At 42.8% G+C, this 57,671-nt stretch carries 51 protein-coding genes and 2 pseudogenes (1 of these 53 running past the window's edge); 11 read left to right on the forward strand and 42 right to left on the reverse strand.

Going from position 1 to position 57,671, the window contains the following annotated elements; translation table 11 throughout:
• Nucleotides 1-141: 141 nt before the first annotated feature.
• Nucleotides 142-306 (reverse strand): annotated as a pseudogene (locus RH949_RS18645) (RNA-guided endonuclease InsQ/TnpB family protein); the annotation flags it as partial.
• Between the two features lie 54 nt (nucleotides 307-360).
• On the opposite strand from RH949_RS18645, the gene tnpA reads away from it, so the two are divergent.
• Nucleotides 361-768: an IS200/IS605 family transposase gene (gene tnpA / locus RH949_RS18650; RefSeq protein ID WP_071777175.1), complete on the forward strand. Its 408-nt coding sequence runs from the start codon at nucleotides 361-363 to the stop codon at nucleotides 766-768.
• A 266-nt stretch (nucleotides 769-1,034) separates the two neighbouring features.
• On the opposite strand, the gene RH949_RS18655 is transcribed toward tnpA, so the two are convergent.
• On the reverse strand, nucleotides 1,035-1,430 hold the full coding sequence (locus RH949_RS18655) for a hypothetical protein (RefSeq protein WP_157452972.1): 396 nt from the start codon (nucleotides 1,428-1,430) through the stop codon (nucleotides 1,035-1,037).
• Nucleotides 1,431-1,623: 193 nt separating this feature from the next.
• Here RH949_RS18655 and RH949_RS18660 point away from each other — a divergent pair, with 193 nt between their 5' ends.
• Complete coding sequence (locus tag RH949_RS18660) at nucleotides 1,624-2,091, forward strand: hypothetical protein (RefSeq protein ID WP_446355181.1); 468 nt, start codon at nucleotides 1,624-1,626, stop codon at nucleotides 2,089-2,091.
• Between the two features lie 270 nt (nucleotides 2,092-2,361).
• Here the strand turns inward: RH949_RS18660 and RH949_RS18665 are convergent, their stop codons facing one another.
• Nucleotides 2,362-2,760 carry a helix-turn-helix domain-containing protein gene (locus RH949_RS18665; RefSeq protein ID WP_006098142.1) on the reverse strand — a complete coding sequence of 133 codons (399 nt, stop codon included), beginning with the start codon at nucleotides 2,758-2,760 and terminating at the stop codon, nucleotides 2,362-2,364.
• Nucleotides 2,761-3,015: 255 nt separating this feature from the next.
• Here RH949_RS18665 and RH949_RS18670 point away from each other — a divergent pair, with 255 nt between their 5' ends.
• On the forward strand, nucleotides 3,016-4,089 hold the full coding sequence (locus tag RH949_RS18670) for a DUF262 domain-containing protein (RefSeq protein ID WP_006098283.1): 1,074 nt from the start codon (nucleotides 3,016-3,018) through the stop codon (nucleotides 4,087-4,089).
• Between the two features lie 13 nt (nucleotides 4,090-4,102).
• Nucleotides 4,103-5,089: a hypothetical protein gene (locus tag RH949_RS18675; RefSeq protein ID WP_044204161.1), complete on the forward strand. Its 987-nt coding sequence runs from the start codon at nucleotides 4,103-4,105 to the stop codon at nucleotides 5,087-5,089.
• 60 nt (nucleotides 5,090-5,149) lie between these two features.
• Here RH949_RS18675 and RH949_RS18680 read toward each other — a convergent pair.
• A pseudogene (locus tag RH949_RS18680) lies at nucleotides 5,150-5,329 on the reverse strand (Uma2 family endonuclease); the annotation flags it as partial.
• A 143-nt stretch (nucleotides 5,330-5,472) separates the two neighbouring features.
• Here RH949_RS18680 and RH949_RS18685 point away from each other — a divergent pair.
• On the forward strand, nucleotides 5,473-5,643 hold the full coding sequence (locus RH949_RS18685) for a hypothetical protein (protein WP_446355184.1): 171 nt from the start codon (nucleotides 5,473-5,475) through the stop codon (nucleotides 5,641-5,643).
• Between the two features lie 50 nt (nucleotides 5,644-5,693).
• Here the strand turns inward: RH949_RS18685 and RH949_RS18690 are convergent, their stop codons facing one another.
• The 3 genes from RH949_RS18690 to RH949_RS18700 all read right to left on the reverse strand — a co-directional run bounded on the left by RH949_RS18690 (nucleotide 5,694) and on the right by RH949_RS18700 (nucleotide 8,996).
• Nucleotides 5,694-6,005 (reverse strand): YciI family protein, encoded by a 312-nt coding sequence (locus RH949_RS18690; protein ID WP_446355186.1) that lies wholly within the window; start codon nucleotides 6,003-6,005, stop codon nucleotides 5,694-5,696.
• 58 nt (nucleotides 6,006-6,063) lie between these two features.
• Nucleotides 6,064-7,374, reverse strand: a complete 1,311-nt coding sequence (locus tag RH949_RS18695; RefSeq protein ID WP_446355188.1) for a URC4/urg3 family protein — start codon at nucleotides 7,372-7,374, stop codon at nucleotides 6,064-6,066.
• A gap of 353 nt (nucleotides 7,375-7,727) precedes the next feature.
• Nucleotides 7,728-8,996, reverse strand: coding sequence for a GTP cyclohydrolase II (locus RH949_RS18700; RefSeq protein ID WP_446355190.1), 1,269 nt, complete (start codon nucleotides 8,994-8,996; stop codon nucleotides 7,728-7,730).
• Nucleotides 8,997-9,770: 774 nt separating this feature from the next.
• On the opposite strand from RH949_RS18700, the gene RH949_RS18705 reads away from it, so the two are divergent.
• Both RH949_RS18705 and RH949_RS18710 read left to right on the forward strand, forming a co-directional pair.
• On the forward strand, nucleotides 9,771-11,099 hold the full coding sequence (locus RH949_RS18705; protein ID WP_446355192.1) for an AAA-like domain-containing protein: 1,329 nt from the start codon (nucleotides 9,771-9,773) through the stop codon (nucleotides 11,097-11,099).
• Nucleotides 11,100-11,241: 142 nt separating this feature from the next.
• Nucleotides 11,242-14,730, forward strand: a complete 3,489-nt coding sequence (locus tag RH949_RS18710) for a WD40 domain-containing protein (RefSeq protein ID WP_446355194.1) — start codon at nucleotides 11,242-11,244, stop codon at nucleotides 14,728-14,730.
• Nucleotides 14,731-14,750: 20 nt separating this feature from the next.
• Here the strand turns inward: RH949_RS18710 and RH949_RS18715 are convergent, their stop codons facing one another.
• The 10 genes from RH949_RS18715 to RH949_RS18760 form a co-directional block, all read right to left on the reverse strand.
• Entirely contained in the window at nucleotides 14,751-15,629 is an 879-nt protein-coding gene (locus RH949_RS18715) for an Rpn family recombination-promoting nuclease/putative transposase (protein ID WP_006097856.1), read from the reverse strand.
• A 127-nt stretch (nucleotides 15,630-15,756) separates the two neighbouring features.
• Nucleotides 15,757-16,428 (reverse strand): Na(+)/H(+) antiporter subunit B, encoded by a 672-nt coding sequence (locus tag RH949_RS18720; RefSeq protein WP_006097959.1) that lies wholly within the window; start codon nucleotides 16,426-16,428, stop codon nucleotides 15,757-15,759.
• Complete coding sequence (locus RH949_RS18725) at nucleotides 16,428-17,033, reverse strand: DUF4040 domain-containing protein (RefSeq protein WP_006098009.1); 606 nt, start codon at nucleotides 17,031-17,033, stop codon at nucleotides 16,428-16,430. Before RH949_RS18725 ends, RH949_RS18720 begins: the two co-directional genes overlap by 1 nt.
• On the reverse strand, nucleotides 17,020-17,310 hold the full coding sequence (locus RH949_RS18730) for a monovalent cation/H(+) antiporter subunit G (RefSeq protein ID WP_044204151.1): 291 nt from the start codon (nucleotides 17,308-17,310) through the stop codon (nucleotides 17,020-17,022). The genes RH949_RS18725 and RH949_RS18730 overlap by 14 nt, the downstream gene beginning before the upstream one ends.
• Nucleotides 17,294-17,575 carry a hypothetical protein gene (locus tag RH949_RS18735; protein ID WP_044204148.1) on the reverse strand — a complete coding sequence of 94 codons (282 nt, stop codon included), beginning with the start codon at nucleotides 17,573-17,575 and terminating at the stop codon, nucleotides 17,294-17,296. The genes RH949_RS18730 and RH949_RS18735 overlap by 17 nt, the downstream gene beginning before the upstream one ends.
• Nucleotides 17,572-17,961 (reverse strand): Na+/H+ antiporter subunit E, encoded by a 390-nt coding sequence (locus RH949_RS18740; protein WP_006097859.1) that lies wholly within the window; start codon nucleotides 17,959-17,961, stop codon nucleotides 17,572-17,574. Before RH949_RS18740 ends, RH949_RS18735 begins: the two co-directional genes overlap by 4 nt.
• 47 nt (nucleotides 17,962-18,008) lie before the next feature.
• Complete coding sequence (locus RH949_RS18745) at nucleotides 18,009-19,442, reverse strand: cation:proton antiporter (protein WP_446355198.1); 1,434 nt, start codon at nucleotides 19,440-19,442, stop codon at nucleotides 18,009-18,011.
• A gap of 55 nt (nucleotides 19,443-19,497) precedes the next feature.
• On the reverse strand, nucleotides 19,498-20,664 hold the full coding sequence (locus tag RH949_RS18750; RefSeq protein ID WP_446355200.1) for an RRXRR domain-containing protein: 1,167 nt from the start codon (nucleotides 20,662-20,664) through the stop codon (nucleotides 19,498-19,500).
• A 197-nt stretch (nucleotides 20,665-20,861) separates the two neighbouring features.
• Nucleotides 20,862-21,242: a cation:proton antiporter subunit C gene (locus RH949_RS18755; protein ID WP_446355202.1), complete on the reverse strand. Its 381-nt coding sequence runs from the start codon at nucleotides 21,240-21,242 to the stop codon at nucleotides 20,862-20,864.
• Between the two features lie 380 nt (nucleotides 21,243-21,622).
• Nucleotides 21,623-23,062 carry a cation:proton antiporter gene (locus RH949_RS18760; protein ID WP_044204145.1) on the reverse strand — a complete coding sequence of 480 codons (1,440 nt, stop codon included), beginning with the start codon at nucleotides 23,060-23,062 and terminating at the stop codon, nucleotides 21,623-21,625.
• 416 nt (nucleotides 23,063-23,478) lie between these two features.
• Here RH949_RS18760 and RH949_RS18765 point away from each other — a divergent pair, with 416 nt between their 5' ends.
• The gene (locus RH949_RS18765; RefSeq protein ID WP_446355205.1) at nucleotides 23,479-24,588 is read left to right on the forward strand and encodes an AAA family ATPase; all 1,110 of its coding nucleotides are present in this window, start codon (nucleotides 23,479-23,481) and stop codon (nucleotides 24,586-24,588) included.
• Nucleotides 24,589-24,937: 349 nt separating this feature from the next.
• Here the strand turns inward: RH949_RS18765 and RH949_RS18770 are convergent, their stop codons facing one another.
• The 4 genes from RH949_RS18770 to dnaK form a co-directional block, all read right to left on the reverse strand.
• Nucleotides 24,938-25,591: a restriction endonuclease subunit R gene (locus tag RH949_RS18770; RefSeq protein WP_446355207.1), complete on the reverse strand. Its 654-nt coding sequence runs from the start codon at nucleotides 25,589-25,591 to the stop codon at nucleotides 24,938-24,940.
• 91 nt (nucleotides 25,592-25,682) lie between these two features.
• Nucleotides 25,683-28,205, reverse strand: coding sequence for a DEAD/DEAH box helicase family protein (locus RH949_RS18775; RefSeq protein WP_446355209.1), 2,523 nt, complete (start codon nucleotides 28,203-28,205; stop codon nucleotides 25,683-25,685).
• Nucleotides 28,206-28,315: 110 nt separating this feature from the next.
• The gene (locus RH949_RS18780; RefSeq protein WP_446355211.1) at nucleotides 28,316-29,311 is read right to left on the reverse strand and encodes a DnaJ C-terminal domain-containing protein; all 996 of its coding nucleotides are present in this window, start codon (nucleotides 29,309-29,311) and stop codon (nucleotides 28,316-28,318) included.
• 213 nt (nucleotides 29,312-29,524) lie between these two features.
• Nucleotides 29,525-31,591 (reverse strand): molecular chaperone DnaK, encoded by a 2,067-nt coding sequence (dnaK, locus tag RH949_RS18785; protein ID WP_446355213.1) that lies wholly within the window; start codon nucleotides 31,589-31,591, stop codon nucleotides 29,525-29,527.
• Nucleotides 31,592-31,892: 301 nt separating this feature from the next.
• On the opposite strand from dnaK, the gene RH949_RS18790 reads away from it, so the two are divergent.
• Together RH949_RS18790 and RH949_RS18795 are read left to right on the forward strand one after the other, a co-directional pair.
• Nucleotides 31,893-32,453, forward strand: a complete 561-nt coding sequence (locus RH949_RS18790; RefSeq protein ID WP_446355314.1) for a Uma2 family endonuclease — start codon at nucleotides 31,893-31,895, stop codon at nucleotides 32,451-32,453.
• A gap of 224 nt (nucleotides 32,454-32,677) precedes the next feature.
• Complete coding sequence (locus tag RH949_RS18795) at nucleotides 32,678-33,301, forward strand: Uma2 family endonuclease (RefSeq protein WP_446355316.1); 624 nt, start codon at nucleotides 32,678-32,680, stop codon at nucleotides 33,299-33,301.
• Between the two features lie 139 nt (nucleotides 33,302-33,440).
• Here the strand turns inward: RH949_RS18795 and RH949_RS18800 are convergent, their stop codons facing one another.
• Nucleotides 33,441-34,991 (reverse strand): dolichyl-phosphate-mannose--protein mannosyltransferase, encoded by a 1,551-nt coding sequence (locus RH949_RS18800; protein WP_446355215.1) that lies wholly within the window; start codon nucleotides 34,989-34,991, stop codon nucleotides 33,441-33,443.
• A 43-nt stretch (nucleotides 34,992-35,034) separates the two neighbouring features.
• Here RH949_RS18800 and RH949_RS18805 point away from each other — a divergent pair, with 43 nt between their 5' ends.
• On the forward strand, nucleotides 35,035-36,450 hold the full coding sequence (locus RH949_RS18805; RefSeq protein ID WP_446355217.1) for an NCS2 family permease: 1,416 nt from the start codon (nucleotides 35,035-35,037) through the stop codon (nucleotides 36,448-36,450).
• Nucleotides 36,451-36,770: 320 nt separating this feature from the next.
• Here RH949_RS18805 and RH949_RS18810 read toward each other — a convergent pair whose 3' ends face one another.
• From RH949_RS18810 to RH949_RS18905, 20 genes are all read right to left on the reverse strand, one after another.
• A complete protein-coding gene (locus tag RH949_RS18810; RefSeq protein ID WP_446355318.1) occupies nucleotides 36,771-37,376 on the reverse strand; it encodes a YdcF family protein in 606 nt (201 codons plus the stop codon).
• Nucleotides 37,377-37,435: 59 nt separating this feature from the next.
• Entirely contained in the window at nucleotides 37,436-38,632 is a 1,197-nt protein-coding gene (locus tag RH949_RS18815; protein WP_446355219.1) for a glycosyltransferase, read from the reverse strand.
• On the reverse strand, nucleotides 38,598-39,815 hold the full coding sequence (locus RH949_RS18820) for a glycosyltransferase family 4 protein (protein WP_446355221.1): 1,218 nt from the start codon (nucleotides 39,813-39,815) through the stop codon (nucleotides 38,598-38,600). The genes RH949_RS18815 and RH949_RS18820 overlap by 35 nt, the downstream gene beginning before the upstream one ends.
• A 94-nt stretch (nucleotides 39,816-39,909) precedes the next feature.
• On the reverse strand, nucleotides 39,910-41,214 hold the full coding sequence (locus RH949_RS18825) for an O-antigen polymerase (RefSeq protein WP_446355223.1): 1,305 nt from the start codon (nucleotides 41,212-41,214) through the stop codon (nucleotides 39,910-39,912).
• Entirely contained in the window at nucleotides 41,201-42,430 is a 1,230-nt protein-coding gene (locus RH949_RS18830; RefSeq protein ID WP_446355225.1) for a glycosyltransferase family 4 protein, read from the reverse strand. Before RH949_RS18830 ends, RH949_RS18825 begins: the two co-directional genes overlap by 14 nt.
• Nucleotides 42,423-42,980 carry an FkbM family methyltransferase gene (locus tag RH949_RS18835; protein WP_446355227.1) on the reverse strand — a complete coding sequence of 186 codons (558 nt, stop codon included), beginning with the start codon at nucleotides 42,978-42,980 and terminating at the stop codon, nucleotides 42,423-42,425. The genes RH949_RS18830 and RH949_RS18835 overlap by 8 nt, the downstream gene beginning before the upstream one ends.
• Nucleotides 42,981-43,131: 151 nt before the next feature.
• Nucleotides 43,132-44,226, reverse strand: a complete 1,095-nt coding sequence (locus RH949_RS18840) for a sialate O-acetylesterase (protein WP_446355230.1) — start codon at nucleotides 44,224-44,226, stop codon at nucleotides 43,132-43,134.
• A 36-nt stretch (nucleotides 44,227-44,262) separates the two neighbouring features.
• Entirely contained in the window at nucleotides 44,263-44,802 is a 540-nt protein-coding gene (locus RH949_RS18845) for an acyltransferase (protein WP_446355320.1), read from the reverse strand.
• A gap of 25 nt (nucleotides 44,803-44,827) precedes the next feature.
• Nucleotides 44,828-45,568, reverse strand: a complete 741-nt coding sequence (locus RH949_RS18850; RefSeq protein ID WP_446355232.1) for a class I SAM-dependent methyltransferase — start codon at nucleotides 45,566-45,568, stop codon at nucleotides 44,828-44,830.
• Nucleotides 45,561-46,706, reverse strand: coding sequence for a glycosyltransferase family 4 protein (locus RH949_RS18855; RefSeq protein ID WP_446355234.1), 1,146 nt, complete (start codon nucleotides 46,704-46,706; stop codon nucleotides 45,561-45,563). Before RH949_RS18855 ends, RH949_RS18850 begins: the two co-directional genes overlap by 8 nt.
• A 7-nt stretch (nucleotides 46,707-46,713) precedes the next feature.
• A complete protein-coding gene (locus tag RH949_RS18860; RefSeq protein ID WP_446355236.1) occupies nucleotides 46,714-47,754 on the reverse strand; it encodes a glycosyltransferase in 1,041 nt (346 codons plus the stop codon).
• Entirely contained in the window at nucleotides 47,736-48,875 is a 1,140-nt protein-coding gene (locus RH949_RS18865; protein WP_446355238.1) for a hypothetical protein, read from the reverse strand. The genes RH949_RS18860 and RH949_RS18865 overlap by 19 nt, the downstream gene beginning before the upstream one ends.
• A 15-nt stretch (nucleotides 48,876-48,890) precedes the next feature.
• Complete coding sequence (locus tag RH949_RS18870; protein WP_446355240.1) at nucleotides 48,891-49,643, reverse strand: FkbM family methyltransferase; 753 nt, start codon at nucleotides 49,641-49,643, stop codon at nucleotides 48,891-48,893.
• Nucleotides 49,644-49,775: 132 nt separating this feature from the next.
• Nucleotides 49,776-50,720, reverse strand: coding sequence for a glycosyltransferase family 2 protein (locus RH949_RS18875; protein ID WP_446355242.1), 945 nt, complete (start codon nucleotides 50,718-50,720; stop codon nucleotides 49,776-49,778).
• The gene (locus RH949_RS18880) at nucleotides 50,720-51,688 is read right to left on the reverse strand and encodes a class I SAM-dependent methyltransferase (RefSeq protein WP_446355244.1); all 969 of its coding nucleotides are present in this window, start codon (nucleotides 51,686-51,688) and stop codon (nucleotides 50,720-50,722) included. The genes RH949_RS18875 and RH949_RS18880 overlap by 1 nt, the downstream gene beginning before the upstream one ends.
• A gap of 61 nt (nucleotides 51,689-51,749) precedes the next feature.
• Nucleotides 51,750-52,916 carry a glycosyltransferase gene (locus tag RH949_RS18885; RefSeq protein ID WP_446355246.1) on the reverse strand — a complete coding sequence of 389 codons (1,167 nt, stop codon included), beginning with the start codon at nucleotides 52,914-52,916 and terminating at the stop codon, nucleotides 51,750-51,752.
• 58 nt (nucleotides 52,917-52,974) lie between these two features.
• The gene (locus tag RH949_RS18890) at nucleotides 52,975-54,273 is read right to left on the reverse strand and encodes a calcium-binding protein (RefSeq protein WP_446355248.1); all 1,299 of its coding nucleotides are present in this window, start codon (nucleotides 54,271-54,273) and stop codon (nucleotides 52,975-52,977) included.
• A gap of 276 nt (nucleotides 54,274-54,549) precedes the next feature.
• Nucleotides 54,550-55,800: a glycosyltransferase family 61 protein gene (locus tag RH949_RS18895; RefSeq protein WP_446355250.1), complete on the reverse strand. Its 1,251-nt coding sequence runs from the start codon at nucleotides 55,798-55,800 to the stop codon at nucleotides 54,550-54,552.
• 137 nt (nucleotides 55,801-55,937) lie between these two features.
• Entirely contained in the window at nucleotides 55,938-57,002 is a 1,065-nt protein-coding gene (locus RH949_RS18900; RefSeq protein WP_446355252.1) for a glycosyltransferase family 4 protein, read from the reverse strand.
• A gap of 194 nt (nucleotides 57,003-57,196) precedes the next feature.
• Nucleotides 57,197-57,671, reverse strand: the end of a protein-coding gene (locus tag RH949_RS18905; protein WP_446355254.1) for a hypothetical protein. 1,316 nt of this gene lie beyond the right edge of the window; 475 of the gene's 1,791 nt are visible here — the last part of the coding sequence; its start codon lies off the right edge, out of view; its stop codon occupies nucleotides 57,197-57,199.

The raw sequence follows: 57,671 nt of genomic DNA on the forward strand, positions 1-57,671 counted from the left end.
GTGCTTTTACTCCTGTACTTAGAGAGTAGGACTTGAGAGTTTGCTTTCTCTCACCTACATGGCTATCAAGTTGTCAAGGTTCAGACCTTGCAGGTAATCCTCTATCCATTTCAGGAATAGTTTCTACCTAACGATTCGCACTTGTTGCTCGAAGTAGTCAACGCTATGGTTGAACTTCTGGTACTGGGTAAACCGATTACAGACAGCAGCGTTGTACAGGTCTTTGTGCAACTTACGGTGATACCGCAATGTCTGCTTTTGCTTTTTATTGGGGTATAGCCGAAAAGTTACACGTCTTGTTGGCATCGCTGTTCCCTCCTGTTACACTTAAGGTAACAGATTCAGGTGGGGGTATGTCAAGTGAAAGCTAGAAAAGGTTCGCACTCTGTATTTTCTGTTCAACTGCATATAGTATTTGTAACTAAATACAGGCGCAAGATTATTACAGTGGGAATGTTACAGAGATTACATGAAGTGCTTGCCAATGTTTGTATTAAGACAAAGTGTCGGTTAGTAGAGTTTTCAGGAGAAGCTGACCATGTACATCTATTAGTAGACTTTCATCCTGACAACAATTTATCATCTCTAATTGGTAGTATGAAGTCTGCATCTAGTCGAATCATCAGAAAAGACTTTGCTGCTCAACTGTCAAAAACTTATACTAAGTCGGCATTTTGGTCGGGTTCTTATTATGTTGCGTCTACTGGCGGTGCGCCTATTGAGAGAATTAAGGCTTACATCAAATCACAAGACGCACCCAAAAATTGATTGCCTCCGTTCCTCCGGCAATCCGCTATCCCTCCTCACCCTCCTGAGCCTGCGAAGGATCTGCTGAGGGTGAGGACTCTCGCGAACTCGTTGAAATTCTTGTAAGTCTTGTGGATTTTGGACTCTGGATATTTGGGTGATCAGTTCCGTGCGGGTCATTCCCAGACTGGCTGCTAGGTGATTGAGGTTTTCCCAATCCTGGGGTTCAAGCCGTATCCCGACGCTGATCGTCTTCCGGTCTGATTTCGGTCTACCACGTTTGTTTGTCATTCTCCTTCCTCGTCGCTAACCTTGTCCTCTTCATCAAGGTTTTCGCCCGTCTTTACCCTTAACTGGTCAAACAGTTCTTCAAGCTGGCGCTGCCTTTTTTCCAGCCGTTCCACTTCTGATCGGTAATGAGCCAACTGAATCGCGTTCTCCTCTATCAGTTGGCGAAGGATTCCCCCAGAAATCGTTCTTCGGCTAGTTGCGAAAGGTTCTCCTGAATTTCCCCTCTGGCAAATCGCTCCACCAGTTCTGACCTGGTTATTCCCAGTTGCTGCGCTTGAGATTGCAGAAGCTTCCACCCTTTCGGCGTAATCATCAGCGATACGTTTTTTGCGTTTTCTCTGGCTGACTTGGGTCTGCCGCGCTTGCTCGTCATACTTTTTTGAATGTGCCATAACCTGTCTGTGCATTATCTCATATATGCAAATAGGATATTGACTTTTGATTATTACATACATAAAATAAAAATGCCGATTTTTACATACGTCGGTCAAACAAGTTCAGGCGATCGCGTAACAGAGCGCTGCGATTTCACAAGGCGCACAGGGCGGATCGCTCTTCCGTGACAACCTTATCCAGCTTTCGACGATGAAACACTCCGACTGGCTACGCCTTCAATCCGAAGGCGAGAGCATCTGTGCTATCCTGCGCCAACAAGGTTATGTCTGCCGCAAACAGACTCGACGCCTATCCTGGAAACTTTCTAAAACGGGTCAAAACGATTACATGCTCAGATGGCTACCAGCACCCATCAACGAATGGAATTTGATGCCCAAGGATACCAGCCCACAATGGGAACAGCTTTGGCAACTCATTGAACGCACCTTAACTACCATCAGAGGGGAAGCCAGGAAAACTCTGCCAAAACCCACTTCACAACTGGAAAATAACTCCCGCCCTTGGGCAATTGTCCGACTCCTACCTGATGCCAGACGGCATACAGTGGCGAGATTTTTCAACCGTCAAGATGCAGAGGATTACCGACGCTTTCTCAAGCGTTTTATACCGGATGCTGAATTTGAAGTTTTTTTCGATGTTCCCAACGAACAGCTTTAAGGCACAACTAATTCAACAAACGATTAAACCAGGAATAAAGCAAGAGGAGGCGATTGAAATCGCTGCTACACAAACAAAGTCCGCCTGCGCGGACTAGGTTATAACGGGGGTAGCTAACCCGGATTTGGTATTAGAACGCTACTTAGTATTAGACTTGATTTTAAGAGCGATCGCACAATTTGACGTTGATGTGTTGGATGGGAGTGGATGTTGGGTTTCGGCGCGTCAACCCAACCTACAGTGATAGGCGATCGCATTATCCTGCAATCGTTAGATAAACAGCGCTGGCGAAATCTGGAAGTAATCGCCAAGTGCCTTAGCTTGTGCTTTACTAATGAATCGCTTGCCGTTTACTACCTCAGACACTACACCACTCGATCCAATCACACCCACCAAGTCAGCTTGACGAGTACCACTGGATTCCATGATGTGTTGGAGAATTTCATGAGGTGCAGCTTGATCCATCGGATAGTTCTGTTCCTCATAGGCTTCAATCAGCGTTACGAGGAACTTGTGTAACGCTTTCTCCTCTGGAGTTCGGTGTTTGGCAAAGGTTAGCCGTTCTGCCTCTGCTAGGGCACGATCATATTCCGCCTCTGTCTCAATCACTTTGGGCGCGACTTGTGCGAGTAGATGGCGATAAGCGTCTTGGTCAAAAATAATAGCCATTTTTTCACTTGCCTTTCGTCAGGCTTGAATTAGTAGGGTGATCGCCTTAAACTTGAGTGAACAGCGATCGCGCTTATTTTGCATTGATGTTGGATGAGAGTGGATGTTGGCTTTCGGCGCGTCAACCCAACCTACGGCGATAGGCGATCGCACTTAGTACCGCTAGGATAATTATAAATAAATCACGAACGGCTCAAACCCAAAATCTTAAATAGAGATTTTTATCGTTAAACCTATACTACAATCGATAAATTTATGATGAATAGAGCAATTAATTTTCAAACAGTTTCTTGGTTTTGGGATCTTTACACAAGGAAGCTGCTCGATCTCGATCCCCCCTATCAAAGACGCAGTGTTTGGAATCAAGATTACAAGGATTTTTTTATAGATACTGTTCTAAATAATTATCCTGCACCTGCAATTTTTTTGTATCAAGATATTACGGCTGAAGGCATTTCTAAATACAGTGTTGTTGATGGAAAACAAAGGCTATCTACTTTGTTTGAGTTTGCTCAAAACCAATTTCCTGTCAGCGAAACTGCAACTATTACAAACCTTAGAGGTAAATATTTTAAGGATTTAGATACTGAGGTTAAACAAAATTTTTGGAAATATCAGTTTGCAGTTGAATATGTTCCATCTTCAGATGAAGCTATCATTAATAATATATTTGACCGGATCAACCGAAATGTTAGTAAATTAACGCCTCAAGAGCTTCGCCATGCAAAGTTTAATGGAGTATTTATTAACGCAGTGGAAGATTTCACTCAATGGATGAGTAGTGTTCTTTCACCCAACTCCAAATTACCCAACTTTCCTTCAATTAATACAAAATCAAGAAAGCAAATGAAGGATGTAGAATTAGTTGCTCAACTTTTACTTTTCTTAGAGGAAGGAGTCAAATCTTATCGTCAAGAAGACTTGGATAAAGCTTTTAGTGATAGAGAATTTAATTGGGACGATCAAGATGAGATAGAAAATGAATTTAAACACGTCATTCAATTGATAAAAAAGCTTATAGAAAAATCCCCTGATTATATAGATTTGCGGAAAACCAGGCTAAAAAATCAAACTGATTTTTATTCGCTTTTTGCAGCTATTTCAGAATTAAATCGTGATAATTATGATTTTTCAAACAGGTTGCCTGAAGTATCTAGCAAGATAAATGATTTTCTAAAAATCGTTAACTCTCCAGAAGAAAGAACTAATATTCAAGAAGCGCAAGATTATCATGATGCTATTACAAGTTCACCACTTTACTCTAGTGTTGAAAAAACTAAAGTTAGAATTGATATTTTAAAATCTTTAATACAAGGAAATATTATTTAATTTTAATTTGTTAATGATTTATCCTTCAATTTTAGAACGTCGCTATCTAGAATACCTTCCTTTTGTAGAGCAAGTGGCAAGTCGAGTTAAGGACACTATAATTAACTTTTGTGAAAAAAATGGATATGCCTCAACTTATCGAATTAAAACCATTGAATCTTTGGCAGAAAAGATTGAAACAGGTAGGTTTAAAAAATGGTCTGATTTAGATGATTTATTTGGATGTACAGTTATTATACCAACCTTATACAAAGAAAAAAACGTGATCCAATTTTGCCAAAATACTTTTGAAATTGTTAAAACTATTAAAAGAGGACAAAACAAAAAATCTCCCGATAGTTTTCGGTTCGATACAACTAGAATATATGCTCATTTAAAAAGACCAGAAGATGCAATTGCAAATAAACAATTAAATATTTTTGATATTGTATTTGAGATTCAAATAAAAAGTGCTTTTGAACATGCCTGGACAGTTTCAACTCATGAATTAGTTTATAAAAGCTCTACAATTGATTGGAAACGACTTCGTTTAGCCGCACAAATTAAAGCTACCGTTGAACAACTAGATACACTGATTTTGGCATTTGAACAAGCCTATCCTAGTATACAAGATAATGACTATCCTGAAATTAAAAGAAAGCGCCAACTAGCTATCGCGACCCAAGAGCTTTTTGATCAAGGTAAAATTCCCCAAGAACTGAAGCCAAAAGACATGACCCGTTTTTGCGATAACGTATATCGTATTCTTTCTAGTGCTAAGAAAGAGAATAATATGCCAGACGTTATTACATGTATTAAACAAAAAATTAATTCAACACCAAGCAAGCAAATTCCTCTGAGTATATCTTTGTTGCAATATTTCATAGCAATTTTAGTAGAAAATCAAGTTATTGAATTCCCCTTGCCAAAGTATTACTTTCACGTAACCGATGAATTAATTACGCTTTATCCAAAATGTTTTGAAAAAAATGCTAATTCAACTTTCCAATATCATAGCTAACTTCTCTACAAACCTTGAATTTTCCTCCGAAGCTAAACCTCTTGCAAAACTGACAACACTCTCGCCATATTTCCGGCTAAAACGCAGTGCAGCAGGTAAGTAAACAACTCCTTCAATCAGTTCAGCTTTCTGGAGAGAAGGCATCGCGTTATAACGACGCTCAAATTCAGAACGATTTAAGCGATCACCACTTTCAAGCGCTGGAGGTAAAGACTCTTGCTGGAAGGGAGTTTGAACCATTGATTGCTGTTGTCGCTAGTGTTGATGTCTCTATCCCTAGATCCTATAGCAGTAGACACATCGATTAGGACTTTCCGAACTGTTGTTCCAGACGTTCCGCCGGAACGTCTCTACTAAATGATGTGTCCTAACCGCTATGGCGGTTGCTATATCTGCTATCATCCTATATTCTCACAACTCGACTAAGCGCGATCGCATGGCTGATGGCGAAGACAACACCACTAGGAAATAAGCGCGATCGCGCTTATTTTGCATTGATGTTGGATGGGAGTGGATGTTGGGTTTCGGCGCGTCAACCTAACCTACAGCGATAGGCGATCGCACTTTCCCTAACCCTTAAATCTAATTATCTTCCCGATAAAATTTATTCGGCGATAAACCGATCGCGCCCAATATGAACTTGCCACTCAACAATCCTGGCTGAATCCGCTAACATACCGTCTCGAACGCGAGGGCTACTGTTGACAATTTCCTGCGCCTCCTCTAGATTCTCTGCTTGGATTACCCAAAGCCCTGTTCCATCGTGAGGGAAAAAAAGACCACAGCAAAGCAAAATACCTTGTTCATGTTTTTGACGGAACCAAGCAAGCTGATCCTGATCATGTTCAGGATGCTGCTTTTTGTAGTCGTAATAGTCTGGAACCGTCGCAACAACAACAGCAAATAATTTAGCCATCACTATCTACTTTTCAGCAATAATTGAATAGTTTTCTACTTATTGAATAGTATTTTATTCAAAAAACTGTCCCATCACTCTCAATCTGAATCGGCGGAACACCTCCTTCTCTTAATTGTGCTGCAATCTTTCGTCCGGCTGTCCAAGTCCCACCTTGTAAAACTTTAACTAATGGTAACTGAGTTGCTGTCAAGTTTAGCTGTTTTCGGATAGCTTCGGCAATTCGATCCAACAAACTTACCGTCAGCGCCCGCCATTCGACAATTACTTCAGAACCCGGTAAATGGCGCTGCTGCAAAATAGCCGGATCTTTCACCACAATTAATCCTAAATCAAGGCATAAACCGCCATTGCGATACTCGGCTAATCCGGTGAGTTCGTCTAGTCCAGTAATTTCTAACCCTAATTCTTGTAAGGGTTCTAAGAGGGAGTAAGTTAACCACTGGGAAAGTTTGTGAAAGGGGATATAGTGATCACTCGGCTTGTCCCCAGAGAGGGCAGAATGAGACCAGACATCGCCTAAATTCACGCCCGCGATCGCAAGTCGTCCTGACCAAATATCACCTAACCCCTCTAACACAGCCGATAGTACGACTTTCGCGGGTAGCTTGCCGATAACGTTGGGTTTAGATAAGTTATCGGTTGTTTCCATAACCTTATCTATCAAACTCCCTTCTATCGCTTCTCCCTCACGGGTTGAAAGACTCAGCAAATACTTGACCAAATTACCCGGACGAGGATTTTCCTGACCAAACAATTCCGGATGAGTCTGTAGGGATTCTCCCAAGTGCTGTAAGAGTTTTACTCTACCTTCTAACCCTAACAGGGGATGCGTTGAACTCACCTGAAATCCTTGGGCTAACTGCTCAACCGTTAACTTTTGTAATCCTTTCGTATCGGCTTGTAAGGGGTATTCTGGATTACTCGAAAACATACCCTGACAGAACATGCGGAAACTGGCAACGGCTAACCCTTCAGAACGGCGAAATACTTGTCCCGTTTCAGCTTCAACATATTGCCAATCAGCACCAGCCCCCGCATCTAGTAAAACACTAACAATAGCTAAATCAAATTTAGTTTGGGCTTTTTGTAGGGGAGTGAGTCCAGCTAATTTTTCTTCTAATTCAGCAAGGCGTGGCACATTTCCGACTTCAAAATGCTGCCAGCGACTGTGGAATGGGATATTAAAATCAGGATAGTCATCCTGCATGACTTGAATCACATACCTTGCCACATTTTCTAGCTGGGTTAAATCGCAGCCGAAGTAATGCAACTGGTTTGCCTCAGCGAGATCCAAGACGCGATCGCACCGTTCTCGAATCGCTTGTGGTGTTCTTAGATATGCAATGGTTTGTTGGTCATGCGTCATTTGTTTATGTCATTTGTCATTCGTTATTGGTTCCAGATAACTTGAGTGAAGCGAAGGCTCAAACTTTAAAACGTTTCCATAATTTTTTTATAGTGTGTACCCCTGAATAACTGTCTGTCGGTATAGTTTACTACAGACGCCAGTGCGGGAGTACACACTCTACTTGTGATTAGACACACTTACTGTTCTGAATTTAAGGAAACACTGCTGACTTATGAGGAAGCTAAGTCACTAGATCAAGAATAACAAAGAAGTTGCCTGAAATCAAATCTGCAATCATCTTTTGTTTTTGGCATTTCATTCGTCATTGGTTTTGCTGAACTTCCCAAGTTCCAATAACGAACCAAAAATTATCACAGGAGACTACGCCCTTTAATCGTCGCTAACTTTACTGCATCGGGTGCGGTTGTTTCAGTGTAATAACCAGCCGCTTGTTTGGCAGCAATTTCGACCATGGCATCTTCGGGAATTAAATCGTCAGGAATTGGGATGCGTTTGACAATCTCAATACCCGAACTGGTGATCGCATTGTATTTCATGTCGCTCATGGAGACAAAACTGTCAATGCGAGTAATTCCCAACCAGTGTAGTACATCGGGCATTAGTTCTTGGAACCGCATATCGGGGGCACCCGCCACACATTCAGTGCGGTTGAAATAGGCATCCGCGCTATCGCCGCCTTCTTGTCGCTTACGGGCATTATAAACCAGGAATTTAGTGACTTCACCTAATGCCCGTCCTTCTTTGCGGAAGTAAACCAAAACCCCTGCACCTCCGGCTTGTGCGGTTTGCACACAAACTTCTAAGCCGTGTACCAGGTAAGGACGACAAGTGCAGATATCGGAACCAAACACATCGGAACCGTTGCATTCATCATGAACGCGCACGGCAAGTTGGCGATTGGGATCAGTAATCGCGTCCACATCGCCGATTAAGTAGGCGGTAATCCCACCAATCGGAGGTAGGAAAACCTGTAAATCAGGGCGGGTTACCAGTTCCGGGAACATTCCCCCAGTTTGCTGGAAGAGGGCGCGGCGTAATTCTCCTTCCTCGACGTTGAGTCGGTGGGCGATTCCGGGCAGATACCACACGGGGTCAATGGCGACTTTGGTGACCACTAAACTGCCGTTAGGCTTGACAATTTTACCGTCAACTGATAAACGATTTTTCTGAATCGCCTCTTGGATTTCCGGCAAATTGACATGGGCTTGGGTGACTGCGATCGTGGGTCGAATGTCGTATCCTTGCTCATAGAGATCGGTGTAAACATCCCCCACCATTCCCCCAAAGGGGTCAAGAGACACAATGCGATTAGGGTCAGCCCAACTGGGATGGGGACCAATCTCCACCACTGGAGAGGTATTGGTCAAATCCGCTCGGTGATTGGGATGAAGCGCTCCACTGGCAACGGCTAATGCCCGATAGACGGAATAGGAACCAGAGTGAGTGCCAATCACGTTACGATGGGCAAGGTTTGTCACCGTACCAATAATGGGTCCCCGCTTGAGTGGGTCGATTTCTCCCCAATGCAGGCGAGGGGGTTGTTCCCGGGAACGCCCTGGATGAGAGGTCAAAACAATATGTTTTGGTTTCGACTTCGACAACGGTTGTGATAGTTGCATAATGGCTCCTATGTAGAATGCACCTCAAATTGACGTATGAGTCGTTTAATTGAAGCAAGCTCTAATCATAGCAAGTAGAAATGGGTTCTGCGTGAACCTGATGGAGCTAAATGTCAACACCCTGTTATGTTTTCTTAAAATACACCGGAATGGCTCAGACGTTGTGATACGAGGAACACAGCCACTCGCACGTTTCTTAACGGATACCAATATAGAGATATAGCGGATTCGAGTGGCTCAGGGTTAGGGGATGCGATCGCCTCTATGCATTACTCACATATTTCTTAACATTAGCGAGAGCGATCTCTATAGCTATAGCGCTCTCCCACCCCATTTCTACACAGCCAATTCTCAATAAAGACAGAATTTATGTCCAGGTAGTTAGAGGGATCAAAAATTCTGGAGGAAACAGGCAGGCTGTTGACGAGTCCTGAGCAAAACCGTTACATAAATATACATCTTTGTTTACACAAACTATTTTTTTTAGCTTTGATAAGCGGGAACAGAGGTAAACGTTGAAGATCCCTCGACTACGCCAATTGTATTTGATCCGCCAGAGAGATTTTTTGGAGCCGTTCGTCAGGGAACTAAGGAAATTATGCCTAACTATTAAGGTGAAAATTATTAAAAATATGTTTTATTTTGTAAAACTTAAGCAAGGTTGACCAAGTTAGGCGCAAAATATCGGAAAAAGTCAGGTTACGGCTGAAAACGGCTCCCGAAAACAATAAATCTGATAAAATTTCAGAGCAAGGATCAGCGCTAACTTTCGCCATGGACTCCCAATCGCAATTAACCTGGCATCAAATTAAACAAGCGGCTAACCAAGCTTTGTCTGTCAACACAGGCAGCTACTTGAGTGATGTTGAAGAAAAAGTCTTGCGCGGGGCTTGGGAGGATTACAGTTATGAGCAAATTGCCGAACAGCATAACTTCACCGTAAATTACATCAGAGGAGATGTCGGACCCCAGTTATGGCGTAAGCTGTCTACAGCGTTAGGCGAGAAAGTGAGTAAAACTAATTTTCGGGAACCGTTAACGCGAGGACTTGCTAAACTATCACAACCCGTATCCTCACCGAAGATAGAATATCCCAATGGACCTGTACCCCTACGTTCTCAGTTTTATGTAGAACGCCCTCCCATTGAATCGGATTGTTATCAGACGATTTTGCAACCGGGGGCGCTGATTCGGATTAAAGCGCCCCGTAAGATGGGAAAAACCTCTCTCCTGGATAGAATTATTGAGTATGCTGAGATGCAAGGGTATCGTACCGTCCGTTTAAATCTGCGACAAATTGAGCAGGCAAAATTTAGTGACTTGGATAAGTTTCTGCGCTGTTTTTGTGCCTGTATTAGCGATAAATTAAACCCTGCGGCGGTGCTGTCTGATTATTGGAATGAAGACCGAGGCAGTATGCTCAGTTGTACTCGCTATTTTGAAATGCTTTTGGCACAAGCAGAGAGTCCATTAGTTTTAGCCTTGGATGAAGTAGACCGAGTCTTCCAATATCCAAATATTGCCACGCACTTTTTTCCCCTCATCCGCAGTTGGCATGAAGAAGCGAATAATCTAGAACTGTGGGAACAACTGCGCTTGGTGGTGGTTCATAGCACGGAAGATTATGGCTCTTTAGATATTAATCAATCTCCATTTAATGTTGGTTTACCTGTGCCATTAGCGGAGTGTACTTCTCAACAAGTGGAAGATTTGGCACAGCGTCATCCTTTGGATTGGAATTTACAAATTGGCAGTGAAGGGGTTGTACCGTTACTGGCAACGGTAGGTGGACATCCTTATTTAGTGCGATTGGCACTTTATGAACTAGCGACTAAACAGATAACATTGGATGAATTATTACAAGATGCGGCTACAGATGCGGGAATCTATAGTCAACATTTGCGTCACCACTTAGCCACGTTGAAAGAACATCCAGAACTGGCTAACGCCCTGGAAAAGGTGGTGAATGCAACTGAACCTGTGCCATTAGATACAATGCAGGCGTATAAGTTACATAGTATGGGGTTAATTGAACAGCAGGGGAATCAGGTTACACCTCGATGTCAATTGTATCGGCAGTATTTTCGAGAACATTTGAATTAGTCATTTGTCATTTGTCATTTGTCATTCGTCACAAAATTTGCAATTTAGTCAGGGCGGGTTTCGTTACATCTGGGTGAAAGAAGAAACGATAGTTGTGAAACCCGCCCCTACATAAGAATAAAAAAATAGCAGAATTTAGACTATGAGTGTATTAACCAGAACAGAAAATTATTACAAAATCGGCGGCAGCTTAAAGTATCAACACCCCACCTATGTGAAACGCCAAGCTGATGATGAATTGTATGATGGATTGAAACAGGGGGAATATTGCTACGTGTTGAACTCGCGGCAGATGGGCAAGTCTAGCTTGCGCGTTCGGATGATGAAAATTCTCAAAAGCGAAGGCATAAAATGTGCGTCAATTGATATGACTCGGCTGGGAAGTCAAACGACGCCAGAGGCATGGTATCTGGGTATTGTTTCTGAGTTGGTGAGGAATTTTGGTCTATCGACTAGGTTTGATGATATTGCCTGGTGGAAGCAACATGAGATATTATCACCGTTACAACGTTTGAATTGGTTTATCGAGGATGTGTTACTGACTCAGTTTGATCAAAATCTAGTTGTTTTCCTGGATGAAATCGATAGTATTATTAAACTCAATTTCAAAGACGACTTTTTTGCCTTTATTCGTGCCTGTTATAACCAACGCGCCGATAATCCGGATTATAATCGCCTGACGTTTTGTTTATTGGGAGTTGCCACGCCTTCCAATTTAATTGATGATAAAAAACGCACTCCCTTTAATATCGGGCGTTCGATTCAGCTTGGTGGGTTTCAATTTGAGGATGCCAAAGCCTCGTTAATTCCTGGGTTTGTCGATAAAGTTGATGATCCGGAAACGGTGTTAAAGGAAGTATTGAACTGGACAGGCGGACAACCCTTTCTCACCCAGAAATTATGCTATTTAATTGGTAAGTATAGTCAAAGCCGTACCCCCGATATTGCCCAAATTGTCCACACTTATATTCTGGAAAACTGGCAATCTCAGGATGAACCGGAGCATTTACGAACGATTCGCGATCGCCTGCTGAGTAATGAACAACGAGCAGAGCGTTTGCTAGGGCTGTATCAGCACCTTTTGCAACAGGGACAAGTGGCGGTGAATGACCATCCAGAACAGATGGAATTGCGCCTAAGTGGATTAGTGGTTAAACAGCAGCAAACCTTAAGGGTTTATAATCGCATTTATCAGACTGTATTTAACCTGCAATGGGTTAATGAAAAACTCGCTAACTTGCGACCCTATTCAGAAGCCATAACTGCCTGGTTTGCATCCAAGGGTCAGGATAATTCCCGACTGTTACGCGGTCAGGCGTTACAGGAAGCAAGACAATGGGCGGCTAATCAATGCTTAAGTGATCAGGATTATCAATTTTTAGCCAAAAGTGAGCAATGGGAAAAATGGGAAGTTGAACGCGCTTTAGATGCTGAAAAGAAAGAGCGCAAATTAGTCCTCTTAGAGATGCAAATTGCTCAAGAGAAAATTAAACAGGCACAGGAGCAAGCACGACGGGAAAAATGCCAAAATCGGCTTAAATTTGCCGTGACTTGGGCTTTGGTTCTGGCGGTTGCCACAGGGACTGGTTTTTACGTCCGCCAACAACTGAAACAGGCTTATACCGAATCCCTGGAGGAGCAAATAAAAAAAGCAGGGGATAGCGCTTTGCTTACGTTTGAGTTGGGGCAACTTGAGGCATTACTGCAAGCCATGAAAGCGGGGCATACTTTGGTAACGTCATTTGGTGAGCGTCCCTTAGTCAACTATCCCACAACTCGTCCAGTGTTAGCGTTGCAAGAAATTCTAAACAATATTCAGGAACGGAATCAACTGCATCATCAAGGTAGTGTGGAAAGCCTCGCCTTTAGCCGCGATGGACAAACCATTGTCACGGCTTCCCTGGATGGCATGATTCTTATGTGGAACCGACAAGGAAAACCCATCGGACAATTGCCGGGACATCCAGCCAGAGTCACCAGTATTGCCATTAGTCAAGATGGACAACGTATTGTCAGCGCCTCAATTGATGGTACAGTTCGCTTATGGCATCGGCAAAAAAATGGAATGCAAGAATTGCCAAAACAGCAGGGTTGGGTGAGAAGCGTTGCCTTTAGTCCCGATGGAGAGTTAATTGCCACGGCGTCATCGGATCACACGGCACGTTTGTGGGATATTCAGGGTAATTTGTTGCAGGAATTTACCGGGCATGAAGATGAAGTAACCCGTGTTGCTTTTAGTCCTGATGGACAGTTTATTGCCACAGCATCATCGGATCACACGGCGCGTTTGTGGGATATTCAGGGCAATTTGTTGCAGGAATTTAAAGGACATCAGGGATGGGTGAGAAGCGTTGCCTTTAGTCCCGATGGCAAGTTTATTGCTACGGCGTCATCAGATCACACGGCGCGTTTATGGGATATTCAGGGCAATCTGTTGCAGGAATTCAAAGGACATCAAGGACGAGTGACGCAGGTGATGTTTAGCCCCGATGGGCAGTTTTTGGGAACTGCTTCTATGGATGGTACGGCTCGCCTGTGGGATTGGCAAGGAAATGTGGTACAAAACTTAAAAGGGCATCAAGGTTTAGTGACAGATCTTGCCATGAGTCGGGATGGTCAAATCATTGTTACGGCTACATCTGATGGCATTGCCCACCTGTGGACGCGATCGCACAATCAGCCGTTGCAAGGACATCAAGATGGGGTCACTCATGTCACCTTTAGCCCCGATGGGCAGTTGTTGGGGACAGCTTCATCCGATGGTACAGCTCGCCTCTGGAATCGGCAAGGGAAATCCATCCTGGAATTCAAGGGACATCAAGGGAGTGTCACCGATATCACCTTTCGCCCAGATCAGCAAATGATTGCTACTGCCTCATCTGATGGCACTGTTCGTTTATGGGACATCCAGGGTAAATTGCAAAGACGCTTACCCAACCATTCCGGCGGCGTGGCACAAGTGGCATTTAGCCCCGATGGACAACTGATTGCCACGGCTTCCTCCGATGGTATTGCCCGCTTATGGGATATTCAAGGGAATCTACTGCAAGACTTGATCGGACATCAAGGGTGGGTAAGAAGCCTCGCCTTTAGTCCCGATGGAACGCAAATTGCCACCGCTTCATCCGATCGCACGGTTCGCCTCTGGGACTTGCAAGGTAATCTGCGACAGGAATTGAAAGGACATCAGGGATGGGTTAAAAGTGTCGCCTTTAGTCCCAATGGAGACTATATCGCTACGGCTTCCATTGATGGCATAGTTCGTCTCTGGGATACTGACGGAAACCTAGTCAAAGAACTCAACCAGCATCCCAGTGGCATAACCCATATTGCCTTTAGTCCCGATGGAACCCGGATTGCCACTGCCTCATTCGAGGGTATTGCCCGTTTATGGGATTTACAGGGAAACCTAGTACAAGAAATTAAAGGACATCAAGGTGCTGTAGTTAGTGTTACTTTTAGTCCAGATGGAACCCAAATTGCCACGGCTTCATCGGATGGCACCGCCCGGATTTGGCAGGTTGAAGGGTTAGGGGAATTACTCTCCAGAGGGTGTATCTGGTTGCAAGATTATTTGGTGACTCATCCCGAAGCACGAGAGGAACTCCAGGTTTGTGATTTTAGGGAATAGGGAATTATTAATAACCGATATTAATTATCTAACCACTGCTCCAAGTCGTCCAAGGTTGTAAATGTCAAAATTGTCTCAACTAAACGGTCTAATTGTTCCAAAGATAATTGTTCTATTTTAGCCTGAACCTCTGGAGGAACAGCGCCAAACTTCTGTCGCATTAAAAGTGAAACTAATTTTAAACTTTGCTCAACTTTGGCAAAATTAATCTCGCCTTTCCTATCTCCAATAAACACTTCCTGCTTGTGCAACTCCTCTAATTCTTTATTGCTTAAGTTAGCACGGCTGGCAATATTTAGGGCTTCTCCTATTTCTGGTACTGCCGCCAGAGACTCAGGAATTATGTCTAAACTGGGGGCGGCTTTGAGGAAATAAATCCACTTGTCGCTAAGGGTTTCTAATTCTGATAGTTCTTTGTTAAATTTGGGTAACTCCAGAAAAATTAGTGTTAACTCGTCTCGATAGTTAAATAGCTGTTTTTCCTCCTTCAGTCGAAATCGGTTAATCATTTGTGCGCTATTTTTAAACAAGAAAAAATCGGCAATTGTTAAAGCAATGAATGGACGCAATGTTGTATATTTTTCTCCCATGTCTAACTGATTGGCATAAGCTTTGGCGATATTGTAGATTACTCGTTTCTCAAAAGCTTCGACGTTTAAAACTTGCATCTCTATGATTACCGTAGACCCATTATCTAAAACTGCCCTGACATCTAGATAGGTATCTTTAAGCGTGCTGGTACTGCCCGGATTATAGGGATCGATTATTTCTAAAGATTTTATGGTGTTTTTGCCTTCGTAAACGATGGCGTTGAGAAAGCTGATCAGAATTTTTTGGCTGCGGTTTGAGCCGAAAATCTTCTTGAAAGCAAAGTCAGTTTTTGGACTAATGAATCTCATGATTAGCTCTCGCACAGCCAGATAAAGTTGGCGATCGGCTTCAATCCTTGCCAGTGCATCTCGGTAGTTTAGGAATTGACCGGAAATAATGGGTCAATATACACAATCGATGCTACCGAACTTGATATCACAATAATCCCCGATAATGAACAAAAACTAAAATAGCAGCCCAGGAACCCAAGGCGACTTTTACGGCGACAAGGATATTGAGCAGGGGGATAATCCCGCCACTAAGCAGTGTGCCTAACTCTCCCTGGGGTAACTCGATTCCAGCTAGCGTGATCACCGCCAGGACAATGAAAACCAGCACCGAAACCTTCTCCCATCTAGAGGCGTGCCAACGCTTATAGATTTCCTGCATCCACTCCGTTGATGAAGTAATCGCCACCAAACCGATCGCGGTTCCCCCAGCTACCCCAGCGGCAAACCCACCACCAGGGCTAAGATGTCCCCGAATCGCTAATTCGATACCCACCAACGCGGAAATGGTTGCTCCCAGACGCGCCAAAATCATCGAGGGTTGATCGGTAAACTGATAGACAGTGCAGAACGGCTTTTCATCCGCCAGCAGAAACCGCACACCCATAATCGCGATCGTAAATACCACCACTTCAAAGATCGTGTCATACAACCGATTCCGGAAAATGATACCCGAAACCACATTGGACACGCCACTGTCTTCTACAACGGCTTCGACGATAGAGATATCTGATAAATCCGGTGCCAAATTGGACATATTGGGCGTGATTAGGAATATGACGTACAGCGCTATCCCGGCTGCAATGTAAACCCATTTCATTAGTGTTTCTCCCCTGAATCTGGTGTATTGATATAGGTTAAATGTGTCGCGGCTGACGACAGTTCGGTTCGGATGATGTCATAGAGACGTTGAACCCGAGTCGCGGTGTGATAAGATGGCGTCTCAGACTCAGGTACTGTCGGGTCTTGATGCTCCAGTTCTGATAAGTGCGATCGCGTACAGGTGGCATGAACTTCTTTTTCCATCAGCGCCCGATGTAACGCCTGCTGATCCGTATAGGGGACTAACTCGACACGCATATAATGCTTGCTAAAAATGCGGCGTAAATCATTCATCAGTTCCCCAAAATGCTGCTCAACTTCTTCCTTAGTCGGCACTTTATCGCCACTTTCTTCCAGTACACCAAGACGCAGGGTTAAAGATGAACGCACCGCCACGGCATACAGCGTAATCGCCAGCATAGTACCCACCAAAGCTTCGGTCAACGCCACATCTGCCGCCCCCAAAACTGCATAAACCAATGCCGCCACTGCTCCCAAAATGCCCCGAATTACCAAAGCATGGTAAGGATTCACCTGAAAGACCAGCATACAGGCAGCCAACGGCAGCAGCGCAATAATCACATAAATATCACTCTGATTCATAGTCCAATTCCTCCCCACTACTCGAACAATATGCCAACACATACCCCAGCACCGTATTCCAAATCGCCAAGGAGATAATGGCGAGAATCAGTAGGGGCCACTCACTGGGTATTTTTAGCAACAATCCAACGATAATACTCATTGAACCAAGAGTATCTGCCACCGAAAGAGTATGCAGTTTGAATAATACCGATCGGTGACCAATCAACGGAAAAGTTCCCCAAAACCAGAATACAATTCCTAACCCAATACAGATATAACTAAGCACGTTGATCATAGTAGGACTCTTTCGCTAAATCATTGATTCGTTTAAGGATATGTGCCAACAACATTAATCCAGCATTTCCCACACTCAGGATGATTACCCCAACCACTCCAATCATCCAGTCGTCTCGTAAGACAGAAACAACCAGAATCATAATAGAGGTTTTGGTGGCAATACTGGCAAATGCCAACATTTTTTGCCAAATATCATCATCCTGCCATGCCTCATACATGGGGATAAGTAGCGCCAAAATCATGCTAATTAAAATAAAATTCATGTTCGTTTTCTCCGGCTAATTCTGTGGACTTCATACGACCCTTCCTCGTGGTATTTTAAAACAATAGTTTTGGGCGTAAACGTAATTAAAAATATATCGAGAAAAATGAGTCCCGGTGTGCGCTGGGGTTTAACTCGTTCCATAATTACATCTTCGTATTTATGAGGACGGAACATAATTTCAAATGCCTCAAAATACGCTTGGGGAATCGCCACAAGTACCTCACCCAGCACCCGCAACCAATCCTTTAAGGATTCCGAAGTTTTGGGGCGTCCCGGCAAAAGAAGGGCGACAGCGATGCCAATAATGATATTTGGCACACTCAGACTAGCGGTGAGCAAAAACCAGATGGCTAATCGCAATATCAAATTCAGATGTCCAATCATATTTTGTCATTAGTCATTGGTCATTGGTCATTTGTAATACTTTGAGATTAAGCGAATACCATCCCAAACAGCAGCAGCAACATTAAACTCATCAGCCCAATCAGATGATCAAATTGCTCAAGCATACGAGGGAGTTTGATGGCAAGTCGTTTGAAAATCAAAAAATATGCCAACCATCCAAGTGCGATAGTGACTAGGGGTTTCACGATATTCTTAACCGTATACGCCTCGTAATACACAGCATTTGCTAAAATTAAACCCCCGATTAATATAATCATGGCTAACCAGAAACTGGGCTTGACATTTCCCTCTCCTTGTGGGTTGTGAGGCAGGAAAATGAATTTGGCAAAGGATATTGCCGTTCCCAAAGCCGCAATATTCATGCCAATCACTTGCCAGGGCAAAAGATTTTTCATCGTCAAAACCTTCGCCCCAAAGCCAGACAATAGGGGAAAACCTGAGATAGAGAAACTAGCGATAACTAAAGCAATCCAAATTGAGGTATTAATCGGCTTATGGTGCAGTTCTTTGAGGTTACGGCTGGGTAAGGTTCCCGCTATTAAGAACAGCGCTGATTTAACTAACCCGTGGGTTAGCCCATAAAAACCACCGACTTCGGGTGCTGCTAGGACAAAGCCTAACTGCGAAATCGTGTGAAATGCCAACATTCGCTTGGTATCTTTTTCAAAGACGGCATAACCGACTCCTAGCACCGCTGTGCCTACACCGAAGATTCTGACAATGGGATCAACCTCTGGCACCATCAAAGCAAAGCGCATCAAGGGAAACACCCCAGCTTTTACCACAACCCCCGATAGCAACGCCGACACCGGTGTCTCGGATTCCGAGTGGGTTAAGGGTAACCACAATCCCGATACAAAAATACCCCCCTTACTCAACAGTCCCATAAAAATCAGGGCAATTGCCTCGATGGGAGCATTGCTCAAACCCTCATAAGCAAAGGAATAATTCGCCTGATACACCAACCCCGCACCCATCAGATAAAACAGCATTGCTACGTTGCTGATCAACAGATAGCGTAGCGCCACCCAAATCGAACGGTTCGTTCGGGGATAGGCAATTAACAGAAATGCGGCAATACTAATGACTTCTAACGCCACGTATAAGCTGATGAAATCGGCACAGACAAAGGCGGCATTGACACAGCCATGTAAAATAATCGTTTGTGTAAAAAAGAACGCCGTCTTATTCGTGTGCCAACAATAGATGATAACGGCGCTTGTGACCAAGGCATTGGTCACTATAAAAAAAGCGCTCATTTGGTCAGCGATTAAGGTGACGCCGAAACTATCCAATAATGGCAGGATTAACGGCGACTGAACCAGAAATAGCTGCAACGCATATCCAGCCGAAACCAGGGCGACGCCCAGTGCGAGATATCGGTCAAGTTTAGGGAACAGATAAATGCTGAACCCCACAAATAGCGGTAGTGCGATCCAGGCAATCGTTAATGTATTCATCGCTTTACTCGTGAGACTCCGGGTGAGCGCGAAGCAACCCGGAGAGGGATAGAGGTCAAATCGACCCTTTCAATAAGGGGAGATTTGACGGTCCAGGTGAAGGCACGACGATTAACCCCGTGCTTCGCTGCAACAACTGGACTTTTTTAGCGGTAAATTGTCCTAAGCGCTTCCAGTTAATGTCACTAACTGAAACCTGTTTCTCTGTGTCTCCAGAACACCAACCGATGTAAGTTTTTCCAGCTTTTTCGGCTATAACCTTGTCACCTTTTCTGAACCCGTGTCGGGTGAGGGTGCCGCCGTATTTGCGCCGCACTCCACCCTTGGACGGAACGCACAGATGTAGCTGCCTGCGGCTGATTGGTGGTCTACGGATTACTGCAAATGGCGCGGAGGTAACGCGAACATCACCATACCAATCACCATGCTTGGCGTTATCAGAGTGCCATTCCCGCCATTGGATAAAGTTAAATACTGCCAAGGTTACGCCATCAACGGCGTGTGTAGCAGGCACAGCGCAAGCCTTGTTCTTTTTGTCTTTGGCTAATCCTAGCCACTGCCTAAGTTGACTGGTTCCATTGCCGTCCTTTTGCCATCCTTTGTGAGTTATCACCGGAGCTAACTCAGACAACCACTTAAGCATTTGTCGCTGACCCACCATTACTGGAGAAAATCCAACGCCAGACCGAGCCGACTTGCGACCGCTAGTTCTATCTACGTCAGCCATAACTAACTCGTAGTGAATGGCGCTAATTGGGAACAACTTGAACAACTCTTTGGCTATCCGTAACTCTAGCTGCTTATTGGCTCGAATTGACGGTGGGAGTTTGCCTTGCCTGCGATTATCAAACCGAGCTTGACGATGACAGCGTTTAGAGTAAGGCAGCTTCCGGTTAATCCGTCTTCCCCGTCTAGCTCGACGCATCACTCGCCGTAATTCCATCCGTTCTTTAACCGTCTTGAACGGTAAGAGAAGGTGTCCCATCCAGAGAGTAGCTAAAGCTGATTGAACCCCAATCCCCGAATATAACTTGCCAGGATCTATCCCTATGGCAATAGGTTGAGTATTTTCTCCTGTTTCAACGGTTAACTGAATGGCAAAGCATTCTAAGTCGTTGTGTACTACTTTCGCTTTACCTTCTTTAAGCCAACGTCTAGCACGGCTAGGTTTTGTGGGCATTAATGGTTTACCCGATTGGGATAAAACTGGTACTCGCAACATGGTGATAAACCTCCGAGTAAAGTAATTAGTCCCTTACCGCCATCTCAGCTAAGATGTCTTGTCTAACAACAACCCGACAAAAGGTTTTAGAGTGAGTCCGGACTAGGGAAGTATCCGAATGTCTGTGCCAAACTGAGACTCTGTGCGGTATTCAACGGTTTAACTTGCCGTTTGTCCGACAATCCCCACGCTCCACGTCAGTAGCGTGGGGATGTTGAAGGGGTATTGTGCTTCTCAATCTCGCTGCTTTCTAAGGTGGGATGATCCCGTGCTAGCTTCATCACACCGACTAGCATTAGAGCTTGAATCGAAAAGCCGATCACAATCGCGGTTAAGATCACCGCTTGGGGAACTGGATCAGAGTAAGCGCCATTTTCGACGTGGGAAATAATCCCATTTTCGACGGGAATAATCGGTGTGAATAAGGCTTCTCCTTTTCTGGATGCGATCAGCACGTAATAGGCAATAACCCCCGTACTCATCACATCCATGGAGATGATCTTCATCACCAGGTTTTTTTTCAGGATGATGCCGAAAAATCCGCACAGGATGGTGGCAAATATGCAGGCTTCTAACACGGGTATGCTGTCCTGGAAAAAGGTGCTAAAACATATATAGCACGTTTTAATAGTGCTAACCAAGGCTGACACTATTGGAAAGTGTCAATGCCAACGATAGACTCATCATGCCATATCAACGGATTGGTTTGAGCTGGGGAAGCTGGGGGAGCTGGGGGAGCTGGGGGAGCTGGGGGAGCTGGGGGAGCTGGGGGAGCTGGGGAAGATGAGGAAGGTGGAAAAGAAAAAATTGGGTGGGGAAGAAGTTAATTTATAGCACTACGCACTCTAGTTAGGACATAAAAGAAAACTTCAAATCGCTTTGACCCTGAAGTCCGAGGTGTTGCCTATTGCCTATTGCCTATTGCCTAGCGCGTAGCGCTATATCTCCCTAATCTCCCTTATGCCAATACCATCTTGAACAGAAGAATCAACCCTAGACTCATCACTCCCATGAATCCGATCAGATGCTCCAATTGCTCAAGCATACGGGGTAGTTTGAGTACCACTCGTTGAAAAATCAAAACGTATGCCAACCATCCAACGGCGATGATTGCCAGGTTTTTGGTGATATTTGCTAGGGTGTATCCTTCTAAATACATCCCGCTTGCGGCAATCAGCCCACCGAGCAGTAGTAGGATTGGAGTCCAGAAACTGGCTCGAACAGGCTTCCCTTTCCCATGGGGCAGAAGGATGAATTTGGCATACACCATCGCAGTTCCCACCGCCCCCAGGTTCATGACTATCTCTTGCCAAGGTAGGACGTTTTTCAACGTTAATACCTTCGCGCCAAAGCCGACAAATAAGGGAAAGCCCGAAATCGAGAGACTAGCCATGACTATGGCAATCCAGAGTCCAGTATGCATGGGCTGCTCTTTAAGTTCCTTAAAGTTTCGGCTGGGTAAGTTACCCGCGATCAAAAACAGCGTTGATTTCGCCAATCCATGGGCTAGGGCAAAAAAGCCACCAACTTCTGGTGCAGCGAGTATCCAACCTAATTGGGAAACGGTGCTAAACGCTAGCGTGCGCTTGGTATCTTTTTCCAAGACGGCATAACCGACTCCCAGCAGCGCAGTTCCCACACCGAATAGTCTGATAATCGGATCGATCGCCTCTACCATCAAGGCAAAGCGCACCAGGGGAAACACGCCTGTTTTCACCACCACCCCCGATAGCAGTGCAGATACGGGTGTCTCGGATTCCGAGTGGGTTAAGGGTAACCACAATCCCGATACAAAGATACCCCCTTTACTCAACAGTCCCAGAACGATCAGGGCAATTGCCTCAATGGGCGCATTGCTTAAACCCTCATAAGCAAAGGAATAATTCGCCTGATACACCAACACCGCACCCACCAGATAAAACAGCATTGCCACATTGCCGACAAACATATAACGTAAAGCCACCCAAATCGAACGATTGGTTCGGGAATAGGCAATTAACAGAAATGCGGCAATACTAATGACTTCTAACGATACGTATAAGCTGATGAGATCGGCACAGAGAAAGGCGGCATTGACACTGCCATGTAAAATAATCGTCTGTGTATAAAAGAAAGCTGACTTATTCGTGTGCCAACAATAGAGAATAACGGCGGTTGCTACTAGAGCATTGGTCAATATAAAAAAACCGCTCAATTGGTCAGCGATTAATGTAACGCCGAAACTATCCAATAATTGCAGGGTGATCGGCGCTTTAGCTACAAATAATAACTGCAACGCATATCCAACCGAAACCAGGGCGACGCCCAGTGCGAGATATCGGTCAAGTTTGGGGAACAGATAAATGCTGAACCCCACAAACATCGGTAGTGCGAGCCAGGCAATCGTCAATGTACTCATGGGGTATTTTATTTCTTAAGCTCGTTGCTTTCTAAGGTCGGATGATACCGTGCTAGCGTCTTTTTTAAGATGATGCCGCAAAATCCGCCCAGAATAGTGGCAAATAGGTAGGCGGCTAACACGGCTATGCTTTCCGGTGAAAAGGTGCTAAAACATTTATAGCACGTTTTAATAGTGCTAACCAAGACTGACACTATTGGAAAGTGTCAATATCAACGATAGACTCATACCACACCAACGGGTTGGTTTGAGCAGAGGATCGACATGATAAAACATGCAATAGCCGGATTAAAGAACCGATTCGTGGCAAGTCAATACTTAACCTCAGCCCTGAGTCACCGAATGCCGTTGGCGGCTAAAGGACTGAAGGTGTACCGCCGGAACCTTTCTACTCTTGCGATCAGGACACTAAAACCGTGACCATTTTGGATGTATCAACACCGTTTCAATTGGTTGGACGGCAAGCGCAATTCCAGCGAATCATCCAGGTGTTAGCCCATGAGGGCAACCTGTTGATTGTGGGAGTACCGGGAAGCGGACGGCGGAGTCTGGTACGGCTAGCGGCTCGGGAAGTTGGTGTGAAAATCCTGGAAGTTGACTGTATCCGGGTGACTGATGGTCAACGCTTCGTCCAATTGTTGTGCGAGAGCATCAATCAGACGTTTCTCAGTACAACGGCTCACGCTCTCATGCAAGAGTGGATCGAACACAAGGCGGCTGAATTATTTGTCCTCAAAAATAACGGACGAGGTAGAGCGCAGCTAAAACCTGTTCGGGTAAAGAGTCAACAGCAGCAATGGAAAGCATTTGAGGGATTACTGGAACTCCTACAAGAATTAGCCGAATCGACAGGTGAACGGGTGGTGCTAATTTTGGAAAGCTTTCCCCATATTCGTTCTTGGGATCGTCATGGGGTATGGGAAAATTTTTTGAAGCAAGAGATCGAGCGTCAGACTCAGGTGAGTTATGTATTAGTAGCAACGATCGCGGAAATTAGCATTCATCCCGATGAACTGGGGAATCATTTAGAAATCGTGCAGTTAGCCCCCTTAGCAGATGATGTGGTGGCGGCTTGGGCGCAGGAGGTTCTGCATGTCGAAGGGTTAACATTCGATCCGCGATCGCAAGCCTTAGAATTGTTTGTCAATGCGGTACAGGGACATTTAGGCGATGCTTCCGCACTGGTACGACGCCTCCAGTCGGTGCGAGTGGCTGACGGATTAATTCGCGATCACCACATCCAGCAGGCAATTCAAGAGCTATTATCTGACCTATCCATGGTTTTCGAGTCATTACTGATGCTGCTTCCGGCGAATCAGGCGCATCTGTTGGAATCTCTGGCGTTAGATCCGACTGACAAGCCCCAAAGTCGCGATTATATTCACAAACATTACCTATCCAGAGGGGGCAGTCTGCAAGGCGCGATCGCGGGATTACAACACAAAGGTTTAATTTACGGCTCCGAGCAAAATTATCGACTGGCTCTCCCTCTGTTGGCATTGTGGCTACGCCAGCGCTTGAGTTAATCCTTTTCTGGAGCTAGATCAGGGCACGATAGCATCGTGCCCCTACCCAATCAATTATCCCTGCCTTGGGTTGAAACTGTTGCTGCCCGATTGGATAAGAGTTTTAATAGTCCATTTTAATGGACAGTAGCTCTTAGCCCGGAGTTTGAACTCCGGGCAGGTGTAGGGACTGAATGCTATATTCAGCGTATCAGCGCCTATCTTTTAAGGTGAGATTATGACTCAAGAACTAATCGACCTCAGAACTAGCATCGTAGAAGGACGCCCCTAAACCCGCCCCTACAATTAACAAACGTACCATGGCACGCCGGGAACATGACGGCTAATTGTAGTTACATCGACTGACGCTCTAGCCAACTTGCTGCGCTTGCCAATCTTCACTCAGCACCAACTCCCTCAAATGCTTTAAAATTCCCACAACTCGATACAAGTCATTCTCCTGTCGCAACAGTGTAAATAATTCTGATAAGCCATAACTTGGTGTCTGTTGCTTAATCAACTTCACAAAGATAAAATGATTGCCATTTGTCAACAATCCAAACAGGGGAAGGGAACTAATCGGACTTGCCATCATGTAAAGTAAAGCTTGGGGTAAAGCGGTTAGTACGTCCGCTTGTTTGGGTTTTGTTTCAATTGTGGCAACCCAAAGATTGCGATAAAGTACCAGCAAATCGACTCGTCCTCGAATCACCTCATCTTCATTTTCAAATGAAATTTCCACCTGCTTTTCAGCCGCAGGAACAAAAGGCGCACGGCACAACCCTGCTATTGACAAAATCGGAGCTAACACGGCAATTTTGACTATTTCCTCATGGAGGGGATACTCAGCAAGGCTGAGGAAATCTGCCTTAGCCTGATCAAGCCAATGCTGTTCATAAGCTGTCAAATCTGGTGCTATACCCTGCCACTCTGGGAAAAAGTCATAGTCTTGAACCTGTACCAGGTTAAATCTTTCTTCTAGTTCATACAAAGCTAGATTGCTTGCCTGAATAACTTCAACCATAGATCCTTTAGATGTGTGGTGCTATCATAGCCTTTATCTTATAGTAAATTAATGTTTGTGTCGAAAAATTAATCCTCCTCACAGACTAATCTTATTTATCAAACGGCACAAGATACTGTTCAATCAATGAATTAGGTTTCAGCCTATAATTAGACAACAATTGCTCACAGCGAATAATGAGTTCATTGTCTGAGATAACCGCTTCACATAATTCAGTTAATAGTCTTCGACTATCTGTGATTAGTTCGTTAAGTTTCTCAAATGTTAATGCTTTGGAGTCAACCGTCACTGTAGCTGGTGTAGTAGCGGTATTTGGATGAACAGAAACAAGAATACCAGAAGAAAAATTGGGATAATTTTTGTTAAACCAAGCTCCTGCATTGAGGAGTTGACCATGTTGCTCCTTTGTTAATGCATTGTCTTGCTGCTTACGACTCTTGGCTTCAATTACTAGAGCTCGCTGATCATCTAGTAACCAAAGTACATCTGGTCCTTGATTATAAAGGTTGTCTGGGCGTTCTGTATGGAAACCAAGTATAGAACCTAAGTCGGCGAGAGCTTGTTCAAACTGATTGGAAGATGCTTCCGGAACTAAATGTGAAACTACTTTATCAAAATAGGTAGCATAGCCTCGACGAGGATCGTATTCGATAAGCTTACTTACAATTGCATTAGCTTGCTGACCTGGCAGTGTAAGCGGGATGTATGGTAGAGTAGTTTTCGGACGTAACAAACTTGAATTATCAGCATAGGCATACTGCTGCAATTCTTGAGCTAATTCAAAATCACCCCAATAATGAGCAATGCGTGCTGAAAATTGTTTCAGCCAACCTCTACTATTCTTCTCAATCTCTTTGTCTTGCTGACAAGCCTTGTCTAGCTTTGCAATTGCCTTTTCAAAATAACCGTCACGCAAAAGTTTAAACGCCTTACGTTCTACAGCAGCATGACTCAGTGAAGTATGATGAGCCTGAGCCGTTTCAGCTAGATCAGCCAATCTTACAGCATGATATTCCATCCAATCTTTGTCTCGATTCAAGCACAACATAATAGTCTCTCGAAACTCTTTTTCATCGGTAATATTTCTGCTGGTTTCTTCTCCAATTATAAATTGGGCAAATGTACTGCTTGTTAAAAAATTTCGGTTTGCCGAACGGCTAAGCCAAGAAATAAGATCTTTGCCTGTAATTATCACAACACAATAGTCGTTAGAACCTCTTGCACCTCTTCCCATTCCTTGTTCGATACGTTGTGCTACAGTACTGTTAAAGGCAAACCCCCCCACAAAAACACTTGCGAGATATGAATCGTACTCGCTACTCCCGCGAGGTAATCCTGAGAGAATCAATAGTCGGCAAGCTGAACCAGGAAAGTCCATTCCGTCATATCGATTAGCAAATGTCACTGGACCCCTTAACTCTCCGTCTTGAAGTTTTTTGACGAGTTCAGTCACCTTCTGAGTTGAGTTGGCTAGTTCTGCAACATCTTTCCAGGCTTGGGCAGATGAATCAGACGGTACAAGAATTACTGTCCCTACATTATTGTCTTCAGCTATCGACTTAGCTAAACCACGAAGAGTTTTTGGAATATCATCCTTTTTGGGAAACTGCATCCATTCTGGAACAAGAATCATACGTTCACTGACGCCAGCCAGTGAGTCTGACGTAATGGGTTTAGCAATTGAATCTTGCTGGGCATCAAAAGTACGCACGATAGCACTGTCATCACTAATGGTTGCAGACATAAAGATACGTCGAGGACAATCTGCAAATGTTGGAATCATATCCACTAATGGGAAAATAGGCGTAATCACAAATGCTCTGCTGCTTATTAGACAGTGACAGTAATCAAATGCATCGCGAATAAATGGCCAAACAAAGAGAAAATTATCTTGTTTACTACGCAGATAGTCACGTACTTGATTAGATTTAATATGCCAATTCCAATAAGGAATTTCCAGAATACTATTGTGTTCTTTTCCACTTACAATATCATCGAAAGTACCCACTTTTCCAAGTTCTTGGAAATCGCCACGAAACAGATTGGTTAAGTGAGCATAATCGTTAGAGTAATTTTTTCTATCAATGCTGAGGGTGAAAGAATCACGTACTGTTGAAAAAGCAACATGAGCATCGTCTAGGATTATAGCTACTGCCTTTATAATTTCTTTAGGACTGCCACTGAGTCCAAATTTGCTAAGACCATTGAAAAGAGCATTGTAGGTACAAATTAGGACACTTCTGCCTGCCAGGAAATCGTCTGGTAAATCAGCATTTTTTTGATAGACTACTGCTGGTATTCTATATTCCTGGGCTTTGGTTAAGGCTTGTTCAACAAGTTGATTAGTTGATGCTAAGTAAATAACTGGCTCATGGTGTTCGTTGAGGAGTGACTTGGCAATAAGCAAGCCGACGAGGGTTTTGCCACCTCCAGTAGGTAACTTAATAACGAGATCGCGTTCATTTCGACGCTTAAACCATTCTTCTAGAACTTGGGTTTGACTTCCATATAAACCCGAAATGTTGGGTGGTTTGGGTGTGCGTTCAAAGATGTCAATTGGGTTTATAACGTTAGCTTGAGCTTTAGATTCACGTAACTTTTTAAAATCTACCATAGTTGTGACCGCCTCTTCTATAGATTCTATTAAGCATATCTTAGGTTTTTTGCTTCACAATCGCCTCATTTAAAGACGCGATCGCACTCCCTTCATCCTCTACCTTTCTCTCACATCGGCAAATCCCGTCGAGGATTAAACCGTTCTATTTCTAACAATTTCTCATACAGTTCTCGCGCTTCGGGACTTGGTGTTTTCGGCACGACAATTTGAATTTCAACTAACTGATCACCCCGTTCCCCTTCTCTCGGATACCCCTTATTCGCGAGGCGTAATCGTTGACCTGACTGCACCCCCGCCGGAATATTCATTTTCACGCGCCCATCCAGAGTTGGTACGTCTACAGGAGTTCCTAAAACGGCTTCGGCTGCTGTCACGGGTAACTGGCAAATAATATCTGACCCTCTCAGCTTGAAGAACGGATGGGGCGAAACCGTAATAATTAAAAATAAATCCCCACCAGCGATGCCTTGACTCTTGAGGCGAACTCGCTGATTCGTGACCATATTTCCGGGTAATTCAACTTCTAAGGATCGACCATCTTCGAGGCGGATTCGCTCAATTCCCCCGGTATAGGCTTTTTCTAACGGCAATGTTAATCGCGCCTCTACATTTTTCGGCTGGGCGCTAGAATTAGCTCTATAAGCTGTTTTCCGGGTTCCAGGACGAAACGAATCTGAGGACTCAACTCGCCCCCCTGTCCGTTCCGTTCCCATACCAGGACGAGGCGGACGGCGTCCTAGAAGTTGTTCAACAAAGCTGTTAAAGTCACCAAACTCACTATAGTCCACTTCTTGGCTAGAAGTACGCCCCCGACCATTACGGGAGAAGGTGGTTCTGACTGGACTGGTTTTCGCCGCCTTACGGGTAAATCCTTTCTTCTTAAAGAAATTGCCAACCTGATCATACTGCGATCGCCTGCTTGGATCAGACAGAACTTCGTTGGCTTCGTTAATATCCTTAAACCGTTCCTCAGCCGTCTTATCCCCTGGATTCACATCCGGGTGATATTTACGGGCGAGTCGCCGAAATGCTTTTTTTATCTCATCATTGGATGCATCGGGGGTAACTCCTAAAATCTCGTAATAATTCCGAAAGTTTTGCATTGTCGTTAGTCATTGGTCATTGGTCATTGGTCATTGGTCATTGGTCAAATAGTTCTTGCCCCTAAACACCGGGCGGGTTTTGCTGCCAAGCTAGGGACGACAATCAATATTAGTCCCTAAACCCGCCCCTACACACCGGGCGGGTTTTGCCGCCAAGCTAGGGACGACAATCAATATTAGTCCCTAAACCCGCCCCTACACACTCAACACTATTTAAAACCAATCATCATCCTCTTCATCCCAATCATTTTCTAAGGGGGCGGAACGGACATCGCGACGGGAATAACTTCTGGGTCTTTCGTAATCGCGTTGGCGACTGGATCGACCTGTCCCTACACCATAATCATACGGATCACGGGGTTCACGCGGTTCACGCCGTCTGGGTTCCCAATAAGCATCGTCTTCGTCTTCTCCGGTGAAGACACGGCGAATTGATCCAAAAAAGTCATCATCCTCATCTTCGGCGTAAGCTAACCGTACCTCCCGTTTGAGTTCATAGAGAGTATCTTGTAAATCTGACTGCGCCCGGTCAATCGCCCGATCATCATTTTGGGCGATCGCGTCTCGGAGTTCCAATACTAGGGCTTCAATCCGCCGCCGATACGCACTGGCAAATTGGGTGCCAAAATCCAGGGTCACTTCCTTGAGTTGACGTTCCGCATCCGTCGCCATGGTTTCGGCGCGGTTGCGCTTCTCTACCCGTTCCCGACGTTGACGATCTAATTGGGCATTTTCCTCGGCGTCGCGAATCATCTGTTGCACTTGCGACTCATTTAAGGTTGATGCACCTTGGATTGTCACACTTTGCTCCCGTCCCGTGGTTTTATCCAAGGCGGTTACCTGTAAAATCCCATTGGCGTCAATATCAAACGCCACTTGCACTTGGGGAACGCCTCGGGGCGCAGGCGGAATTCCGGTCAGCTTAAATCGTCCCAGGGATTTGTTATCATTTGCCATTTCCCGTTCCCCTTGCAGGACATGAATTTCTACCAGGGTTTGATTATTTTCGCTCGTAGAAAAGATATCCGATCGCCGCACCGGGATCGTCGTATTCCGGGGGATCAACTTTTTCATCACCCCACCAATGGTTTCCAATCCCATCGATAACGGCGTCACATCCAGCAACAGCACATCCTTGACTTCATTACTCAGGATACCCGCTTGAATGGCTGCGCCGACGGACACTACTTCATCGGGATTCACATTTTGATTCGGTTCTTTGTCAATCAAACTCCGAACCAATTGCTGAACTAAGGGAATCCGAGTCGAACCCCCAACCAAAACCACCTCATCAATTTGTACAGGCGTCAATCCCGCATCTTTGAAGGCGCGTTTCAGGGGACGACGTAAACGACTCACCAATTCCCCACACAATCCCTCAAACTGGGGACGAGTCAGTCGGGTTTCCAGATGTTTAGGTCCATCTGCGGTGGCGGTGATAAAGGGTAAATTAATCTCCGTCACCCCCACCCCCGAAAGCTCAATCTTGGCTTTTTCAGCAGCTTCCATCAATCGCTGGAGGGCTTGGCGATCGCGGCGTAAATCCACGCCTTCGGCTTCCAGGAACTGTTCAGCTAGCCAATCCACAATTTTGCGGTCAAAATCATTTCCCCCCAATTGGGTATCCCCACTGGTGGCTTTAACCTCAAAAACACCATCCCCCACATCTAGAATCGAAACATCAAACGTACCACCGCCCAAATCAAAGACTAAAATCGTCTGACTGTCTTCCCGATCCAACCCATACGCCAAGGATGCGGCTGTGGGTTCATTGAGAATTCGCAACACCTCCAACCCCGCAATCCGCCCCGCATCTCGCGTCGCTTGTCGTTGAGAATCATTAAAATAAGCGGGAACCGTAATCACCGCCCCCGTCACCTCTTCACCCAGATAGCGAGTCGCCTCATCCGCCAACTTCCGTAGTACCATCGCCGAAATCTCTTCCGGGAAAAATTCCTGCTTCAGGCGGGGACAGCGAATTTTAATCGCGTCTTCTGGATCACGGCGAATCGTATAGGGGACGCGCTTAGACTCAGGATTGAGTTCGCTATATCGACGCCCTACAAAGCGCTTAATCCCATAAAACGTATTTTGGGGATTCAGAACCCCTTGGCGGCGTGCCATTTGTCCGACTAAGCGTTCCCCCTCCTTACTAAACGCCACCACAGAAGGGGTTGTCCGCATACCTTCTGCATTAGCAATGACAACCGGCTTGCCACCCTCCATGACGGCTACCACAGAGTTTGTTGTCCCTAGGTCAATGCCGACTACCTTGCCCATGCGTACTTTTGTCTCCTCTCGCTGTTAATGCCAAATCGCTGAATACAATAACTTTAGAGATTTTAATGGATAGTTGACCAGAGGAAGTGCGATCGCTGGTCATTTTACCTATTCTATCGTGAGGAAGAGGGGGAGCAATGTAGAGACAGGATGCAAGAAGCGTCTGGGAGCAGAGGATCGTAGGTTGGGTCCTTGGAACGAAACCCAACCTACGATAGGTCTATCGTACCAAGGCGCGATCGCGTCGCTTTTCACTAGAATGGAGTATATAATTTGCCGTCTCACCTTGCAGGCGATCCCCATGGTACAAGCACTCTCCCAACCACTAACATTGCCAGAATTTCTGCAACTGCCACAAACCAAACCCGCCAGTGAATATATCAATGGAGAAATCATCCAAAAGCCCATGCCAAAGGGACGACATAGCCGCTTGCAAGGAAAACTCTGCGCCACTATCAATCAAGTTGCAGAGGAGGCAAAAATCGCCTATGCTTTTCCAGAATTAAGATGTAGTTTTGGTGTACGATCCATCGTTCCAGATGTTGCAGTTTTTCAGTGGGAACGTATCCCTTTCACGGCTGAAGGTAACGTTCCCGATAACTTTGACCTTCCCCCAGATTGGACTATAGAAATTATTTCCCCCGAACAACGACCCAACAAAGTGTTGGGAAATATCCTTTATTGTCTAGAATATGGGAGTCGCTTAGGTTGGTTTGTTGACCCAGACGATCTCAGCATTTTGTGCCTACAACCGCAGCAGCCACCTGTATTATGTCAGGGAGAACAAGCCCTTCCAGTTTTGCCCGATCTAAAATTAACCCTCACCGTCAACCAGGTGTTTGATTGGTTAAAAATGGGGTAATCCGTTTTGATTCATAGACGATGGTGATAGCTTTGTAGCGTTGTAGCATTGTAGGTTGGGTTGAGGCACGAAACCCAACATTCAATCATGCCATAAACTTTGCTATGCCATTGGTGGTGCTCTGTTTAAAGATCTTAAACTAATACCCAAAATGATCCGGCTGTTTATTCCCTTAAGATAGATACAAGCCAAATCAAGCTGACCCATGGATGGGATCAATAACAATGGTTGCGATCGCAAAAAAAATCCTGACCTTCGAGGAATTTCTCAACTGGGATGACGGCTCCGGTAGGTCATTCGAGCTTTTCCAAGGAGTTGCTATGCCCCTCAGTGAACCCACAGCCAAACATGAAGACGTTGTTGATGGGCTTTGTCGTCTCCTGAACAATCACTGTCAAGGCTTGAATCTGCCTTATATTCCCCGTCAGAGCAAACAAGTCCAGTTGAATAACGTCCCCGGTGAAAATGAGTCCAGTCGTAAAGCTGATATTGTCGTATTCACCAAAGAAGAATGGCAAAGAATGCGTCAAACTTCAGCATCCGCAGCAGCATACATACCACCACCCCTGGTTATTGAAGTTGTTAGCACTAATTGGCGGGACGATTACCGGATTAAATTAAATGAATACGAAACACTAGGAATTCTGGAATACTGGATCGTTGATTATGCCGGATTGGGAGGAATTCAATATATTGGATCTCCTAAACAACCCACTGTAACGATCAATCGTTTAATTGACGATGAATACCAGGCAGTACGATATCAAGGAGACGTGAAAATTATGTCCCCCCTGTTTCCTCTGTTAGAACTAACAACGCTTCAAATTGTGGCTATGACACAAGAGTAATCAGTTAAAATCCAAATCATCCTCTCAAGATGAGAGAACTAACTTTTCTGTGTAATCAGTGTCAATAAGTTCTCTTATGCCTACCTACATCTGGACAATAAATCCGTGAAATCAGTGTTTTGACCAATGACAAAATAATCTAAATCCAAGAACGGAACCACATTCGCAGTTGATGACCCTCAGGAGATAGAGGTAATCCTAAATAAATCGGCAACCAAAATACGAATGCCAACAGAATTAAACTGATAACCGTTATCGCCGCGATTTGCCAAGATTCTTGCTCTCGATGTAGCCAACGGTCAATCAGCCAAGCTAACCCTAACCCAGAAAACACAGAAGCTCCCATATAGTGGTATAAAAATGTACAGCGACTGACCCCAATCCAAGGTAATAACTGAGCCAGCCAGTTAAGACCTAAATAGAGACTAATATAATTCACAGTTGTGGGCGGAAAATATCCACGCATTCCTGACCAAATACGCTGTAGCAACAGCAACAGTAACAATAAAATGGCTGCTGTTGATAACCACCAAAGGATAGGATTTCCCATCGCATGGACATCATAAATCACCTGACCATATCCCTTAGGTAACGGAGGGTAAGCCGGGACTTGTTCGCGGGTACTCTGGGCAGTTTGGTAAAAGTAAGCCACAGGTCGCAGCATAATTAGCCAAGTGTACCATTTAGAACAGTAGGGATGAACATCGGGTCCACTACCGATTTTTTCGTGAAACGTCAAAATTCTATAGTGGGCTTCCAAAAATCCCGGTTGGGGATTCATTATTAGGTGTGGAATCCAGAGTAAGCTATAGGTTAGTGCTGGAATTAGAGCAAAATTTCCTAAAAATTGAATCCCGTTTAATTGAGTTAGATTAACTAAGGGAGTTTTAAGTATTGAGTGTTGAGTGTTGCCCCTTCGCTTCGCTGTAGTGCATGGTTTGTCGCGGCGGTTTTCACTACTATCGTCTCGTTTTGACCTAGATGCAAATAAACCCGCCCCAACCCAAGGTTTAAATTTTGAACTATCTCCTCTCCCCTGAAGCAACCAAGCGATTCCCCACAGAAGATAAATCCCGAATAAAAACCATAAGCCATTCCATTTAATACAAGCAGACGCGCCGAAAAAAGCCCCCGATAATGCCAAAATTATCCAGCGTTTCGACTGAGATTGATTGAGTGCGATTAACAAACATAAATTCCCCAATAATCCCAAAATAACCAAATAGACATTATTCAGTGCGTAGCGAGACTCAACTAAAAATAGACCATCCGCCCCGGCTAACAAAGCGGCGATTAACGCATAGCTGCGACGCCGATTAAGCTGATAGGCAATTCCGGCGACAACTAAGGGGATAAACGAACCCGTGAGCGCATTCAGCCAACGATAACTCCAGGTTGATCGTAATGAACCCGCCAAACCATTCATGGACTGCTGATCCCAGGGAAAATGAGAACCCAGCCACATCCCGATCGCGATAATATATTGGCTCAAGGGCGGGTGGGCATTGAAAAAGTCTATTCCGGTTAAATAGTTATTGGCAAATTTGGCATAATACACCTCGTCAAATACCAGCATATTAAATCGACCTAATCCCCAAGATCGAAGTAGGACTGAGGCTAAAAAAATAGCGATTAATCCAAGGCGAAACCAATACGTTGATAAGTGATATAATTTATGATTCCCAATCATATAATACTAATGGCTAAATCTTAGGGCATCTCAGGCGACACTTATGAGTCATCATGATCCAAATCAGGAGCATTCCCCTGCTAATCCGTCTGGACAACCAGCGAAACAGCCGGGAGTTTTGGCTAAATTCTTTAACTTTGATCGATACCACACTACGATCCGCATAGAACTATTGGCAGGGTTCACCACCTTTATGACGATGGCTTATATCTTGGTGGTGAATCCGGGAATTTTATCCGATGCTATTTTTTTACAAGCATCAGGAGATTTGTTTAATGAATTGGTCATCGCCACAGCACTTTCTGCGGCAATTGCTACCCTAGTTATGGGATTGTGGGCGAATTACCCCCTTGCCCTTGCCCCCGGTATGGGACTTAATGCCTTTTTTACCTACTCGGTGGTATTGGGATTAGGCATCGACTGGCGGATTGCCCTTTCTGCTATCTTAATCGAAGGGTTGATTTTTATTGCCCTAACCCTGTCAAATGTCCGTCATTTAATCGTCAAAGCGATTCCCGATTGTCTGAAACGGGCAACAGCGGCTGGAATTGGCTTATTTATCGCCTATATTGCCTTAAGTGGGGCGGGGATTATCGCTGCTGATGCAGTGACGAAGACGAAGTTAGGGGATTTGAGTCAACCCTCGACATTAATTGCGATCGTGGGTATCCTAATTACCTCGGCATTTGTTGCCCGTCGCCTCACGGGGGCGCTGTTATGGGGGATTTTGGCAACGGCGGCGCTAGCCTGGATTCTCGGCGTGTCTCCGTTACCCCAGGGGATTATTGGTGTTCCTGAGTTACCCGTGGATTTAGTTGGGAGTGCGATCGCGGGATTGGGTAGAATCAATCAGGTGAATCGCTGGGATTTCCTGGCGGTGTTGTTTGTGTTTCTATTTGTAGACTTATTTGACACCGTAGGTACGCTGACTGGGGTGGGGATGCAGGCGGGGTATATTGATGAACAGGGGGAATTGCCTAGGGCGAATCAGGCGTTGATGGCGGATGCAGTAGGGACAACAGTAGGGGCGGTTTTGGGAACCTCGACGGTGACAACCTATATTGAGTCGGCTTCAGGGATTGCGGAAGGGGGACGAACGGGATTTACGGCTGTTGTTGTGGCGTTTTTGTTTATTGGTTCGATATTTTTTATTCCGTTACTGTCAGGAATTCCAGCCTTTGCCACGACGCCAGCATTGGTAATTGTGGGGGTTTTAATGGCTGGGAATTTACGGGGGATTCATTGGGATGATCCGGCGGAGTCTATTCCTTCGTTTTTAACGATTTTAATGATGCCATTGACGTATTCGATCGCGGAAGGGTTGGCGATTGGATTGATTACTTATCCGTTAATTAAAGGGTTTCAAGGGAAAGCCCATGAAGTCGCGATCGCGGTGTGGGTTTTGGCGGGGATTTTTGTGCTGCGTTTTATCGTGATGGCGATGAATAGTGGTGGGTAAGCACTGACTAAAGCCCTAAATTAAAGCCCTGAATTAAAGCCCTGAACTAAAGTTCGGGCTAAAAGCTAAAACCCGTTAAAACGGGTTAAAGTAATTACCTAATAAGCTTGATTTTTACTTGAAGCTTAAAGAGAAGAAATTCCTTTTATGGTGTCCAAGTTGGCGATACAGTCGTAACGGCTGTATTAACAGACCCTGCTACCGTTAAAGTCCCCCTTTTTAAGGGTGATGCAAGGGGGATAAAACGTATCCCATAAGAGCGGAAAGTGCTGTATTTATCTTAAGTCAACAACATTCCTTTTAAGTCAATGATATGACAACTAACCAAGGACAAAGGATAAATAACGAAGGACAAAGGAAATCAATTGTGGCTTAAGTGTAGCGCCAGTATGACCTGTGATAATCCATAGTAGGGCGCGAATGCTGTCACGGAGAATCCGTAGCCAGGATTCAGGGGGTTGGTTGGAGGGTACGGAGATGGGGGTGAAGGTGATGCTTTGGCTTCCGAGAACCAGAGTCGCGATCGCCTTGGCTCTAGGGATATGATAGTCTGAGGTGATTAGGTAGATATGTTGGATTTTTCGGCGTTTGAAGTCAGCGACTAGGGAGGTAAAGTTGGTGACGGTATCGACGGCGCGATAATCTAGATGAACGCGCTGGATCGGAATATTGGCGTTTTGGAAAATAGTATAAAGAACGTCTGGGGGTGAACCACTGGAAACCCAGATGTCTAGGGAGGGGTGAGTTTGGGCAAATTGGGCGGTAAATTTTTCGCGATCGCGCCCACCGCCTAAGGTTAGAATAGCTTGGGGATGAGGGGATTGGTATTGTGCGATCGCCAGCCGCAGGGGGATGATACTCAGTAGGATCAGGATCAGGGTAGCGCTGGTTAGACAGCATCTCCATTTAAATTGATGACGGCAGATTTTCACCAGAATATTTGTACTAGCGGGATAGGGGGAAATGTCACTGATTTGACGGCTGATCAATAATTACTGAGATGATCAGGCAAAGGTTTTCCCTCGATTATTGCAGTATAGACAGAAATCAGATTTTGAGCGATCACCTTCCAGGAATATCGATGACTCACCAAGCGCTTACCATTCTCGCCTAGTTCATGGCGTAGATGAGGAGAGTTTAGCAAAGTCGCGATCGCATCAGCAAGAGTCTCAACATCTCCCTCTACAACTAATCCAGCTTTGGCTTCAGCAATTTCGGGTGAAATTTGTACTCCCGGCGTAACAATCACGGGTAATCCAGCCGCCATGGCTTCAGCTACCGCTACTCCAAAATTTTCTGAAAAAGAAGGGAGGACAAAAATATCAGAACCTTGGAGGAGTAAGTTTTTGTCTTCACCCGTAACAAAACCCGCAAATGATGTATGTTTGGTTAAACCAACAGAGGCGACTAATTTTTTTAGATGATTTACATAGTCGGGTTCACCGGAACCCGCCAATATCAAATGGAAATCATAGTCTTGCTCATTCAGCTTTCTTAGTGCTTTAATGAGCAAATCTGGACGCTTCTTATAGTGAATTCTGGATAAATATAAAATTATTTTCTTTTTAGAGTATACGTTATATATTTTGTGAATACACTGCTTTGCGTTAGATTGATAATTCGGTAGATGAATGCCGTATGGAATGACAATGTTTTGAGTATTAACATTAAATTCTTCTACATTTTTTGATTCTTCTGCTGTAGAGCAATGAATAGCCACCGCCCTATTAAGATTATATCGCTCAATAATTGAATAAATTTGCTTTTTCAAGCGTTGATTGTTAATTGCCCACTCTGTTAGCATCCCGTAGGGCGTCGCTATGTAGGGAATTCTCTGGTATGTGGCAATTACAGCAGCGCAAGTAGGAGCATAAGAGAACAAATAGTGAGTGTGAACAATATCATAATCAGCTAAGTGTTGCCACAGCCACTTAGTTAGGTCAGCGGAAAAAATAAAATCCTTAATCGGTGGAGAAAATCTAGGAAAAAACCAAACGGGTACTTTCTCGTACTCAATGCGTTGGTGCAACGGTACGTTTAAGAGGTTGGAACCATTATCATTCGTGGTTACAATTTCTACTGTAATTCCGCATTCACCTAATGAATGAACCATCTCTAATATTATTTGAGTAGGTCCACCTTTTTCTTTAGCTAATGACGGTACTACTTGTAATATTTTCATGTTGATTTTGCTTTAATACAGCATTAATACTCTTTAAAAGACCATCGGAAAAAATCTGAGGAGAATAATTAGCTATGATTTGACGACTTAATTTAGCCATTCTAGTTCGTGAATCTGAATTCAGTCTATGTATGTTTAGTAAGGCGCGAGTAATATCTGGGCTGCTGTCCGGATCAAACAGCAGACCATTCCGAGATTCCTGAACAAGTTCAGGGCAAGCTCCCACTGTATGGCTACATAATATTGGTAAGCCAGCTGCACAAGCTTCATTCACCACTAATCCCCATTGCTCTTGCACAGCAGGATGGACAAAAGCATTGGCTAAACCATACCAATCTACTGTAAATTTATAGAGGATGAAGCCGGGTAAGTGAACGCAGTTGTTGAGTTTTTTTTGATAAATAAGATTTCGGACAGAGGTTTCCTCTTCACCATTACCACAGACAACTAGATCCCAAGCTTCCTCTTCTCCAATTTGTTGACGATAAGCCGCAAATGCTTCTATAAGACGTAATACATTTTTACGTTTTATCAGTCGAGTGACGGAGAGAAAATAGGGTTTCAAAGGAATTTTGGGTTGACGACGTCTTGCTGCATCTGGATATCGCCGAGCCGTATCAGCACCATGCCTGAAATAGTCATTATCAACTACATCGTAACCCAGAAAAATTTTATCCCTTGGCATACCTAATTCTATCAAATAGCGGCGATGTAGTTCGCCACCAACGAGTGCAGCATTATACCTCCTTACATAAAGCCAAGATTTAAGTCGCTCTTTCCACCACTGTCGCTTTTCGTCATCCCGTTTACTCTCACTCATGAGGATTGCCGGAATACGATGGCGTTGACACCATGACACAGCAGCACGAGAGACAGGAAATCCCCAACCCGGAATAATCAGAACACTTGGTTTAAGAGTATCCAGACAGGTAGGTAATAATGATGCTGCTACAGTAGATTGATAACCACGATCTGCTGACGCTGGAGTAGTTGTCACAGGCATGAGAGTTTTATAAGGAAACGTAATTTCTTGCCTTATGTCACCCCAGGGATGTTCTATGGTATTGTCTGTCACTTCAACTACAGTAAAGCGCCAACCTTTTTGTTGACAGACGGTGTAGGCAGCACGCAGTCGAGCGGCATGGTAACCTCCAATTGTGTGGAAAATGATAACGACATGCATATTTGAATATGAATTATTTAGATAGATTTCATTAGGTTATAAACTACTTAAACATGCTAGTGATGTTTATATGTACTTTCGGATAATTTCATGGTTAATACATAGAAATTGATGCAAATGATTTTAATCGAAAATCGGCTCGTTTAATCCAGAGTAATAAAAAACAGGGCCAAAAAGCCATACCAATCCAGGCATAAATTCCAGGTAAGTCTCCGCCACGTAGTAATGGAAGCAACGAAGCACAGAGAATGGCACGGACAAGGATAGCAGCAAAGGGTTGTAGTTTAGTAGTGTAACGGACAATCTTAGCCAAAATTACGCCGTAGAGCAGCGATAATATAAAAATTCCCACTATACCTCCTTCTGCGTAAAATGAACCGAATAAGCTGGGTGAAATACCCAGAGTTCCCTTGCCGCCATGAATAGTTAAACCTAATTTATTCATATAACCTCCCACAGGTTTTTCTGGCCACCAGGCTCTGGGAATCGGGCGCATTAGGATTTCTAGATGTTCCATACCTAACTGAAAGTCTAAGCGTTGGGGATATACGTTCTGTAGCAGTACAAAACCATCAAGCATATTAGCATCTTCTGCACTGGATGCACGTTCCCAAGCTATTTGATTCAAACGGTTATCTGGAAGATTAGGATTACGCATTGCTCCAGCTAATGCAAATAAGCTGATCGCTACTACAAGAAAAGCACCTATAATAACCATACGTGTTTTTGGCTTATAGGAAGACGATAAAATAATTCCAGCAGCAGTAATCCATCCCATAAACTGAAACCTACCTGTACTACTGAAAGTCAGTACAAATATGCAAAATATAATCAAAATAGCAAAGATTTTATTGATTAAAGAATTAAAAGAATTGAACTTCCATAAATTCAAAACTATAGTAGCTATTCCTACTAGAGCCAATGGAAATAAATATAAATAACTGCTAATTTGGAAGGCTAAAGAATTCCCTGTACTTAATTGGATAAAAACTTGAGATCTAGTAATTACTACGATTGGTAGGCATAATAAGCTGAAAAAAATCACTTTAGGTCGTAACCACTGCAAGAAATTGGGATTCACATCTGTCGAGTTTAAAATTGGCAAGATTCGTTTCTGGTTCCACATGTAAGTGGACAAGAGACAGATTTGACCAAATACAATACAAGCTAAAGCTTCAAGAGCAGCCTCTCGCGTCACAGAACTCAATCCTAGCCAAGTAAGATTTACCCAATGATTAATCCCATGAGTAACTGCCCAGTATCGGTAAGATGCCACGTAAAACAGGAAGCTACTGATTAGTAAGGGGACTTCATCGTTTCGCCGCATTAACCAGATTCCACTTACAACTAAGAGTGTGACTTGGGTAAAGGCTAGTTCTGGATATTCAAATAAAGGCATGAGATAGAGATTGAAGATTGTAGTGCAATTTTGACAAGCTCAATTTAGAGGTTTTGATAGCTGCTTTAGCAAATCGCTCAAGATTATCTGGATTATTAAAGCAGAATTCAATAGCATGAGCAATAGCTTTTCCCGTGATTTCCGGTAAGATCAAACCATTTACTTGATCTTCTACAACTTCCCCACAAAATCTAGACGCAATGATAGGTAGTTTCCATGCCTGTGCTTCTAACTGGGTCAGTCCAAAACCATCGGATAGAGTGGGAAATAGGAAAACATCAGCGAGTTGATAGTACTGCGCTGTTTGACGGCGAGGGATGGAACCAATCCACTGAATCTGCCCTTGCATTTTAGCGTGCTTAGCAATGCCTAGAGAACCAACTAGCCAGAATTCTATCGGTTGATGATGTAAGAGCTGAACAGCTTCTAAAATTGCAGCAATACCCTTACGCATGATTACTTGACCCAGAAACAGCACGCGCATGGGACGTTCAGGTGAAAAAGTTGAGGGGTAGGTTCGCACAAAAGTGCTTGCTGTCTCAGGGGGGTTGTAGGCAAGGGGAATCATGTCCATCTTATTGGCAGGAATACCTGCTTGTTGCAAGGCTTGGCTTGACCAGGAAGAATTTACAATAATTCGGTCAGCTAGCAAACATTCTTCTTGCCAATTCATCCAGTATTGAGGTGGTGCGGGTTGCCAAGTAGACTGATAGTCTGGATGTCTACTATGTTCCTGTTGAACTAATGTTTCCTCGACAAATCCTGGATCAATTTGACCTAGGATAGTGATCCAACCCTGGGTTTTGGCATAGCGGAACAGTTCTAAAGCGGCATAACTGTAGGCAAAGAGAATGGGACGAGCGTTAAGTTTTGGCATTAGGGTTTTCAATAAATCAACGGTTCGTTGTTGGAACCAGTGATTACGCGCAATAATACTTGTCCATCCTAAATTTTTTTGCAGGCGTTGTGCTAGTTCAAAACGAAGCAAAGAGTGAGTGAAGGCGTGGACGGAGGCTTGGTCTAAGTCAGGATGGAAGCGATCGCGTAAATTCGCTAAAAAAGGTCTCGGTAGCAAGTTGAGTGGAGATTGAGGTAAGACCCAAGCATCGGTAATCAGGCAGGCGAGTTTTCCATGTTGGTGTAAAGCTCGTGGAATAGCATAATGTTCACGAGCACCCAGTTGACAGCAAATCCATGGTGGCACTTTATCAGACATTCGCTTTATCCGGTCGAGTGGTAACCCATGATGTTTTGATGGTGCGTGATTCTGAACCTAGCAGCCAATGGGGTTGGAGTAGACGGATATCTACTGCTCTTTTAGCTTTATTAAAGAAATCCAGCACTGGATCGAGTAGATGGTCGCCATGAACTTCGACAACCCAGTGATGGGGCTTTTGAATTAAGCCAGTTCCCCCTTTTAGCACATCAACTTCAGAACCTTCCACATCTACTTTTATTAATAATGGCTTTCCATACAGTGATGGACGTTCCTCATAAGCCTTGTCTAAGGTGATCGTCGATTCGGTGGAGATAGAACCCACAAACAGAGGGATGAATTCAAAACTGATACCAGCATAGTCGGACCAAGTAGCAGGAATTGACAAGGCAGTTTGTTCACCTAATCCCGGCTCAAAGGCAATAATGTGTCCCAATTTATGATATCGTTTGATCGCTTTGGCACACCCATAGGTAAAATAGCCATCATTAGCGCCGACATCGAACACAACCTCAATATCAGGAAGAATTTGGTTAAGCCAAGGGTTCAATATATGCTCATAAATACCAAGAATCTTTCGCTTGGAACAGGTGGGGTTGAGGATAAGGCGAGTCCCTCGAAAGGGACCGAATAATATCCGAAAAGGTATCGGTTCTAGACTTAGATAAGGGATAAGATTCACTGTTACGATTTTAAAAATTCTAGTTGTTGTCAAAAAAAGCAGCCTTAATTTTTTCTGTCCATAGTTTAGCAACCTCACGAGTTCCGGCTTCATTAAAATGAACTCCATCTGATGTTTCGCGGTAAGGTTGACCCAAAGAATCAGTATCAGGCCCTTGCAAAGCTATGCCATCATCCCAAATGCGTTTCTGAGCACTTCGCACGGATTCTGATATGTTGCCAGATCCATAGGTAGCACGAGCTACTAACCATGGGATATTCACTTTCGTAGCTTTCTGAACTTCATGAATTAGACTGAACAGCCGAGTATAGTATTCATCTGAAGTCATTCCTTTATCGCTTTCCCCTTGATGCCACAAGATTGCTCGCACTCCGTATGGTTGAGAAGATTCAATTACCCCGATTAGCTGTTTAAAATAATCACTTCCTAATTCCCAGTCTCGAATGCTACTGCCGCCCTTAGCTACATTAATAAATCCAATTGGCATCCCAAGCTCTGTAGATAATATATCTCCTACTAGAGGCCATGGTGAACCACCTCCACCACGAATTTTAGGATCGTCTCCATGTTTCCAAAGAATGGAACCATCTTCTTGTAACTGTCCAGCTTGAACATTATCATACTTTGATAAAAACAACGTTTTAGAACTCCCAGATGCATTGGATTGTCCTGCAACAATAAATACCTCTCCCACTCCTATTTGGAGTCCATTCGCCAATCGATAGCCTCTTCCTTGACTCCTTCCAAAAATTTTAATCCATCCCGGCAATACAGATACTTGACCTTTAAAGTATGTAAACTTAGGAGATGTATCAAGTAAGCTCCAGTCTTTTGGTTGAATTACTGTCATGTCAGAAGACGTGATAGCAACTTCAACTGATTCAGCTAACCAACCCACACGTCCAGATAGTTTTAGGATTGTCTGATCTTGTTCTGCTCTTTGAATTATCTGCCTATTTTGCAAATTCAAAAAAACGTGAATTTTAGTGTCGAGGAATAAATTAGTTCTTAATCCAAACGTATTGTTTAATATAATAAAAAAAGAAAGCAATATAGCCGTAAAACCCACAAGTAAACCTATTGAATTTTTCTTTGATTTTAAAATATTGTTCATATTTGTTTTTTATATTTTGTTAAAAAAATGGATTCATTAATATAGCCAAGGTTTATAGTTTAGTGTGTAATTCAACTTGCGTGTTCGCTTCTTGATAAAGCGGGCAGGGTTACCTCCAAAAATAGTATAGGGTTCTACATCTTTTGTGACTATTGAACCTGCACCAATAACTGCTCCCTCACCAATAGTGACTCCTGGTAAGATAATAGCTCGGTAAGCAATCCAAACGCGATCGCCGATGATTACATCTCCACCGCGATCGGCAAATTCTGGTGATTGCGGATCATGACCCAAGGTTAAAATTGCGGCTTCAGGACCAATTGAGACATCAGCCCCTGTCTGGATGTGATAGTGGCGACCATCAAACAAGCAGCCAAAGTTAATCACATTACGATCACCCAGATATACTTTTCTACCATTTAGGAATTTGCATCCCATTTGTACTGATGTTCCCGCACCCACTTCGGCTAAATAGGTTTTCAGATAAACCATGCGGATTCTAGAGGATGGTAAGTTTCCAAGCCAATGATTGTAGCTGTAACTCAGAATACTGCCAGCAAGTAGTCTAGAGTTCATCATTGTTAAAGCATTTAATATATCTTTAGAAATCTTCAAAGTGATACCAAGGTAACTCTGTTTCACAAGTTTTTTGCAAAACTAACAAATTACAAAAATCATTATGCCATTCATGCCAATAAAGCTTACCTTTGATGAATGCTGCCAGCATATATTTTGCTTTTGCTTGTAAGTTGGGTTGTAACTCTGGAGTGGCAATTAAACTATATTTTTTATGTGTTTTAATAAACCGAAAAATCTTTTTAACCGATGGCAGTAGGCAATCATGAAAAACTAATAAACCTCCAATTTTCAAAAGCTTGTCGGCATAAAAAAAATCAATGAATTTGCAATCAAATGTATGCATTCCATCAATAAAAGCAAAGTCAAATTTGTCATGTTCACTCAGTAGTTTAGGAGCTTCTAAATGACTTGAACCTTCACACAAGGTAAAGTAAGACAATAAATGGTGTTCTGCTAACAAGCTTAAAGCGGTTCCTTTATGATATGTGAATTGGTAGGGATCAATTCCATAGTGATGTCCATTAGTCAATGCAATGGCTTGGGTAATCGCTAAAGTGCTAATTCCGTTGGCTACCCCTGTCTCAAAACTTTTCTGACAATTATGCTGCAATATAATAGTTGCCAAAGTGCGGGCTTCCATTTTACTAACAGCACCCTTAATATCCTGTTTATTTTTGCCAATTTCTCCAACCCATCCCCGTTCGATAATCCTATCCGTAAAAAATTCAAAGTTATCAGGTAGCTGAATCTCAATTTTAGACATATTTAAAACAGTTCATTACCGACTGGGCATTAATTAACCAGGAGTTTACCGCAATATACTTTTCCCAGTTAGGCTGCGGAGGACTGTTTAACCATATTTGAATTCCCTTGACTAGAGAGACTAAATCATCCGGCTCAACCCAAATCCCAAGTTCATACTTTTGGATAACAGATCGCAAAGAACCTTCACCTGCTGATGCTATACAAATTTTACGGTAATTTGCTGCTGTACTTAAAGCACTACTCGCAGAACGAAAAGTATAGCTATATGTGAGTACTATAATATCAGCAGCTATAAATAAGTTGCCAACTTCTGCCTCTGGAATAAATCGGACTTCCCACCGACAGCGGTCTCCAACACCCAAGGTTTGAGCTAAGTCCTGATAAAAAGCTATTGGTCGTTGACTTGATGACTGTTCTTGCCCAGCAACAATCAGATAGACTTGTGGAAAATTAACCATTGCTCGAATCACAAGGTCAAGATTTTTGTTGTTACGGATATAACCAAAAGACAGCATTACTTTAGCGTCAAGTGGTAAATTTAAACTTGTCCGTATTTCTTTCCTAGATTTGTTGGCGCTCGGAAACTGGTGTATTCCATAGGGAATCACAGTTGTTCGCAGTTGAGGCATTGACCAAACTGTATCAAGTTCAATGGTTTCATGAACAAAGGCTTCCCTTAAGAAAGAATAACCACAGGCAATTGACCAGCGATGCCACCAATGAGGACCAACAACAAAATCACGCACAGGATCATGTACAATAGCACCAAATATCACGCCTTTTTTCGCGAGTTTCTTCAAAGAACCTGACCAAATAGGGGCGAAATATTCCACATAAGATCCAAGCAACACATACTGGAAATGATTGGCTTCAATAAAATTAGCCAATTTGCTGAAATTTGTTAGCATTGTTGCTATGTAATGTATAGCTTTTAAGGCTTTATGAGGAAATGTCTGATTGGGAGTTAGGTCTTGAAGAATTGGCATCATTTTATACTTTTTCCCCCTACCTATAGGATAGTTGGGAGTGCAAAGGAAAGTAACATCAACGCCTAAAGAAACCAAGGCATTAGCTTGCTCATGAGCATAATCTGCAATGCCTCCATAACTCGCTGGTGAATAGTAGAGAAGTTTCATAACTGGATTAAACTGTCCTTAGCTTTAGGTTACGCAGCCTCTCACGGCATTGTTTGCATCGCTTAAATCCCCACACAAATCCTTGCCAATACCCAATTACGCCCCAAACCCTAATTATATATTCAAAAACCAGAAGTTGATACCAGTTCTTGATGTAGCTACAGGAATTCAATCGTTGAATCGCTGGTACTAATCTCCGAACTCGCGCTCCAGCACTAATGAGGAAACTGCTCAAAAACACTATTCCTAGCCAAGTCGGTGAAGCCCAAAAGAGAAAAACTAAACTGAACATCAGGCAGAAGGCTTCAAAGCATAGCCTTCCGCTAACAAGAACCCCATAATCTAGCCAAATACCTGCCTCTCCACCCCCACGAAAATTTCGGAAAGCTTCCTGGCAAAAGGATGTCAATGTCACAGGGCGTTGCCAATAACAACGGGGAATAGGAGCGCAAGTAACTTGAGTTGTTGTTTGCTGTAATAGCAGGGCAAAGACCATATCATCACCTGCCAAGGTTAAATCTTCGGGATACCCACCAATTTTTTCCCACAATGACTTACGATAAGCAATTGAGCGTGAAGAGGCATGGGATTTGGGAGTGGCAATTAATTTCAGCCCATCATGTAAAGCATACTCTACCTTTGCCCAATCCGTTTTCAAATCTTGCCAACGCACTTGCCAACTCCCCATGACAGCTTCTAATTGATTGTCTTTGAGTAAGGGTTGAACAAGTTCCTCCAACCATAGGGAGTCCCAGGTACACCCGATGTCTGTAGAAACAATAATATCATGTTGAGCCTGAGCGATCGCTAAGTTTCGCCCTCGAGCTATATTACACCCAATTTCTTGAATCACCTGTAATGAACAAAATTGATTATGTGAATAATTTTGTAAGAATTGCCAAGTCCCATCGGTAGAACCACCATCAACGATCACAATCTCATCAGGCAGATAAGTCTGAGCTGCCATGCTTTTCAGGAAATCAGCACATCCTGATTGATCATTTAAGACGGTAGTGACTAGAGAAATATTCAGTTTAACTTGTGACATACCTCTACCCAAAGCTTCATGTTATTAGCAATAGTTTTAAAATAATCCCTTAAGGATTTATCCCAGAGAAATCCCTGCTGCTTAGATGACCATTCTTCGATTCGCTCGGTTAATTCTAGAGTGGCTTCACTATAGGTTGTAGCTTGAGACAAGGGAGTCTCTAATAAGGGTAACATATCATCAACAATAACCATACCTGCCAATTCATTCCAGAGGTCTTTGTAGAGGTTATGAGGAGAGCGACGATGTTCCACAACAGGTAAACCAAGTTTCACCCGATGTCCCATGGCTTGCACGCATTTTTGCAAGAAAAAACCGCTAAATATGTCACCAAAACGATCGAGTTTCATTCCACCAACTGGATGTTCCATTTTTACATAATAGTAAGCAGGTATCGCATCTCGTATAATTCCAGTATTTTGAGTGTTAATTGGCATCAAACTCCTGGGAGCTAGTAGATAGTCAGCCGTTAACTTTTCCTTTGCAATACAATTAGTTACCAAGCGCGTAGCCGCATCGACATCTGGATCGCCAGACCAAAGTCCAGCGTTTACAGCAACAGTCCCCCTGGAAATTTCGGTATTTATTTTTGAACAATTGGGGTGACGACGCTGATAAGGAAAGCCTCTGGGATAAACTGTTTTCCCATTTCCTAACGAAGGACATTCAACCTCCATCATGGAACATAAGTTGAACCAGTGGTTATGCCCAATTGCTATAGGAAGAGAAATTTCTTGTCCAACTGTAGAGTGTCCTGCCAAAAAAGACCATTTTTTCTTCGGATAGTTATCGTCATCAATCGTAATAATCACATCGCAGCGCTCATGATACGCCATTAGAAACCCCACATTGCGACGGTTGTCGCTTCTCCACGGGATTTCAGCAGCGAGTTTTGGAAAGGGCTTTAGGAATTTATTTTGCTCGTCTGGGTCTAGATAATACCACGGTAGACCCTGCTGGGTATATTTATTTATCTGTTTTCGGCAGCTAAGTGGAGTTGAGATATCGCCGATTATGTAGAAATGAACTTGCTCTAAATTACCATGGCTTAGGAAATGTTCATAATACTCATGAATAAAGTTACCCGTATAGATGGTTGTGACAACAACACCAATTTTCATGATAAATATTATAGCTTAATAATTTTTAGTCCTGTAAAGTGCATGAAAATAATTTTCTTCACACAATCCATCTGAATCTAATACGCTTTCTTGGTAGCCTATATTTTTTAAGAAATTCCGGAGTTCATTGACATTGCTACCAAAGTTAGGTAGAGCAAATCCATGAACTTCAATTAGCAACGTTGGATGCCATTGTTTCAGTAGATTTTCTGCTCCACGGAGGACTTCTAATTCAGCCCCTTCTACATCAATCTTAATGAACTGAACAGGTAAATCTAGGTTGCTCCAATAATCATCTAGCCGAACATTAGAGAGTTGGATAGTCTTATAAGTCACTGGATTTGAGCAAAGTGATGCCGTTACTGCCACCTCTTCTGGAGGTAGATAAAAAGTTACAAATGGTTCCGATGAATTAGACACCGCTTTCGGCACAATTTTTACTTGTTGCTGAACACCACTTAAGGCTACATTTCTACGCAGCAACTTTAGGTTTGCTGGCACAGGTTCAAAGGCAAATACAAAACCTTTATCTCCGACTAATTTAGCCGCATAAAGTGTATGTAAGCCAAAATTTGCACCGATGTCAATAAATACATGACCTGGATTTAAATGTCTGCCTAAAATCCGATGGACAGCCAACTCTACTTCCATATTCCAGCGTCTGAGGGATTCATCAAAGTATAAAGTATAATTAGCAATTTGGAAAGGAATACCTTTGAATCTATAGCGGAATTTAAAGAATAAATTTTTAATTGATCTTAAGAACATAAATTAAAACCTAAACAAGATGAGCAAGAACAGAGGTGCTAGATTGTGACAATACAGAGCTATTGCTAAGCAATCGGGACATAAGATTATAACTAACTGAATTTGCTGTTTTTATGCCTTATTGATACTGTCTCATAAGTTTGTAAATTTCACAAAATGCTTGATACCTATTATACGACGAATTATCATGGATAACTTAGGTTGATTCGCTACCCTACAATACTCCTTTAGCCACCAAGATGCCACAGACAAAACCTGTAGTTCTACATGGGGTGACTTTTTTTCATTTGTCAAATAGTATATATCCGAATAAACGCGCATCAAATTTTCGCACTGTCGAGGTGTATATGAATGGTTTCTAGTTTGCCAGTATTGCTGATTTAACTCAATAGCTGCATGAACTCCTTCAAACCATTTTTCAGCATTTGAAATTTGAGTGCGGCACTGGGAAGTATGAATTCGATACAATGCACTTTTGTGTTGTCCATAGGCAACTGTACATTTACTGATTAATCGAAACCAAAAGGCAATATCCTCTCCTAAATACTGATCAAGCTGCTCTGGCCAGTAGCAATCTAAAGATATTGCTGTTTGTTTAATTAAAGCTGCATGAACCGCCCAAGGAGCAAAAGCAATCGCACTATCTCGCAGCACTTCAATGGGCTGTCCGATACCTAAGGGCTGTTTAACTATTCTTTGTGTAGGATTCCCATCGGTAAATTCCTGCCAATAGCAGGCAATAATGTCAGCTTCCGGATTGTCTCGCGCAATAGATAGTTGTTGTTCTAAATGGTCAGGTTCTAGTAAATCATCAGCATCCATAAACTGAATCCATTGCCCTCGTTTATGAAGCAATCCATAGTTACGTGCTGCCCCTGGTCCTCGTTTAGGAAATTGTAAAAGGCGAATTCGGATATCCTGAAATTGCTGAACATTTTCCCTACTCCCATCTGTAGAGCCATTATCCACGATTAGCATTTCCCAATCTGGAAAAGTTTGGGAAATTACGGACTTAATCGTGTCTGCTATATAAGCTACCTTGTTGTACAGTGGGATGATGATAGAAACTGTTGGCATTAGCGGTACGATGTTTTACGAATCCAGAAACCGCTACACCGGTGATGAGGTTCTTTCCAATTTAGAACCTCAGACCAAAGTTTAGCAACTTTTTCTGGGTGATCGATAGATAACCAATGATTAGCTAAGATGACCTCAAAACTCGAATTGTAGGCGAGAAATGCCTCCAGCATATATTGCTCATTCCAAGCTCGACGTTCTTCGATCAGCCATTTTGGAGGATAGTCATAAGGAAAAAATATATCGTGAAAGTGAATCCAGACGCCGTTAGCAATAGCTGGCAAAATCTCTAAAATTTCCCGACATACATCACTACAAAATTTAACCGTGTGGGTAGAATCAATAAAAAGAATGTCACCCTCTTTTAACTGCTCAAACAGACTGAGATGAATTGTTTCAACTTTTTTAGTGATAATTTCTATATCAAAATTACATTCATTTGGCTTTAATGAATAATAAGGATCGATGCAAATAATTTTGCTTTTTTTTCCCTCTTGCTGATTTTTATCCAGTGCTATAGACGCAATTTGGGTTGAGTATCCCGCGCCAATTTCTATTACTTTTGATGGTTTTTTTTCTCTAAGTATGGCGTAGTATAAGGCAGCATCAAGTTCAAAATACAAATCATTTAAAAAATTAAACTTTTGTTTTACTCCTTCTTTAACAGATAGTTGATGAATTTCCGTATAGTAATTACTGAGTTTGTCTATTAAATCAAGTTGAGACTCAAGATTCCAATTTATACAACTCGAAAATCGTCGTCTTAGAACTTTTTTCTTCGTAATTGTAGAAAATTCTGGCAGAGGTTCATAATAATGATATTGACGAATGGAGTAACCCCATTTATCTCCTAATTCAGGATTACAATGCAATAACCATAAAACTTTCTTTATTATGCGAATAGGCAATTTATTGAAGGTAAAAAGCAATAATTTATCTATAGAATTTTTAATAAATTTAGATAACATAATAAAACAAAAACTTAGTTTACTTGGAGTTGTGTGATTTTTATTTGTTGTTATAAAAATATTATTTTTGAGTAATTACTAATCTGATACTTTCGGCAAATTGTTGCTGTATAGTTTTAGGATTAAATATGCTTTTCGCCATTTCTATAGCTTTATTAGCTAAATTTTCTTGCTTTGACTTCTGAGCCAATAAGTCTTTAAATGCTATAACCACATCTTGTGCAGAATTGGATGTTACCACTAAAGCGGACTGATACTTTTGTGCCCATTTTACCGCAGAACTATATGCAGGTCCCCAAACAATAATTGGTTTTCCAAACTGACAGTATTCTACCAGCTTGGAAGGAAAGCTAGTCTCTGCCCAACGTCTATTTTTGGGTTCAAAAGATACTGTCACCAGTAACGCGCTAGCATTTTTTAACTTTTCTCTAAGCAAGTTTCTCGAAATAAATCCACCATAAATATTTTTTTCTTCCATTGCTTGTATTCTTGCTTCAGACCAGTCAGGATAGGGACCAAATAATTTTAAGTTTAATTCCTTAAACTGTTGGAAGCAATTCGATAAACTATACAGCATCGGTGCATAAATATGAGAAAGGTGTCCGGCATAGACTAAGGTGAAAGGTTGACTGCCTATACGTGTATGAGTTTCGGCTGACGCATTTAATAAATCAGGAATAGGATATAAGATTTGAGCATTGGGATGAGTTCCTAATAATCGTCTCATTTCTTCACTAACACAGAAGGCTACAGTGCTTTGTTGGTAGAGGCATTTAAAACGTTTTTCAAGAATACTTTTTAGACAGGGGTGAATATAGGCAATATTGGGCCACCAATCATGAAAAATGGTGAGTAAAGGAATGTGAGATTCTTTTGAAATCTGTTGTGCTGCTATCCAGTGTATCCCTTCAGCCACTGTAAGAATTGCATCAAATTTATGAGTTTTGATATATTCACGTAATTGAGTGTAGTTAAAAAAAGGATGGATACACTGCATAACATCATGTGACAAACTAGAAAATCTAGTACAACTAAAGCGGTTTAAAAACCAATGAGCTTGAAGTTCTACTATATCGAATGATGGTATTTTTAATGATGGTATTTTTCGTGATGTATCTGTGACGATATGTAAACTTAAGTTCGGTAACTGTGAAAAATGCCTATACAGGATTACTTCACCCGCCGTAGTGTTGTGAGGAAGTACTGAGGAAATAAGTAAAATCCTCAATTTGTTTACTCCTTAGTTCTTATTACTGCACCATTTTCTAGGAAGTTTCAAATATCCTCTAAATAATTGTTACTGCTCCCTGACCAATGAAGGCATCATTTCCCAATACTGCTCCAGATACTATGGCAATAAGGTCTCCACTACCTGTTGAACCGGCGTAGATATATGAGTTTGACGTACCAAAAGTACGAACACTTATTGGAGCTTCATCTTGGTCAATTCGATCGCCTTCACCAAAGTTGAAATCAATAATCTGTGTATAGTTAGCACCACCGAGATAAAAACTTGTGGTTCCCGAACCAAGCATAAATATATCTGCGTCCCCACCACCAATCATAATATCGAGTCCAGCATTTACTCCTGCGTCACCCACTAAAATATCTTGACCTGCATCCCCTTGAAGATAATCATTGCCCTCACCACCATTTAATAGATCGTTTCCTGTCGATCCGATCAGAGCATCACCGCCTGTACCACCGTTTAATGTGTCATTACCACTGTCTCCCAAAAGCCTATCATTTCCGGTATCACCATTAAGCCTATCATCACCTGAGCCTCCCACAATTAAATCATTCCCTGTATTGCCTTCAATAAAATCATTACCGCTACCACCATCTATAACATTATTATTTTCATTCCCTTTGATGTAGTTAGATAGACTATTTCCCGTTCCATAAATTAGCGTAGGTATCCCTCCAGCCAAAAATAAATGTTCCACATTGGGGGTCAGTTTATAGTTGTTGACAAAAACATACACTCTATCTATGCCTTGGTCAACTTGTTCAACGACTACATCAGCCAAATTCTCAACAAAGTATTGGTCATCTCCTGTACCACCTTCCATGCGATCAGCACCAAGACCACCATCAAGGATATCATTGCCTGAACTACCAAACAGTTTGTCATTACCTGCACGACCATATAAGCTATCATTTCCACCAAGACCATTTAAAGTGTTAGCACCTGAATTGCCATACATCAGGTTGTTTAGCTCATTGCCTGTACCATTGATATTGCGAGTACCCGTGAGTTCAAGTTTTTCAAAGTATTGTCCTAGCGTCCAATTTGCTGAAGAGAACACGCTGTCGTAGCCGCCTCCAAACGCATTGTCAACTTCTACGATCTGTGCGGGATCATCTGCCGCGTCAACGTAATAGATATCATTCCCCGTACCTCCCTCAATCCTGTCCTGACCGGGACCGCCAATAAGGAGATCGTCTCCCCCAAGACCAATAAGAATGTCATCGCCGTCTTGACCGAGTAGCGTATCATTCAACTCCGTTGATCTGTATTGATTAGGTGCTGTTGGTGTTTCGGCAAAACTGTCAGAACCGGGGGTACCAAGATAAAACAGCATACTTTTTGCTTCCCTAAATTAAAAAATTAAACTAAATTATATCATATATTTGAATAAGAATTGATTGTCTGTATGTTAATAAGCAGGCAAACTTAAATTAAAATATGCAAACTTATGTAAATAGCTATAAATGTATATCGGCAATTTACCCGTCTGGGCTGTGTATGGTCATACAGTGAAATTATCTGAATAGTTTCAGTATTTTTTCAGTAGTAAGATATGAAGTTTAGTTTAGTTTAGTTTAAAAGGTGTGACGCCGCGCAAATTGTCGTTAAATTAGTAAATTTTCTCTATGAAATCATTTTGTCTTAAAGCATAACTTAAAACTTTGTCAAGCTTATTAGGATTCATATATATACTATTTTCTGCGCCAGTATCTTCACCGAATGTGTGCCAATGTTCATGGTTCATTAAATTAGCAATCCTGAAGGTGCCATGGTACACCCAGATTGGGTTATATATTTCGATGATTTTTGCACCAGGATTACAGAATATTTGGTTGTGAATTCCTGCGCCGTGAGCGCCTAAAACAACTTCGGTCTCGGAAAACAAACGAATCTGCTCTTTTAAACTCATTTTTTCACAGCAATAGACTTCAAAACCGTATTTATCTAAAACAGGCATTAATTCTTCTTCATTAATAATTTTTCGTCTTGAATTACGCCGACTGATATATACCCTTCTCGTTACCTTTGAGTTAATTTCTGAACCAATTACGGCTTTGACTAAACTATTTCTCACTTCGCTAAAATGCTTACCGTTAACAACCATTGATCGTTCAGCAGCATGACAGAGAACAAATTTCTCTAGCCGATAAACTCCATTAGGCATTGAAATCCATCGTTCTTGGGGTATGCCCAACAAAGTCAGAGCCTCTATGTGGTATGTCTGAAGTTGATTCGGTACAATAAACTGTAAGTCATCTTGTAAGTTACTCGATAAATGCTTTAACAGTGAAACTCGTGGTAGTATATCCAGTAGCCAGTGACTGTAGTGAATATCTCCCCAGAGTCCTAAAAAGGATACATAAGTTCCGCTCAGACAATCATTTTTGTTTGGATATGAATGGATATACAAGGGGGGATTAATAGTATTACGAGCTGCCGATTGAGTGACAATTTCCAATTGATTGGTTAATATTCCACCATTGGGTACTAGCAAAAACACATCAGACATCTCGCATATAAAAGTTTCTGGTACTGGATATCTAGTTACAGCATATAGAGAAGAGTATAACATTTCTGCTTTAGCTAAATTATTCTCCCGATGATTTTTAAAAATCTTTTTTCCTGTATTTATATTTCCTAAAATATCTTCAGATATTGTCTTGGAAGGCTCACAACGCTGAATAGCCGAGCTTTGAGAAGTTTGGTAGTTCCAACCTCTTGAATGAGAAACTAACTTTAAGTCAGATAGCCACTTTAACTGTATTAGTTGTTTATTGGTTACAAATTTGACAATTTCTTGAACAATTGTAACTTGGCTTAAACTTTGTTTTATCTTTCCCGGTATAATCATAAGATTCATATATAGCTTTACTAAATATTACTAAAAAGTAACCGCTTTTACAACAACATAATAATATAAAGACACATTAGGTTTAACTTAGAGTGTTAGAGAATAGTCGCAAAGGTACTCACACGACCTTGGTGACTCCTTCAAGGTTATCCAGCGACTGAACGATAGACATCAATGGTTTGAGCTACAGTTTTATCCCAGCTAAATTCTCGTGATTTCTGATATCCTTTAGCAATCAGGCGATCGCGTTCCGTCGGCTGATCAACTAGATCAAGTAAGATATCCGCTAAATCATTAGTTACTTGAGGATTAAACAGTATACCAGAATCACCAACTACTTCAGGAATGCTGGAGCAATTAGAAGCAATGACAGGGGTTCCGCATGACATAGCTTCTAGAGGAGGAATACCAAAACCTTCATATAGGGAAGGATAAACTAAGGCAATGCTACAACGGTAAAGCTTTGCCAGATGAGTATCGCTTACATAAGCGTAATGCTCAATATAATCACTTAGTTGAAGCTCAAAAATCTGTTTTTGCTCTACCCTAGTAAAAGGCGTACCAACGACGCAGAGGGAAACATGGGATTGAACAGATACGGCTTTGGTAAAAGCTTTGAGCAAGCACTCAAAGTTCTTATAGTTGGTTCGGTTGCCTACGTAAAGATAGTAGGGACGAGAAGGAATAGATTCAGCACCATAAGAAAGACTAGCATCTATTTCTGATGCCAGGTAAGTAACGGTTACTTTTTCTTCAGGCAAGGAATACTGCTCTAATAAATCTTTTTTAGTATTCTCTGAAATACAAATAATTGCTTGCGCCGCCAAAATTGCTTTTCGTTTCTCCTCAATTAGCTCCCTGCTAGCATCCATCCATTCAGCGAAAAGCTCATGGATCATATCGTAAACAGTTAGGACAACAGGAGATTTGCATTGACTGATTTCTTGGCGGGTAAGCAGCAAATAGTAGGTGGGATGGATGATGTCAAACTGATTCAAGAAAGTAACAGCCCTAAAGTAATATTGTTCTAGCCAATATGAAACGCGACCCGGGCGAAATCCAAATCTCTTATAAAAAAAAGTTTTTAAATTGGTATGAGTAGGGTAATTAACTTGCTGAAATTGGCAGGTAGTGAGAACTGGGCTATAATCTTGGGGTAATCTACTAATAAGATTTGCAAAATACCGATTAATTCCTCCAGCCGTTTGCACACAATAGATTTGTCCATCGTATAATATCAACATAAAATTTCCTTTAAGCAAATTATGAATTGTTCTACTGATTATCAGTTTTAAAGCTACAAAAACAATTTTATAGCAATCCTAAATAGATTGTGGCAATTTTCCATACTGAAATATTTTTTGAAAATCGAATATTTGACCATCAGCAAAAATTTTTCCATAACTTATTCTATATAAACTAAGGGGAGTGATTCTAAAATTTTTTGTTCTTCTTGCGGTGAAAGGTAGTTCAGTTCACCCTGTTCATTACGAGATTCCCGAAACTTACCAGCTACATATCCCTCCTCTATGCTCATTTCTCTAATAGAGTCAGGTTTCAAATCCTTACGAACAAAGAAGGCATTATTGCCTGCACTATTACATCCCACAAAAGCATAACCTTTCTTTTGTGCAAGTAGGTAAAGAGCTTTTAGTGATGCACCAAAGTATATATTTGAAGAGTGCATTTGGGAACGAACAAAATTTTCCTTATAGGGAATAGTGACAGCTATATCCTTTCCAAATCTATGGTTGTATTCAATAATCACAATAGCAGGATTGACTATATTGATAGCTTCCCATATCCAATAATCATTACCATCGATATCAATAGATAGCAAACCTATATTTCCAGTTAAGCCATTTTCTTTAATTATTGTG

The organism is Coleofasciculus sp. A1-SPW-01, assembly GCF_040217205.1.
Lineage (GTDB): Bacteria > Cyanobacteriota > Cyanobacteriia > Cyanobacteriales > Coleofasciculaceae > Coleofasciculus > Coleofasciculus chthonoplastes_A.

What these genes read in the sequence shown, in the direction of transcription:
- RH949_RS18840 (WP_446355230.1), bottom strand. Translation starts at nt 44,226, where the DNA reads ATGAACAATATTTTAAAATCAAAGAAAAATTCAATAGGTTTACTTGTG.
- RH949_RS18660 (WP_446355181.1), top strand. Translation starts at nt 1,624, where the DNA reads ATGAAACACTCCGACTGGCTACGCCTTCAATCCGAAGGCGAGAGCATC.
- RH949_RS18880 (WP_446355244.1), bottom strand. Translation starts at nt 51,688, where the DNA reads ATGTTATCTAAATTTATTAAAAATTCTATAGATAAATTATTGCTTTTT.
- RH949_RS18745 (WP_446355198.1), bottom strand. Translation starts at nt 19,442, where the DNA reads ATGAATACATTAACGATTGCCTGGATCGCACTACCGCTATTTGTGGGG.
- RH949_RS18790 (WP_446355314.1), top strand. Translation starts at nt 31,893, where the DNA reads ATGGTACAAGCACTCTCCCAACCACTAACATTGCCAGAATTTCTGCAA.
- RH949_RS18675 (WP_044204161.1), top strand. Translation starts at nt 4,103, where the DNA reads ATGATTTATCCTTCAATTTTAGAACGTCGCTATCTAGAATACCTTCCT.
- RH949_RS18820 (WP_446355221.1), bottom strand. Translation starts at nt 39,815, where the DNA reads ATGCATGTCGTTATCATTTTCCACACAATTGGAGGTTACCATGCCGCT.
- RH949_RS18720 (WP_006097959.1), bottom strand. Translation starts at nt 16,428, where the DNA reads ATGAAATGGGTTTACATTGCAGCCGGGATAGCGCTGTACGTCATATTC.
- RH949_RS18770 (WP_446355207.1), bottom strand. Translation starts at nt 25,591, where the DNA reads ATGGTTGAAGTTATTCAGGCAAGCAATCTAGCTTTGTATGAACTAGAA.
- RH949_RS18845 (WP_446355320.1), bottom strand. Translation starts at nt 44,802, where the DNA reads ATGAACTCTAGACTACTTGCTGGCAGTATTCTGAGTTACAGCTACAAT.
- RH949_RS18695 (WP_446355188.1), bottom strand. Translation starts at nt 7,374, where the DNA reads ATGACGCATGACCAACAAACCATTGCATATCTAAGAACACCACAAGCG.
- RH949_RS18825 (WP_446355223.1), bottom strand. Translation starts at nt 41,214, where the DNA reads ATGCCTTTATTTGAATATCCAGAACTAGCCTTTACCCAAGTCACACTC.
- RH949_RS18750 (WP_446355200.1), bottom strand. Translation starts at nt 20,664, where the DNA reads ATGTTGCGAGTACCAGTTTTATCCCAATCGGGTAAACCATTAATGCCC.
- RH949_RS18895 (WP_446355250.1), bottom strand. Translation starts at nt 55,800, where the DNA reads ATGAATCTTATGATTATACCGGGAAAGATAAAACAAAGTTTAAGCCAA.
- RH949_RS18705 (WP_446355192.1), top strand. Translation starts at nt 9,771, where the DNA reads ATGGACTCCCAATCGCAATTAACCTGGCATCAAATTAAACAAGCGGCT.
- dnaK (WP_446355213.1), bottom strand. Translation starts at nt 31,591, where the DNA reads ATGGGCAAGGTAGTCGGCATTGACCTAGGGACAACAAACTCTGTGGTA.
- RH949_RS18655 (WP_157452972.1), bottom strand. Translation starts at nt 1,430, where the DNA reads ATGGCACATTCAAAAAAGTATGACGAGCAAGCGCGGCAGACCCAAGTC.
- RH949_RS18865 (WP_446355238.1), bottom strand. Translation starts at nt 48,875, where the DNA reads ATGAAAATTGGTGTTGTTGTCACAACCATCTATACGGGTAACTTTATT.
- RH949_RS18725 (WP_006098009.1), bottom strand. Translation starts at nt 17,033, where the DNA reads ATGAATCAGAGTGATATTTATGTGATTATTGCGCTGCTGCCGTTGGCT.
- RH949_RS18795 (WP_446355316.1), top strand. Translation starts at nt 32,678, where the DNA reads ATGGTTGCGATCGCAAAAAAAATCCTGACCTTCGAGGAATTTCTCAAC.
- RH949_RS18815 (WP_446355219.1), bottom strand. Translation starts at nt 38,632, where the DNA reads ATGAAAATATTACAAGTAGTACCGTCATTAGCTAAAGAAAAAGGTGGA.
- RH949_RS18670 (WP_006098283.1), top strand. Translation starts at nt 3,016, where the DNA reads ATGATGAATAGAGCAATTAATTTTCAAACAGTTTCTTGGTTTTGGGAT.
- RH949_RS18830 (WP_446355225.1), bottom strand. Translation starts at nt 42,430, where the DNA reads ATGTCTGATAAAGTGCCACCATGGATTTGCTGTCAACTGGGTGCTCGT.
- RH949_RS18710 (WP_446355194.1), top strand. Translation starts at nt 11,242, where the DNA reads ATGAGTGTATTAACCAGAACAGAAAATTATTACAAAATCGGCGGCAGC.
- RH949_RS18760 (WP_044204145.1), bottom strand. Translation starts at nt 23,062, where the DNA reads ATGAGTACATTGACGATTGCCTGGCTCGCACTACCGATGTTTGTGGGG.
- RH949_RS18780 (WP_446355211.1), bottom strand. Translation starts at nt 29,311, where the DNA reads ATGCAAAACTTTCGGAATTATTACGAGATTTTAGGAGTTACCCCCGAT.
- RH949_RS18775 (WP_446355209.1), bottom strand. Translation starts at nt 28,205, where the DNA reads ATGGTAGATTTTAAAAAGTTACGTGAATCTAAAGCTCAAGCTAACGTT.
- RH949_RS18730 (WP_044204151.1), bottom strand. Translation starts at nt 17,310, where the DNA reads ATGATCAACGTGCTTAGTTATATCTGTATTGGGTTAGGAATTGTATTC.
- RH949_RS18690 (WP_446355186.1), bottom strand. Translation starts at nt 6,005, where the DNA reads ATGGCTAAATTATTTGCTGTTGTTGTTGCGACGGTTCCAGACTATTAC.
- RH949_RS18805 (WP_446355217.1), top strand. Translation starts at nt 35,035, where the DNA reads ATGAGTCATCATGATCCAAATCAGGAGCATTCCCCTGCTAATCCGTCT.
- RH949_RS18890 (WP_446355248.1), bottom strand. Translation starts at nt 54,273, where the DNA reads ATGCTGTTTTATCTTGGTACCCCCGGTTCTGACAGTTTTGCCGAAACA.
- RH949_RS18860 (WP_446355236.1), bottom strand. Translation starts at nt 47,754, where the DNA reads ATGTCACAAGTTAAACTGAATATTTCTCTAGTCACTACCGTCTTAAAT.
- RH949_RS18870 (WP_446355240.1), bottom strand. Translation starts at nt 49,643, where the DNA reads ATGTTCTTAAGATCAATTAAAAATTTATTCTTTAAATTCCGCTATAGA.
- RH949_RS18800 (WP_446355215.1), bottom strand. Translation starts at nt 34,991, where the DNA reads ATGATTGGGAATCATAAATTATATCACTTATCAACGTATTGGTTTCGC.
- RH949_RS18855 (WP_446355234.1), bottom strand. Translation starts at nt 46,706, where the DNA reads ATGAAACTTCTCTACTATTCACCAGCGAGTTATGGAGGCATTGCAGAT.
- RH949_RS18665 (WP_006098142.1), bottom strand. Translation starts at nt 2,760, where the DNA reads ATGGCTATTATTTTTGACCAAGACGCTTATCGCCATCTACTCGCACAA.
- RH949_RS18875 (WP_446355242.1), bottom strand. Translation starts at nt 50,720, where the DNA reads ATGCCAACAGTTTCTATCATCATCCCACTGTACAACAAGGTAGCTTAT.
- RH949_RS18700 (WP_446355190.1), bottom strand. Translation starts at nt 8,996, where the DNA reads ATGCAACTATCACAACCGTTGTCGAAGTCGAAACCAAAACATATTGTT.
- RH949_RS18735 (WP_044204148.1), bottom strand. Translation starts at nt 17,575, where the DNA reads ATGAATTTTATTTTAATTAGCATGATTTTGGCGCTACTTATCCCCATG.
- RH949_RS18740 (WP_006097859.1), bottom strand. Translation starts at nt 17,961, where the DNA reads ATGATTGGACATCTGAATTTGATATTGCGATTAGCCATCTGGTTTTTG.
- RH949_RS18715 (WP_006097856.1), bottom strand. Translation starts at nt 15,629, where the DNA reads ATGAGATTCATTAGTCCAAAAACTGACTTTGCTTTCAAGAAGATTTTC.
- RH949_RS18850 (WP_446355232.1), bottom strand. Translation starts at nt 45,568, where the DNA reads ATGTCTAAAATTGAGATTCAGCTACCTGATAACTTTGAATTTTTTACG.